The 57,671-nt window shown below is 42.7% G+C and carries 48 protein-coding genes and 2 pseudogenes (1 of these 50 running past the window's edge); 30 read left to right on the top strand and 20 right to left on the bottom strand.

Going from position 1 to position 57,671, the window contains the following annotated elements; genetic code table 11:
- From ACOCD9_RS03550 to ACOCD9_RS03540, 3 genes are all read left to right on the top strand, one after another.
- Nucleotides 1-1,079, top strand: partial view of a hypothetical protein gene (locus ACOCD9_RS03550; protein ID WP_419546382.1) — the 3' portion only. It extends 121 nt beyond the left edge of the window; the window shows 1,079 of its 1,200 coding nt (coding positions 122-1,200); the start codon falls outside the window, past its left edge; it ends in the stop codon at nucleotides 1,077-1,079.
- A 6-nt stretch (nucleotides 1,080-1,085) separates the two neighbouring features.
- Entirely contained in the window at nucleotides 1,086-4,388 is a 3,303-nt protein-coding gene (locus ACOCD9_RS03545; RefSeq protein WP_419546381.1) for an efflux RND transporter permease subunit, read from the top strand.
- Between the two features lie 158 nt (nucleotides 4,389-4,546).
- Nucleotides 4,547-6,112 carry a cation:proton antiporter gene (locus ACOCD9_RS03540; RefSeq protein ID WP_419546379.1) on the top strand — a complete coding sequence of 522 codons (1,566 nt, stop codon included), beginning with the start codon at nucleotides 4,547-4,549 and terminating at the stop codon, nucleotides 6,110-6,112.
- A gap of 18 nt (nucleotides 6,113-6,130) precedes the next feature.
- On the opposite strand, the gene ACOCD9_RS03535 is transcribed toward ACOCD9_RS03540, so the two are convergent.
- Nucleotides 6,131-6,880 (bottom strand): amino acid ABC transporter ATP-binding protein, encoded by a 750-nt coding sequence (locus ACOCD9_RS03535; protein ID WP_002798269.1) that lies wholly within the window; start codon nucleotides 6,878-6,880, stop codon nucleotides 6,131-6,133.
- Between the two features lie 12 nt (nucleotides 6,881-6,892).
- Nucleotides 6,893-7,342, bottom strand: a complete 450-nt coding sequence (locus ACOCD9_RS03530; RefSeq protein ID WP_419546377.1) for a DUF29 domain-containing protein — start codon at nucleotides 7,340-7,342, stop codon at nucleotides 6,893-6,895.
- Between the two features lie 205 nt (nucleotides 7,343-7,547).
- Here ACOCD9_RS03530 and ACOCD9_RS03525 point away from each other — a divergent pair, with 205 nt between their 5' ends.
- A complete protein-coding gene (locus tag ACOCD9_RS03525) occupies nucleotides 7,548-8,672 on the top strand; it encodes a type I restriction endonuclease (RefSeq protein ID WP_419546376.1) in 1,125 nt (374 codons plus the stop codon).
- A gap of 463 nt (nucleotides 8,673-9,135) precedes the next feature.
- Here ACOCD9_RS03525 and ACOCD9_RS03520 read toward each other — a convergent pair whose 3' ends face one another.
- Complete coding sequence (locus tag ACOCD9_RS03520) at nucleotides 9,136-9,969, bottom strand: photosystem II manganese-stabilizing polypeptide (RefSeq protein ID WP_419546374.1); 834 nt, start codon at nucleotides 9,967-9,969, stop codon at nucleotides 9,136-9,138.
- Between the two features lie 510 nt (nucleotides 9,970-10,479).
- Here ACOCD9_RS03520 and ACOCD9_RS03515 point away from each other — a divergent pair.
- Together ACOCD9_RS03515 and ACOCD9_RS03510 are read left to right on the top strand one after the other, a co-directional pair.
- On the top strand, nucleotides 10,480-10,824 hold the full coding sequence (locus ACOCD9_RS03515) for a hypothetical protein (RefSeq protein WP_286825884.1): 345 nt from the start codon (nucleotides 10,480-10,482) through the stop codon (nucleotides 10,822-10,824).
- Between the two features lie 68 nt (nucleotides 10,825-10,892).
- Nucleotides 10,893-12,326 (top strand): phosphoglucomutase/phosphomannomutase family protein, encoded by a 1,434-nt coding sequence (locus ACOCD9_RS03510; protein WP_419546373.1) that lies wholly within the window; start codon nucleotides 10,893-10,895, stop codon nucleotides 12,324-12,326.
- A 40-nt stretch (nucleotides 12,327-12,366) separates the two neighbouring features.
- Here ACOCD9_RS03510 and ACOCD9_RS03505 read toward each other — a convergent pair whose 3' ends face one another.
- From ACOCD9_RS03505 to ACOCD9_RS03490, 4 genes are all read right to left on the bottom strand, one after another.
- Nucleotides 12,367-13,386 carry a methyltransferase gene (locus tag ACOCD9_RS03505; RefSeq protein ID WP_419546371.1) on the bottom strand — a complete coding sequence of 340 codons (1,020 nt, stop codon included), beginning with the start codon at nucleotides 13,384-13,386 and terminating at the stop codon, nucleotides 12,367-12,369.
- A 312-nt stretch (nucleotides 13,387-13,698) separates the two neighbouring features.
- Nucleotides 13,699-13,833 carry a hypothetical protein gene (locus tag ACOCD9_RS03500; RefSeq protein WP_287700150.1) on the bottom strand — a complete coding sequence of 45 codons (135 nt, stop codon included), beginning with the start codon at nucleotides 13,831-13,833 and terminating at the stop codon, nucleotides 13,699-13,701.
- Nucleotides 13,834-13,979: 146 nt separating this feature from the next.
- On the bottom strand, nucleotides 13,980-14,693 hold the full coding sequence (locus ACOCD9_RS03495; protein WP_419546369.1) for a 2OG-Fe(II) oxygenase: 714 nt from the start codon (nucleotides 14,691-14,693) through the stop codon (nucleotides 13,980-13,982).
- A gap of 532 nt (nucleotides 14,694-15,225) precedes the next feature.
- Nucleotides 15,226-15,408, bottom strand: coding sequence for a hypothetical protein (locus tag ACOCD9_RS03490; protein WP_287700148.1), 183 nt, complete (start codon nucleotides 15,406-15,408; stop codon nucleotides 15,226-15,228).
- 212 nt (nucleotides 15,409-15,620) lie between these two features.
- Here ACOCD9_RS03490 and cas10 point away from each other — a divergent pair, with 212 nt between their 5' ends.
- From cas10 to ACOCD9_RS03455, 7 genes are all read left to right on the top strand, one after another.
- Nucleotides 15,621-18,635, top strand: coding sequence for a type III-B CRISPR-associated protein Cas10/Cmr2 (gene cas10 / locus ACOCD9_RS03485; RefSeq protein ID WP_419546367.1), 3,015 nt, complete (start codon nucleotides 15,621-15,623; stop codon nucleotides 18,633-18,635).
- Nucleotides 18,608-19,735, top strand: a complete 1,128-nt coding sequence (locus ACOCD9_RS03480; protein WP_287700146.1) for a type III-B CRISPR module-associated Cmr3 family protein — start codon at nucleotides 18,608-18,610, stop codon at nucleotides 19,733-19,735. Before cas10 ends, ACOCD9_RS03480 begins: the two co-directional genes overlap by 28 nt.
- 442 nt (nucleotides 19,736-20,177) lie before the next feature.
- Entirely contained in the window at nucleotides 20,178-20,957 is a 780-nt protein-coding gene (cmr4, locus tag ACOCD9_RS03475) for a type III-B CRISPR module RAMP protein Cmr4 (RefSeq protein ID WP_287700145.1), read from the top strand.
- A 9-nt stretch (nucleotides 20,958-20,966) separates the two neighbouring features.
- Nucleotides 20,967-21,530 (top strand): Uma2 family endonuclease, encoded by a 564-nt coding sequence (locus ACOCD9_RS03470; RefSeq protein WP_287700144.1) that lies wholly within the window; start codon nucleotides 20,967-20,969, stop codon nucleotides 21,528-21,530.
- Nucleotides 21,531-21,550: 20 nt separating this feature from the next.
- Nucleotides 21,551-21,940 carry a hypothetical protein gene (locus ACOCD9_RS03465; RefSeq protein ID WP_287700143.1) on the top strand — a complete coding sequence of 130 codons (390 nt, stop codon included), beginning with the start codon at nucleotides 21,551-21,553 and terminating at the stop codon, nucleotides 21,938-21,940.
- Between the two features lie 64 nt (nucleotides 21,941-22,004).
- On the top strand, nucleotides 22,005-23,948 hold the full coding sequence (cmr6, locus tag ACOCD9_RS03460) for a type III-B CRISPR module RAMP protein Cmr6 (protein WP_419546365.1): 1,944 nt from the start codon (nucleotides 22,005-22,007) through the stop codon (nucleotides 23,946-23,948).
- 4 nt (nucleotides 23,949-23,952) lie between these two features.
- Nucleotides 23,953-25,428, top strand: a complete 1,476-nt coding sequence (locus ACOCD9_RS03455; protein ID WP_287669161.1) for a hypothetical protein — start codon at nucleotides 23,953-23,955, stop codon at nucleotides 25,426-25,428.
- Nucleotides 25,429-25,880: 452 nt separating this feature from the next.
- On the opposite strand, the gene ACOCD9_RS03450 is transcribed toward ACOCD9_RS03455, so the two are convergent.
- Nucleotides 25,881-26,153, bottom strand: coding sequence for a lipopolysaccharide assembly protein LapA domain-containing protein (locus tag ACOCD9_RS03450; protein ID WP_002804354.1), 273 nt, complete (start codon nucleotides 26,151-26,153; stop codon nucleotides 25,881-25,883).
- 369 nt (nucleotides 26,154-26,522) lie between these two features.
- Nucleotides 26,523-26,975 (bottom strand): hypothetical protein, encoded by a 453-nt coding sequence (locus ACOCD9_RS03445; protein ID WP_419546395.1) that lies wholly within the window; start codon nucleotides 26,973-26,975, stop codon nucleotides 26,523-26,525.
- A gap of 231 nt (nucleotides 26,976-27,206) precedes the next feature.
- On the opposite strand from ACOCD9_RS03445, the gene ACOCD9_RS03440 reads away from it, so the two are divergent.
- The 5 genes from ACOCD9_RS03440 to ACOCD9_RS03420 all read left to right on the top strand — a co-directional run bounded on the left by ACOCD9_RS03440 (nucleotide 27,207) and on the right by ACOCD9_RS03420 (nucleotide 32,073).
- Nucleotides 27,207-28,058: an alpha/beta fold hydrolase gene (locus ACOCD9_RS03440; protein ID WP_287700140.1), complete on the top strand. Its 852-nt coding sequence runs from the start codon at nucleotides 27,207-27,209 to the stop codon at nucleotides 28,056-28,058.
- A 337-nt stretch (nucleotides 28,059-28,395) separates the two neighbouring features.
- On the top strand, nucleotides 28,396-28,704 hold the full coding sequence (locus ACOCD9_RS03435) for a DUF6679 family protein (protein WP_002757875.1): 309 nt from the start codon (nucleotides 28,396-28,398) through the stop codon (nucleotides 28,702-28,704).
- A gap of 162 nt (nucleotides 28,705-28,866) precedes the next feature.
- A complete protein-coding gene (locus tag ACOCD9_RS03430; RefSeq protein WP_419546364.1) occupies nucleotides 28,867-29,328 on the top strand; it encodes a cupredoxin domain-containing protein in 462 nt (153 codons plus the stop codon).
- Entirely contained in the window at nucleotides 29,325-30,410 is a 1,086-nt protein-coding gene (gene cax, locus ACOCD9_RS03425) for a calcium/proton exchanger (protein WP_419546363.1), read from the top strand. The genes ACOCD9_RS03430 and cax overlap by 4 nt, the downstream gene beginning before the upstream one ends.
- 43 nt (nucleotides 30,411-30,453) lie before the next feature.
- Complete coding sequence (locus ACOCD9_RS03420; protein ID WP_287700137.1) at nucleotides 30,454-32,073, top strand: S8 family serine peptidase; 1,620 nt, start codon at nucleotides 30,454-30,456, stop codon at nucleotides 32,071-32,073.
- Nucleotides 32,074-32,189: 116 nt separating this feature from the next.
- On the opposite strand, the gene ACOCD9_RS03415 is transcribed toward ACOCD9_RS03420, so the two are convergent.
- The 4 genes from ACOCD9_RS03415 to ACOCD9_RS03400 form a co-directional block, all read right to left on the bottom strand.
- Nucleotides 32,190-33,452: a DNA cytosine methyltransferase gene (locus ACOCD9_RS03415; RefSeq protein WP_287700136.1), complete on the bottom strand. Its 1,263-nt coding sequence runs from the start codon at nucleotides 33,450-33,452 to the stop codon at nucleotides 32,190-32,192.
- Between the two features lie 249 nt (nucleotides 33,453-33,701).
- Nucleotides 33,702-35,327: a glutamine-hydrolyzing GMP synthase gene (guaA, locus tag ACOCD9_RS03410; RefSeq protein WP_287664657.1), complete on the bottom strand. Its 1,626-nt coding sequence runs from the start codon at nucleotides 35,325-35,327 to the stop codon at nucleotides 33,702-33,704.
- Nucleotides 35,328-35,470: 143 nt separating this feature from the next.
- Nucleotides 35,471-36,595: a cobalt-precorrin-5B (C(1))-methyltransferase CbiD gene (gene cbiD, locus ACOCD9_RS03405; RefSeq protein ID WP_419546362.1), complete on the bottom strand. Its 1,125-nt coding sequence runs from the start codon at nucleotides 36,593-36,595 to the stop codon at nucleotides 35,471-35,473.
- Nucleotides 36,596-36,966: 371 nt separating this feature from the next.
- Nucleotides 36,967-39,204, bottom strand: coding sequence for an MASE1 domain-containing protein (locus tag ACOCD9_RS03400; RefSeq protein ID WP_287700133.1), 2,238 nt, complete (start codon nucleotides 39,202-39,204; stop codon nucleotides 36,967-36,969).
- A gap of 277 nt (nucleotides 39,205-39,481) precedes the next feature.
- Between ACOCD9_RS03400 and ACOCD9_RS03395 the strand changes: the two genes are divergently transcribed.
- Both ACOCD9_RS03395 and ACOCD9_RS03390 read left to right on the top strand, forming a co-directional pair.
- Nucleotides 39,482-40,114, top strand: a complete 633-nt coding sequence (locus ACOCD9_RS03395; protein ID WP_002737320.1) for a response regulator — start codon at nucleotides 39,482-39,484, stop codon at nucleotides 40,112-40,114.
- Between the two features lie 119 nt (nucleotides 40,115-40,233).
- Complete coding sequence (locus ACOCD9_RS03390; RefSeq protein WP_287700132.1) at nucleotides 40,234-40,986, top strand: Uma2 family endonuclease; 753 nt, start codon at nucleotides 40,234-40,236, stop codon at nucleotides 40,984-40,986.
- A 78-nt stretch (nucleotides 40,987-41,064) separates the two neighbouring features.
- Here ACOCD9_RS03390 and ACOCD9_RS03385 read toward each other — a convergent pair whose 3' ends face one another.
- Nucleotides 41,065-42,129 carry a pentapeptide repeat-containing protein gene (locus ACOCD9_RS03385; protein ID WP_419546361.1) on the bottom strand — a complete coding sequence of 355 codons (1,065 nt, stop codon included), beginning with the start codon at nucleotides 42,127-42,129 and terminating at the stop codon, nucleotides 41,065-41,067.
- A 163-nt stretch (nucleotides 42,130-42,292) separates the two neighbouring features.
- Nucleotides 42,293-43,186 carry a ferritin-like domain-containing protein gene (locus tag ACOCD9_RS03380; RefSeq protein ID WP_419546360.1) on the bottom strand — a complete coding sequence of 298 codons (894 nt, stop codon included), beginning with the start codon at nucleotides 43,184-43,186 and terminating at the stop codon, nucleotides 42,293-42,295.
- A gap of 1,034 nt (nucleotides 43,187-44,220) precedes the next feature.
- Here ACOCD9_RS03380 and ACOCD9_RS03375 point away from each other — a divergent pair.
- Nucleotides 44,221-45,177, top strand: a pseudogene (locus tag ACOCD9_RS03375) (IS110 family transposase).
- 180 nt (nucleotides 45,178-45,357) lie between these two features.
- Here the strand turns inward: ACOCD9_RS03375 and ACOCD9_RS03370 are convergent.
- Nucleotides 45,358-45,582 carry a YcaO-like family protein gene (locus tag ACOCD9_RS03370; protein ID WP_419546393.1) on the bottom strand — a complete coding sequence of 75 codons (225 nt, stop codon included), beginning with the start codon at nucleotides 45,580-45,582 and terminating at the stop codon, nucleotides 45,358-45,360.
- 323 nt (nucleotides 45,583-45,905) lie between these two features.
- On the opposite strand from ACOCD9_RS03370, the gene ACOCD9_RS03365 reads away from it, so the two are divergent.
- Entirely contained in the window at nucleotides 45,906-46,250 is a 345-nt protein-coding gene (locus ACOCD9_RS03365) for a mannan-binding lectin (RefSeq protein ID WP_002757643.1), read from the top strand.
- 117 nt (nucleotides 46,251-46,367) lie between these two features.
- Here the strand turns inward: ACOCD9_RS03365 and ACOCD9_RS03360 are convergent, their stop codons facing one another.
- Nucleotides 46,368-48,665, bottom strand: a complete 2,298-nt coding sequence (locus ACOCD9_RS03360; protein WP_419546359.1) for a TOMM precursor leader peptide-binding protein — start codon at nucleotides 48,663-48,665, stop codon at nucleotides 46,368-46,370.
- A 585-nt stretch (nucleotides 48,666-49,250) separates the two neighbouring features.
- On the opposite strand from ACOCD9_RS03360, the gene ACOCD9_RS03355 reads away from it, so the two are divergent.
- The 6 genes from ACOCD9_RS03355 to ACOCD9_RS03330 all read left to right on the top strand — a co-directional run bounded on the left by ACOCD9_RS03355 (nucleotide 49,251) and on the right by ACOCD9_RS03330 (nucleotide 51,473).
- Nucleotides 49,251-49,598, top strand: coding sequence for a rubredoxin (locus tag ACOCD9_RS03355; RefSeq protein WP_002757647.1), 348 nt, complete (start codon nucleotides 49,251-49,253; stop codon nucleotides 49,596-49,598).
- A 106-nt stretch (nucleotides 49,599-49,704) separates the two neighbouring features.
- Nucleotides 49,705-50,697 carry a photosynthesis system II assembly factor Ycf48 gene (locus ACOCD9_RS03350; RefSeq protein WP_287700167.1) on the top strand — a complete coding sequence of 331 codons (993 nt, stop codon included), beginning with the start codon at nucleotides 49,705-49,707 and terminating at the stop codon, nucleotides 50,695-50,697.
- A 78-nt stretch (nucleotides 50,698-50,775) separates the two neighbouring features.
- Nucleotides 50,776-51,021 (top strand): cytochrome b559 subunit alpha, encoded by a 246-nt coding sequence (psbE, locus tag ACOCD9_RS03345; protein WP_002737435.1) that lies wholly within the window; start codon nucleotides 50,776-50,778, stop codon nucleotides 51,019-51,021.
- A gap of 25 nt (nucleotides 51,022-51,046) precedes the next feature.
- Nucleotides 51,047-51,181, top strand: a complete 135-nt coding sequence (gene psbF / locus ACOCD9_RS03340; RefSeq protein ID WP_002736175.1) for a cytochrome b559 subunit beta — start codon at nucleotides 51,047-51,049, stop codon at nucleotides 51,179-51,181.
- 10 nt (nucleotides 51,182-51,191) lie between these two features.
- Complete coding sequence (locus tag ACOCD9_RS03335; protein WP_002735805.1) at nucleotides 51,192-51,311, top strand: photosystem II reaction center protein L; 120 nt, start codon at nucleotides 51,192-51,194, stop codon at nucleotides 51,309-51,311.
- A 42-nt stretch (nucleotides 51,312-51,353) separates the two neighbouring features.
- The gene (locus ACOCD9_RS03330; protein ID WP_002736108.1) at nucleotides 51,354-51,473 is read left to right on the top strand and encodes a photosystem II reaction center protein J; all 120 of its coding nucleotides are present in this window, start codon (nucleotides 51,354-51,356) and stop codon (nucleotides 51,471-51,473) included.
- Between the two features lie 305 nt (nucleotides 51,474-51,778).
- Here the strand turns inward: ACOCD9_RS03330 and psbB are convergent, their stop codons facing one another.
- The 3 genes from psbB to tatC form a co-directional block, all read right to left on the bottom strand.
- Nucleotides 51,779-53,305, bottom strand: a complete 1,527-nt coding sequence (gene psbB, locus ACOCD9_RS03325; RefSeq protein ID WP_002749271.1) for a photosystem II chlorophyll-binding protein CP47 — start codon at nucleotides 53,303-53,305, stop codon at nucleotides 51,779-51,781.
- A gap of 413 nt (nucleotides 53,306-53,718) precedes the next feature.
- On the bottom strand, nucleotides 53,719-54,030 hold the full coding sequence (locus ACOCD9_RS03320; protein ID WP_002749272.1) for a hypothetical protein: 312 nt from the start codon (nucleotides 54,028-54,030) through the stop codon (nucleotides 53,719-53,721).
- A gap of 220 nt (nucleotides 54,031-54,250) precedes the next feature.
- Nucleotides 54,251-55,012: a twin-arginine translocase subunit TatC gene (gene tatC, locus ACOCD9_RS03315; RefSeq protein ID WP_002737652.1), complete on the bottom strand. Its 762-nt coding sequence runs from the start codon at nucleotides 55,010-55,012 to the stop codon at nucleotides 54,251-54,253.
- A gap of 356 nt (nucleotides 55,013-55,368) precedes the next feature.
- On the opposite strand from tatC, the gene ACOCD9_RS03310 reads away from it, so the two are divergent.
- Nucleotides 55,369-56,832: an ATP-binding protein gene (locus tag ACOCD9_RS03310; RefSeq protein WP_287700129.1), complete on the top strand. Its 1,464-nt coding sequence runs from the start codon at nucleotides 55,369-55,371 to the stop codon at nucleotides 56,830-56,832.
- A 740-nt stretch (nucleotides 56,833-57,572) separates the two neighbouring features.
- Nucleotides 57,573-57,671: pseudogene (locus ACOCD9_RS03305) on the top strand (IS982 family transposase); the annotation flags it as partial.

Genomic DNA, 57,671 nt, shown 5'->3' with positions numbered 1-57,671 from the left:
TTTCCCCAGCTGCCGTGGGAGGAAAAAGTGTTTATGATTACTTTCAAAGTACCCTAGAGCGAGAATTATTACAGATACGTTTCGATTTAACTCAAGTGCGTCTGGGTAATTTTTTTAATCCGCAAACTAACCCAGAAAATAATAACATCCTAGAGACTTTAAAGGCGATCGAGGATATTATCGGTAAATATCGCCTAGATTTAGGGGAATTGCTGCCCCCATTACCGAATAATCAAACCCCAAATCTGCCTAATACCAATCTCACCAGTGATAAACCCAGGGATAAAGATAACCAGATAATTTCTCCTGCAACCAGTAATAAATTTTTTAACTTCCAGCAAGAATTAACCCCCGAATACGAACAAACCGTTATTAAACAACTCCGTACCCTGCGACAACAGCAGCGCATCGCTATCCGTTTTATCCTGATTATTATTTTAGTTCCTCTCTTGGTGCAGGTTATTAGTAGAAACTTTATTTTTAGCCCTATTTTAAACTATTTGGGTGTGGATAGAGCGAAAATATCAGAAGTTTATATTTCTCAGGAAATTGGCGAAAAATATCTCAGGGAATTTGCTAGACTTCAAGAAATACAAGAAATCAAGCACGTTTTAGGAGTAGCAAAAGTAGGACATGAATCAGAAGAAACCTTTCGAGAACAGGTCGAGGAATTATTTAAAGAAGCGGGTTATGAAAGTCAAGATGGTTGGAAAAACTTACTCTCCGATATAACTGGATTAATAGCCTTTATTGCGATCTTAATTTTTGGTCGTCAACAATTGGCAATTACGCGAGCTTATGTTAGTCGTTATTTTCTCAGCTTAAATGACATAACCAAAGCCTTTATCTTTATTCTCTTTACCGATATATTTGTCGGGTTTCACTCGGCGGAGGGTTGGACGGTAATCTTAGAAACTTTGTTCCGGCACTTTGGTTGGCGCGAGAATATTACATTTATTAGCTTGTTTGTGGCCACGGTTCCCGTTATCCTAGATACCATCTTTAAACTATTAATATTTAATTATCTGACTCGTAAATCTCCCACCGCCGCAACTATCCTAGAAAAGATGAACCAGTAACGCCCTATGATCCTTAGTATTGCCGATACCTTCATTAAAAGACCCGTTCTGACCACAGTTTGCTCGATTTTAATCGTTTTGATCGGAGCGATCGCTGTTCCCTTTTTACCCCTAGAAAAACTGCCCCAGTTGGCATTTATTCAGGTAGCGGTAAATGCCAACTATTTGGGAACCGATGCCAAAACCGTACAGGATAACGTTACCACGGTACTCGATCGCCAGATTAACGGGACAGAACAGATTGTTTATATGCAGTCCCAGAGTACCAACACAGGACAAAGTACGGTGAATGTCTTTTTCCCGGTGGAAATGGATCGTAACATTGCCCAAGTGTTGGTACAAAACCGTGTCAGTACCGCCGCCGCTAGTTTACCGGAAGAAGTGAACCGGCAGGGGGTGACAACCAATACCCAATCCCCCAGCGTTACCCTTGCCTACGGGATTTCCGCCAAACCGGACGAAAAGGGTAATTATCCCTACGATACGGTCTTTTTAAGTAACTTTGTTGACCGAGTCATCGATGCTGAGATTCGCCGGATCGAGGGGGTTGGTAGTACAACAATCATCGGGGAAAGGGAATACGCCCTGCGTTTTTGGCTTAATCCCGATGCTTTAGCCGCTAGGGGTGTATCGGCGGAACAAGTAGTACAGGCGATCCGAGAACAGAATATTCAGGTGGGTGCGGGGACAATTGGCGGTGATCCCAGTCCCGAAGAGCAGCAATTCCAGATCGCCATTCGCGCCGTTGGTAGGGTTGCCACCGGGGAGGAAGCGGAAAATATTGTCGTCAAAGTCGGGGAAAATGGCGATTTAATCCGAATTAAAGACGTAGGACGCGCAGAAATCGGAGCCGAAAGCTACAGTACCGCCGCCTATTTCGACAAATCCCCCGCCGTTGTCTATATCGTCTATCAGTTGCCCGGTTCCAACGCTTGGAATACTGCCAAACTGGTAAAAGAAAAAATGGCGGAACTAGAACCAAGTTTCCCCCCGGGGTTAAATATCGCCATTACCCTCGATAATACCGCCTTTGTCGCCGCTTCCCTAGAAGAAGCCTTTGGCACTCTGGTTGAAGCGATTTTACTGGTTATTCTCGTCATTTTTATCTTCCTTCAGGATTGGCGCACCACGATCATTCCAGCGATCGCTATTCCCGTATCTTTGATCGGAACCATGGCCGTCGCCCTGGCTTTAGGCTATTCTCTCAATAACCTCTCCTTGTTTGCCGTCATTCTGGCCACCGGTTTAGTGGTGGACGACGGCATCGTGATTGTAGAGGCGGTATCGGAAAAATTACGGCAGGGAATGCGGCCATTTCAAGCTGCCCTCGATGCCATGGGTGAGTTAACCTCGGCGGTGATCGCTAGTTCTCTTGTACTGCTGGCAGTTTTTATTCCCGTCACCTTCTTCCCCGGTACGGTGGGGATCGTTTATCGACAATTTGCCGTCATCATCTCCGCTTCAATTATCATCTCCACCTTTAACGCCCTCAGTTTTTCCCCCACCATGTCGGCGATTATCATGAAACCGCCCCAAGGCACCCGCGGACCCTTGGGACTGTTTTTCGAGGGCTTTAATCGGGGTTTCAACGCAGTTAAAGAGGGCTATCGACGCTCGATCGAATTTCTGATCCGCATCCGTTTTTTAGTGTTACCCTTCTTTATCGCCGCCCTCTTTCTCACAGCTTGGAGTTACAGCACCACTCCCCAGGGTTTTATCCCCGAAGAAGACCAAGGTTATGCCTTCGTTTTGGTGCAAGCACCCGCCGGGGTTTCCTTGCGCTACACCGACCAGGTTATCCGTCAGATTAACGAAGAAATTCTCGACGGTATCGAAGAAATCGAACACTTTGTCGGTATGGCGGGCTTTAGTTTTGCCGGAAGTGGTAGCAACCAAGGGCTATTTTTTGTCAAGTTAAAAGAATGGTCGGAACGGCCCGGCGAAGATAAGTCGGTTTTCGGGGTTCTGCGGAAAATTAACCAACAATTAGCCACTAAAGTCCCAGATGCTCGCGCTTTCGCCGTTAATGCGCCCCCCGTGGATGGATTAAGCTCTACCGGCGGTTTCGAGTTATTTATCCAAAACCGCGCTTCTTTCCCCATGGACGCTTTGATTGCCAACGCTAATAAAGTCATGGCCGAGGCCCGAACAAGACCGGAATTATCGGGAATTTTCACCCAATTTACCACCGACACGCCGATGCTGGAACTTTCCATCAATCGCAACCAGCTACAGGCCCAAAACGTCGATATGCAGGCCGTTTTCGGAACCCTGCAAACCTATCTCGGTTCCAACTTCGTTAACCAATTCGTCTTAGGCGATCGCTTGTATCGAGTCTTTGCCCAAGCAGAAGCGGATTATCGTTCTAATCCCGAAGATATTAACCGTCTTTACGTCCGTTCCCGTACCGGGGCCAATATTCCCCTATCGGGTTTAGTTAGCGTCAAACGCTTCACCTATCCACCGATTATCACTAACTTTAACCTCTATCCCTCGATTAACGTTCAGGGTAGTCCCGCCCCCGGTTTTAGTACGGGACAGGCGATCGCAGTGATGGAAGATGTTTGCCGGAAAGTCCTGCAGCCCGGTTTCGGTTACGCTTGGACGGGTACAGCTTTCCAAGAAAAAACTTCCGCCGGGGCTGCCCCAGTTATCTTCGGATTGGCCTTTATCGTGGTTTTCCTCGTCCTTGCAGCTCAGTACGAAAGCTATATCGACCCGATTATCATCATGATTACGGTTCCCCTAGCGATCCTAGGTGCCATGGGGGCCTTACTGTTGCGGGCGAATTTCCTACAAGTGGGTAGTCTCTTCCCTGCGGTGAATAATAATATCTATGCTCAGGTGGCTTTGGTCATGTTGATCGGTTTAGCGGCTAAAAATGCGATTTTAATCGTGGAATTCGCTAACCAGTCCCGTACTTTGGGTTTAAGTATTCCCGATGCGGCAGCTCGGGCCTCGACGGAACGCTTAAGACCGATTCTGATGACGGCTATTTCCGGTTTAGTTGGTTTCTTGCCCTTGGTTATCGCTTCCGGTGCCGGAGCGATGAGTCGTTGGTCCCTGGGAACTGCAATCCTAGGCGGTTATCTGATTTCCACGGTGTTGAGTTTATTTCTCGTCCCGGTGTTGTATGTGCTGATCAAACAGTTCGAGGCCCGATTCCTCTCCTCGAAACCCCCCAAAGATGGCGGTTCTGGCGGCAAAAAAACCCCTTCTCCCGATGGGGAAAGAAATACATCAGAAACCCCCATAGAAGAAGGGGCCATTTCCTCTTTGAAAATCTCTCCTCAGTCCCCGAATGACTAGGGTGTTAGGTTTTAGGGTTTTAGGGTTTTAGGGTTTTGGGGTATTAGTTGAAATTCCCCCACCTCCCCACTTCCCCACCCCCCCACACCCGTTCGGCTGAGCTCACGGCCGAAGCCCACACCCCACACCCCACACCCCATCTCTGATAACTGAAAATAATGAGTCTAGAATCTACTGCTAACGAGGCGATTGCTCATAATTTAGAGCAATTCCTGCTAGTTTTGACCATTTCCTTGAGTGTCGCCACTTTATCGAGAACCGTTGCCTTCCTCCGCAAAATTCCCTACACCCTGCTGTTAGTTATTGTCGGTATGGGTTTAGCTTTTTTAGATTTGCGTTTGGTCAATCTTTCCCCGGAATTAATTCTGGAAATTTTTCTGCCTCCCCTCCTTTTTGAAGCCGCTTGGAATATTCCTTGGGCTAAATTAAAGGAATATTGGGTTACTATCGTCCTTTTTGCCGTTATCGGGGTGATTATCTCCGTTTTGGGGGTTGCCTATCCCCTACATATCTTTGCTAATTTACCCCTATCGATCGCTTTTCTCTTGGGGGCTGCCCTAGCTGCCACCGATCCCGTCTCTGTAATTGCCCTATTTAAAGAATTGGGGGCCAGTAAAAAACTAACGATCCTGATGGAAGGGGAAAGTCTCTTTAATGATGGGGTCGCTGTGGTCGCTTTCGTCCTCTTGGTGGGGATTCCCTTGGGAGTCGATACCTTTTCCGTCCCCGTGACGATCGCTCGTTTCTGCACCTTTGTGGGGATTGGCATCGGTGTGGGTTGCGTGATCGGTTTCGGCATTTCCTACCTTACCCAACGCTTCGATCTGCCTTTCGTGGAACAGTCTCTCACCCTAGTTTCTGCATACGGAACCTATCTCGTCACGGAAAAATTAGGCGGATCCGGTGTGATTGGGGTGGTAATTGTCGGGATTATTCTCGGTAATCTCGGTTCGCGCATTGGTATGAGTCCCCGCACGCGCCTGGTAGTTAGCGAATTTTGGGAATTTATCGCCTTTTTTGTCAATTCCATCATCTTTTTACTGATCGGTGATCAAACCCGCTTTGAGAGTCTTGGTAGTCACTTAACCGGGATTTTAATAGCGATCGCCGCTATGGTGGTTTCCCGTCTGTTCTCAATTTTTGGACTAGGGGGAATTAGTAACCTAATTACGGGCAATAAGATCAGTTTCAAGGAAAGAACGGTGTTATGGTGGGGAGGATTACGCGGTTCGGTTTCGATCGCCCTAGCGTTAAGTGTTCCTACGTCTATCCCCTACCGTCAAGAAATTATTGACGTGGTTTTTGGGGTGGTTTTATTTACTTTATTGGTGCAAGGATTATCTATACAATGGCTATTAAATGCCCTCAATCTTATCGGTGATCAACCAATTCGCACCGAATATTCGGCCTTAATTGCTCGTCAAATTGCTTTAACTAGGGTGTCTAATTATCTGCAACAACCAGAACGTTTTCCCGATATCGATCCCGAATTTTATCGCGACAAAAAAACTCTGGTGGAAGGACAATTAAAGTCCTTGGGCGATCAGTTGCAAAAATTACTACAGGAACATCCACAATTAAAAGATGTGGTGGCCGAACAATTTCAAGATACTTTACTCGATATCGAAGCTAATACCTACGCAGAATTAATTCGAGCCGGTCGTTTAAATGAAAATCTCGTTCCCCTTTTAGTGGAGGTAGAAGAAGAAAAAGAGATGGTTTAATGATCAAGTCATGGAAAATCAAAGAATTTTTGCTAAAAATTGCTGAGTTCGATCGGATTGGGGATGATTAAAAAATTCTGCTGGGGGGGCAATTTCCAAAATTAAACCCTGATCCATAAATACCACTCGATCGGCCACTTCTCGCGCAAATCCTACCTCGTGGGTGACACAAACCATGGTCATCCCGGATTTGGCTAAACTTTGCATCGTTTCCAAGACTTCTCGCACCATTTCTGGGTCTAAAGCTGAGGTGGGTTCATCGAATAACATCACCTTCGGCTGCATAGCTAAAGCGCGAACGATTGCCACCCGCTGCTGTTGTCCTCCCGATAACTGAGGGGGATATTTAAGCGCTTGTTCGAGAATACCAACTTTTTCGAGGAGTTTTCTCGCTATTTCCTCCGCTTGCGCTTTTTTCCAACCGCGCACCCACATCGGACCGAGGGTGACATTATCTAATACCGTCAGATGGGGAAAGAGGTTAAATTGTTGAAAAACCATGCCGACTTCCTGACGGATTGCCTCGATATTTTTCAGGTTGTGGGACACAGTTATTCCGTCAATAATAATGCGGCCTTTTTGATAGGATTCCAACCCGTTAAAAGTGCGGATAAAGGTGGATTTTCCTGAACCAGACGGCCCCATAATCACCACAACTTCCTGTTTATTAACGGTGAGATTGACTCCCCGCAAAGCATGAAAGCGGTTATCGTACCATTTTTCCACAGCTTCGGCAATTATAATCGGTTCACTGTTGTGAGATTCCATATTTTTGAGAGTTTATTGATTGTCTGTATCGGGAAACCACTGTTTCTCAAGAATTTGTGTCAGAGAGTAGGGGCAAATTATCGGTAAATTTTTTAATCCTGTCTTTTTTTCGGCAATTAAGCGGGCGTTTTCATAGATATTGTCTAACTCTAGTTCTAGAAATTTGCTTAAATCGCTTGTGAGCTTATCTTCTAATTGTACTCGAAAAGTGATAATCTCTGCCGCCCAATGATTACTATTTCTTTCTCTTTCTGTTGTCCAAAATTGATAGAGTAACAGCTGGATTATTATCGATAAACTTAAACTTTTAACAGTAGTTTTTTCCCTTCGTCCCCAAGCTGCCAACTCCTCGATTAAATGTTCGTAATCTACCCGATCGAACTGACGATTTTTTAATAACTCGATCGTCTCGCTTAACCAGCGATCGTACTCCCGTTCATAAAGCTGTTCTAAAGCAAGCATTGTCCTTGATCAAATGGCGACATTATTAAAAATAACCCGTTACTAGGAATGATAGCACAAAAGATATGAACGGTACGGGATTAGTGTAAATATTTGTGAATTAATAATGATGACAGTAAAAAATGCTTGACCATGAGGTAAAAAAAAGGTTAAATTATGGTTAGGCTGAGAAGATAAATCACACATCCTAGATAATGAGGCTATCATGGAGATCGATAAACTCAAAGCAATTGCTCAAAAAGTTGAAACCTCTCGTTCTCAAATCCAAAACGAACAGGCAACCAAAACAGCTTTTATTATGCCTTTTTTGCAAGCATGGGGTTACGATGTATTCAATCCCATGGAAGTTCACCCCGAATATAGTGCAGATTTAACTGGATTAAAAGGGGAAAAAGTAGATTATGCTATTTGTTTGGACAATCAACCGATTATTTTGATGGAATGTAAAAGCTGTCATCAAAATCTTGAGCATCCTAAACATAGTTCCCAACTGCATCGATATTTTAACGCAACTGGAGCTAACTTTGGAGTTTTAACTAATGGGATTATCTATCGGTTTTATACGGATATCGTCAAGGATAATATCATGGACGATAAGCCATTTTTTGAGTTTAACATTCTCGACTTTGACGACTCTTCTGTTAACGAATTAAAACGATTTTCTAAATCTAGCTTTAATTCTGACGAACTAGAAGAGGTTGCTCGCAATTTATTGCACACAAAAGAAGTTAAAAAAGTGATTGCCCAGCAATTAAATGATCCTTCCCCCGAATTTGTTAAGTTTTTTGTTAGTCATGTGTATTCTGGGGTGAGAACTGCATCGGTTGTCGAAAAATTCAAAGAAATTATTAAGCGTTCTCTCAAAGAGTATATCAATGATATCATCAAAGAAAAATTTGAGGAAGTTTTAGGAAAAGAACCTGAACCAAATCCTCCTGATACACCAGCATTAGAAGATACTCCACCAGAAGAAACAGGGGAAGATAAAATTAATACGACCCCCGAAGAATTGGAAGGATTTTACATTATTAAATCAATTCTACGGGAAGAAATCAATACCGCACGCATTCAATTCAAAGACACTAGAAGTTATTTTGGTATCAACTTAGATGGAAAAGTAACCAAAACAGTCTGTCGTCTGCGCTTCAATGAAAAAACTGGCAAGAAATCAATCAGTATTCCCGATAACGTCGAAACTGGTAAAGAAGCAACCACCAATATAGACAGTCTTGATGAAATTTATGGAGTCGCTGAATTTCTGAAATCTCGTATCCGCTATCTGACTCAAGATACTTATAAAAGCAAGTCAGAAAAAACGGAAAGTATCTAAAATAATTAGCCCCTATCTCTTTAATGACCGCAATATTTCTGATGATTGGTGGATTAGCGAGCAAACTTCAACACAAATACCATCACTACAAAATCTCTTAACTTTCCTGAAACAACTACTCAAAATGGAGTTGATATAATTATATTTATCTGCTGAAAACTTGGGGAGTTATACCAATTCTCCAAAGTCTGACTACAGAAGTTTAATCCCCCTAAATCCCCCTTAAAAAGGGTGACTTAAATTCGATGTGTAGTTTTCATTTAGAGAAATGGTATTATACTAAATCCGTTGAGTATAGGCTACATATCAGGATAGGCAAAAGGCACTCATGCAAAAGGGGGAATAAATAATCAGTCTTTGATAACCAGATTTGGTATAAATTAAGTCTGTCAAAGCTTAGAAAAAAAGCGAACTTCTCTAGGGAGAAATTCGCCTTAATTTCCAGAAACTCTGAATTTATTAATTAGGCACGAGCTTCGAGACGACCGTAGAAAATGCCGCGAATTTTCACTTCTTCAGCATCTTTTGCGCCTAAATCTGTATCAGAAGGCTGTTCACTTTCAAAAACACCAGCAAACTCGCCGGTAGAAGCGTCAACTTTAGTTACCTGTAAAGACATAGTACCTTTACCCAGTTCCGTCGCTTTGACGTTAGCACGCTGGAAATCTTGACTATCAGCACTAGCGGGTAAAGCGACAGCATTATCATAACCCGTCACCACACCCCGACCTTTGGGATCCAAGAAACCAGCACCACGATAGGAGGGAACTTTAAAGTCGCCTTCAAAATCCGTGGAACTGTTAATCGAGTTAAAGCCGGCTTCGGTTTTGCCGGTGAAACCTTTAATGGTAAAGAAGAGGGGAACTCTTTCACCTCCGGGTAATTGTACGGTAATGGGTTGGAAATCGATACCGTCTTCTTCCTTGAGGGTTAAAACACCGTCTTCACCTACGGTTAAACTCGCTGTCATCTGTTCTAAACTGGTGGTATCTCTGGTTAAGAGTTTACCCGGGATAAAAGTGGCCGCTTCCCGCTTATTAATGGGTTCACCCTTGACAAAATATTCTTGGGGTTCCAAGCATAAATCTGTCACCACATAACTTTCGCCGCGTTCTAAGGGGAGAGTACCCCGGGTGAACTCGGAAATCTGCGGACATTTGTTAGCTAATCCCGTGTTTAAAATTTCATCATAGGTTAGCTCGTTTCTATTCAGGACGGCATTAGGCGCGTCGCTACAAGCTGTCAACACCCCCAAGCACAAGGCTAAAAAGGCAACTAACAAGGCACGAAATCTCATCTATGTCAACCTCTCTTTGTCAATCTTTACAATTACTACCCTTGATCCATAGCCTGATGAATTATCGAATCGGTCGGGCCAATTCACCGAAACTCAGTTTATCAAAGATCCGTGACCATTGAGAAGATGGGGGACAGGAGACGGGAAACAGGAGGCAAGAGGCAAGAGGCAACAGTAAAGAGATTGGAGGAGATTCGGCTAATCGAAGAATAAGCAGTTTAAATACGTCTTAGCTTAGGAGTCAGTCCCGATGAAAAAATTTTCACCACCACAGATGAAAGAGGTTTCCTTCCCCACACCCCACACCCGTTCGGCTGAGCTCACGGCCGAAGCCCACACCCTACACCCCACTTCCCCACTTCCCCACTTCCCCACTTCCCCACACCCGTTCGGCTGAGCTCACGGCCGAAGCCCACACCCCACACCCTTTTTCAAGTCAGAAGGCTCTAAGTAACTCATAGCTGATGACTGATATGATTGGTGTGACTGTTTTCAGATGCAGAAATTTCGATGAATAGCCCATTGCCGGGAGATAATAGCCAATTAGATAGCCAACTACATTCCCTTGTAACGACGGTGACAGCGATCGCCCAAGAACAGCAGGGAGATTGTAACGGTTTGTTAATGTTGCTGCGAACTTTAGAAAATTTACATCGGCAAATTCGCGAGCAGATGTTCGAGCCATCTTTACCCAATACCCGTAAGGACTTATACGGATTACTCCGGGATATCGAGGAAACCGGGGGATGGCCCTATATAGAACGGATGAAGTTACAAATGTTAATGGAAAAATTATTAGCCAGTGAAGTCGGCGCGCTCGATTCGGCGGCAAAAACCGATGATCGGGAAAAATGAGTTTCCAGAGGTTACGGAGCGGGTTACAGTATTGGGAAAATGGATATTTTAGGGGTAGTTCGTAAATCATGACCACCGTGAACCCGATTAAATTTGGAACCGATGGCTGGCGCGGGATTATCGCCGCCGATTTTACTTTCGATCGAGTCGCTCTGCTCGCTCCCTTGGCGGCTCAGGTTTTAGCGGATAATTATGGTCAGATCACGGGTTCGCGGACGATGATCGTCGGCTATGATCGGCGGTTTATGGCGGAGGATTTTGCTCAAACTGCGGCGGAATCGCTGCAAAAAGCAGGTTTTGATGTGCTTCTCTCCCAATCCTATGCTCCCACTCCCGCTTTTAGTTGGGCAGCTCGATCAGAAAATGCTCTCGGTGCGATCGTGTTAACCGCCAGTCATAACCCGGCTAAATATCTCGGTTTGAAAGTTAAAGGTTATTTTGGTGGTTCTGTCTCGCCGGAAATTACCCAACAAATTGAAGCTTTATTGTCTAATCCGCCGCAATTTAAGGCAGCTGCGGGTAAATTAAGCACTTTTGAGCCATGGTCAGGTTATTGTCAGGGTTTACGCCAAAAAGTTAATATTGCCGCTATTGCCAACGCGATCAAATCGGGACAACTAAAAGTTTATTCCGATGTCATGCACGGTGCGGCGGCTACCGGTTTAGAGCGTCTTTTGGGGGTGGGGATCACGGAATTACGCGGCAATCGCGATCCTTTGTTCGGTGGCGGCTCTCCAGAACCTTTACCGAGAAATTTGACGGAAATCATCGATAAGCTGGCTCACAGCGCACATTTAGCTCCTTTGCGAGTAGGTTTGGTCTTCGATGGGGATAGCGATCGAGTGGCGGCGATCGATGGTCGGGGGAATTTTTTAAGCACCCAAAATCTCATCCCGATTTTAATCGAGCATTTAGCCGGCAAAAAGGGAATGAGAGGGGAAATTGTGAAAACGGTGAGCGGTTCCGATTTAATCCCCAAATTAGCCAGTTTATACGGTTTATCGGTCTTTGAAACCCCGATCGGTTATAAGTACATCGCCGATCGAATGTTGACCACTCCTGTGTTAATTGGTGGGGAAGAATCCGGAGGTGTCGGTTATGGTACTCACATTCCCGAACGGGATGCTTTATTATCAGCTTTATACGTTTTGGAAGCGGTGGTAGAATCGGGCCAAGATCTAAGCGATCTTTACGCGCAATTACAGGATAAAACTGGTTTTTATTCTGAGTATGATCGCATTGATTTACCCCTAGCTAATATGGAAGCTCGCGATCAGTTAATTACTGCTTTGGATAAGGAACCCTTAAGGGAAATTGCTGGTAAACAAGTGACTGATTGTAATCCTATAGACGGTTATAAATTCCGTTTAGAAGATGGCAGTTGGTTGTTAATTCGCTTTAGTGGCACAGAACCGGTTTTGCGTCTCTACTGTGAATCTTCAACCCTCGATCGAGTTCAGGAAATTCTCGCTTGGGCAAAATCTTGGGCTACCTATATCTAATAGAAAACGGGTTTCTTGAAGAAACCCGTTTTCTATTCTATTATTTTTTAACGCATTCAATAATACAAATATCTTCTTGAGTCGGAATAATTCGATTTAATTTTAGTCCCGCTTGACTCAACAATTCCTCAAATTCCTCTGCGGTTCTTTCCTTACCTCCCGGACACATAACTAACATATTTAGGTCTAACATTTTAGCGGCCGAAGGATTATTACCCGCAGGAACAACCATTTCCAAGACCAAAACTTTACCGTTACTATCTAAAGCTTGACAACAGTTTTTCAAAATAGCAATCGCTCGTCGATCATCCCAATCATGAATAATATGTTTTAATAAATAGCCATCTCCTACCGATGGTACGGATTCAAAAAAATTACCCCCAACGGTTTGACAACGATCAACAATGCCATGTTTTTCTAAAGTGGGTTGACAATGGGAAATTACATATTCTTCATCAAAAAGAATTCCTTTGAGGTGGGGATATTGCTCTAGGATTGTCCCCAACATCTCACCGTATCCCCCACCCACATCTACTAGGGTTTGAAATTCCGAGAAATCATACACGGCTAAAATAGCTTTCTCCTCCGACAAAGAAAAACTATTCATCGACTGTTCAAAAATCTCTACATCTAGCGGATGGGTTTGAAAATATTCAAAGACCCCCATCCCAAAGACATCATCAAAGGATGGTTGCCCTGTTTTAATACTATGTAACACATTTCCCCAAGCTTGATAATGGGGGGCTTCTCCTAACATAATCGCTGTCGCTTTTACTGACCGGGGATGGTCACTAGATAAATGTTCAGCTAAGGGAGTTAGTATAAACTGTTGAGATTCAGTTTCTTGAAAAATTCCCACACTAGCTAACCCTCTCATCAGTCGATATAAAGCAGCAGGATTAGTCTCCGTTAGGGAGGCCAACTCTTGACAAGATTTCGCTCCTTTGCTCAAATGCTCGGCTAGACTTAATTTAGCCGCAGCATAGATGGCCTGAGATAGCCAGTAACCCGAAACCATTTGGGTTAATTGAAGATGAAGAGGGGGTTCAGGTAAGGACATAAGCGACTTTTACGGGAATAAAATTAAACATTACCATATAGAATAAGCTGCCCGCGCATTTAAATTGCCTGTTGAAATGAGGCACTTTTGCAAGGGTCAAGACCCACCTAACTCCCCCAACTTCGGGGGGTTGAGGGAGATTCAGCTAATTTCTAAACGCAAGTAGAGAGATAAACACAAAATTTCAATCCAAAATTTAAAGCGTGTTTCCATTCAATTAATTTCTAAGCGCGAGTAGAGAGGTTAATTCATGAATTAACCCTACAAATGTTTCCATTCAATCAATTTCTAAGCGCAAGTAGAGAGCTACCATCACCAGACGGTGGCCTGTTCACTCCGTCCGTTGTCAGGCATTCCGCTCAAATCTTTTTTATCCTTCCATTTTCCGCCCCAATTCATTTGCTCGTCTCGTCCCTTATTATCGCATTGCCAACAAGCGTGAGCCACACAACGTTATAAGCTGTACTGAATTTAAACTGCCTATTGGAAATTTTAGGACAAATGCTCAAACTGCCTCTCCCCGCTCCTCTGCAATCTTAACGAATAATTTAGATAGTCAACAGCTTACCTGTCCTTGTGTGGCTTGCGTCGTCTCACGCAGGATTGGGTTGGCGAGGATAGATCTGCTCGGCGCGGTTGAACAAGATCCAGCTGGTCAGAATGTACTTGTCTTGCGACTCCGGCACATTGCCGCGATGGGTGTGGGTAAAACTGGCGGGAGCGATCACCATCGTCCCAGAGGTTGGCTTGAGCTTCCGTTCTTGGTACAAGAACTCGGTCTCACCACCGCGCTCTACATCGTTCAGATAGAACATAAACAAAAGGACGCGATGGAGCGTCTCAGCAGCTGGGTCGCAAGGATAGATTTCCGAATGCCAGTAGTAGTAACCACCGAGACTCTTCCAGTATTTCTGAACGTTGATCGCTCCCGGTCGAAACATTCTGAATAGGTACTCGGCGAGTTCCGGGTCTGATGCCGCCCCAACATCCGCAGCTGTTAACGGCCTGAGCAGTCCAGTAGCCCGATCTTGCAAGCTTAATGCAAACGCACTGGTGATCAAGTATGGATACTTGCGAATGTACAACATCAGGTGACGCAGTGTGCTGTCGAGTATCTGACTGTGCAAATCGCTCCACTCGGAGAGGCCTGTGATGGTGATGTCGGTGCTGTTCTTCTTGGATTTGTCGACTCCATGACCGATGCGTCCATCCGACTTGCGATCGCTGGCCTCGAAACGATGCCTGATCTCTTCGCACAATTCGGGGGGTAAAGCATTTTCGTACATCTCGATAAAGTCAGTTGTCATTCCAGTTTTCCCACCCCAAAGCCCTAGATACCTACGCACGCGGTCACGGATCCCATCTGGTTGATTATTATAACAGGTTTGCGTTGCATCAAGACCTTTGCCCGTATCTGGAAAAAGGCAGATGCACGCTGAGGCAAAGGTTTCACGTTTCCATTCAATTAATTTCTAAGCGCGAGTAGAGAGTAATTATGTAAGGATGATTCATGAATCATCCTTACATTTCCATTCAATTAATTTCTCTACTGATTAGAGAGGAAAATGAAAACAACAAAAAGGACTATTCATCTAATTAAGTGTTTCCATTCAATTAATTTCTCTACTGAGTAGAGAGTCATAGCACAAAAAACCCGATCTAAAAGATTGGCATATTTCCATTCAATTAATTTCTCTACTGAGTAGAGAGATACCTAACCGACACACCGAGATATTGAGGAAACGTGCTTTTCCATTAACTTCTAAGTGCGAGTAGAGAGGGCCAGTAGGCAAACGCCTGACCAGGATTAGGGTTCAGAAGCTAGTTGCGACCAATAGACTAATTATAGCTACATATAGTCATACCGTTAAGCGCATAAACCCCAAAATGCTTGTCCTGTGCTAGATCGAGGGATTTTACCAGATAACGAGGTTGTAGCCACCCACCACTAAGCTGTTGACTATCTAAATTACTGGTTAAGACTGCAAGAGAGAAGGGAGCAGGGAGAGGAAGCTCGATCATTTGTACTAAAAATCCCAATACGCAGTTTAAATTCAGTAAAGTCTATCCAAATATAATAATCATAGAAAAAAATCTATACTAATAGAAACTCAGACAGGATAAGCTTTTGAAGCCTTTTACTAAAAATCTTTTAAATATCCTGTTATCTTCAAGGATTCCTAGGGCATATTAAGTGTAACGAGAAGATCAGTCGGCAAAAAGTTGAGGCGTTTGTGGCTCTGGGATACTGGCAAGCGAAAATCTGGGGATTACTACAATATCCCGTCTTGAAAGCACTACATAGCAACTCAGGACGCGGCGGTGACAGCTTTTGGAGAGATTTAGAAGTAATGAAGTTGTGGGGAAAACATAACCCCGAAGAATCGACTAAAAAAATTCTTAAACAAATCAAACTAGCTGACTATATCACCTCGGCCAGTGATCGAGCCGCAATCTCTAGTTTAACCCAATTCGTTAACTACGATCAACGAACAGGTCTAGAATTGCGTCATCTCCTCTCCGGAGAACCCTTAAATCTCAAATTAGCTAACACAACCCATAAGAAAATCGCTTTTAACCGCACGGATTACTTAAAAGAACAAGAAAACCGACTATTTAACCAAATTCCCGCCAGACTACGCACAGGAATCTCAGAAAAAGAAGCCAAAGAACTATTTTGGTGGTTATGGCGCTGTCTTCCCCAAGCGGCGACGAAATTGCTCAATGACGAAAATCTGCTCCTAATGCCCGCCGAAACCAGAATACCAGACGGATCGATCTGGAGTCATGCCAGTGTAACGGCGGCCATTGCTGGATCCCTAGCGGGATATGATCTCACCAGCGAGGATGTGGTCAATAAATGGCCGACGGGAAAACAATTATCCCACCCTTATCTCGTTAGTTTCACCTTTTCCCCTATCCAAGAACTAATCAAAGCCAGCCGCAAAATGGGCGATTTTTGGGCAGGTTCTTGGATTCTGCACTATTTATCCGCTAAAGTCTGCTGGCAACTAGCCCAACAATACGGACCCGATAGTTTGATTTATCCCTCTCTCTACGCACAACCCTTAATCGATCGATGGTTATTAGAAAAATACCCCGATTTTAGCTCCTGGATCGACCCACCCGGCGATCAACAATTACTAACCGCCGGATTTCCCCACATTATTATCCTCGTCTTGCCCAAAGATAAGGTCGCGGCGGCCATGCAAACCGCTAAATCTAGCTTATTAAAAGAATGGAAAGAAATTAGTCAGCAAGTTTTCGAGAAACTTCAATTAAAAGAAAATAGTCGTACCTGGGACAGTTGGTTAAATGCCCAATGGCAAACCTATTATGTGGGGGTTCCCATCGGTAGAGAAGATCAACCCCTCACCAGTGACGAAATTTACCAAGAAAATGAAAATATCGACGAAAATCAAGCCGAAGACCCAGAAAAAGCGCAAAGCTGGCCAGATAAACAAAACGAACTTTATAATCTCTACGATCAAAAAGCTCTCTTCTTAGAAAAAGAGCGGGAATTTCTGCAAAAAGCCGGAGAATTACGTCTTCAGAACTGGAAAAGACCTCCTTTTAGCTCTAATGTTGGTTCTTGGTGGAGTAGCGCTTTCGAGCAAAACCTTTCTGCCCTTGCTGCCGTCAAAAACGCCCGCGATTGGCAGATTCCCACCGCTTTCGGCCCCCGTTCCACCATTTCTGGACTTGGCCCCGTCGTCCATCCCGATAGTAACAACGATTGGATTAGCGAAAAAGCAAGCAAAGAATATTGGCAACGAAATGCCGGATTATTCGATGGGATCGAACAACTCAACGCCACCGAAACCGTTAAACGCGGATTACACCTAATCCTGCCAAAACTCTTAAAAAATAGCGACCAAGAGCGTCTAGATGCCGCTTATCCCGATTTAACCGTGGGAGTCGCCGGTTATCTCAAAACAGGCGGTGATCTCGACCATTTTCATCGAGTTTGTCGCACCATCTCGCGTAGGTTAAGAGAAGACGGCAAAAAGATTCCCCCGGCACTTACCCAACCGTGGGGAATTCCCTACATTGACGATCACATCGAACCAGAATATAAACGTTATCACCCTCGTTTTCTCAATGCGGGATGGTTAGTAGAAGAACTAGAGATTGCCGATGAAGAAGTGGCTAATTATCGCCATCAATTCAGCCAATTAATTGACCAAAACTATCCCAACAATAACCCAGCTGATTGGTATGTTATCGCCGCAGGAGATGGTGACGGAATGGGGGAATGGTTAAAAGGCAAAAAAATGAAACCCTATCGAGAATATATCGCTAAGTCACTTCATCAATACGCCGATCATCCCCCGACCGAAACCGATACCCTAGAAAAAGAAGTGCAGAAAGCTTTTGCCGATTTTGTCACCCTCGATAAACGCATCGGACCATCTACTCATAGCGCCCTCAGTCGCGCCCTTTTAGACTTCTCTAATCAACTCGTTCCCTACCTCACCGAACAGCGTTATGCGGGACGCTTAATCTATGGTGGCGGCGATGAAGTTCTCGCCTATACTAATCTCTGGGAATGGGATAAATGGTTATGGGATATCCGGCAATGTTTTAAGGGAGAAAAAGACCCCCATGGGGAATTTGATAACGCCGGTGACTATTGGCAATGGCAAGGCGAAAAACCTGCCGAAAATCTGGCAAAACGTCCCCTATTTACCATGGGAAAGCGGGCGACTATCAGTTTCGGTATTGTCATCGCTCACTATTCTGTCCCCCTTGCTATCGCCCTAGAAAATCTCTGGGAAGCCGAGAAAAAAGCCAAAGAACACACCTATAAAGGCTTTGACGGCAAAAAAGTCAAAAAAGACGCTGTACAAGTGCGCGTTCTCTACGGCAACGGTAACGTCCTTGAATCTACGGCTAAGTTTGATGTTTTCCCTCTCTGGCAAAAACTTCTGGCCGGTAATTCCGATGCCAGTTTATTCGAGGCAGTGGCCAGCCTTTGGCAACAGCATCCTGTGCCGATGATAGAAGCGATCGAGGTTTGGGTAAATGCCTTCTCTACCCGTCGGGAAAATCTAACAACAGACAACAGAGAATTTCAAGAAGATCTAACCAACTTTCTCAAACATCTTTGGTTAACCACGGAAAATGATCCTAACGATCTTAACGAAGCCGTGGGTAGCTGGATGAAATTAGCGGCTTTTATGACTCGAAAAAGACAGATTAAGATCGGAGATTCCCTTTCATGTATTGGTACACAATCACTCCCCTAGATGTACTTCTCTTACGCGATGCGAAACCCTTTAGCCCCAAGGAAAGAGCTTGGGCTGGAAGTACATTTCCCCCCAACGGTCACACGATCGCTGGGGCTTTAAGCGCTTTACTAGATCGCTCTAAAAATAGCTATTTTAAAATCACTGGTCCATTCCTATCTTTTGCCGGAGATACTTTATATCTACCCCGTCCTTTAGGATTCGCCAATTCTGATCCATTAATTCCTATTTCTTGGAGTGATAATTTAACGATTTCAGAAAACCATATATTTTGGGATCGATCAAAACCCGCCCCCTTAGCTAAGACTGAACTTCGCAAAAATTGCCAAAATCGAGAAAATCAAGAGGAAGAAGAGAACGAAAGTAAATATCGTCAGTATCTACCTTGTGAAGTTATTCTCGATTATTTAAAAACAGGAGCGATCGATCCCTCTCAGTGGTTAGTCAAGCATAAAGGAGAAGATAAACCCTGGCGAGAAGAAATTCGTTCCCATAACGCCATAAAACCGGGAAGCAAACGGGTAAAAGATGCCGATGGATACTTTGTGGAAAAAGCGATCCGAATGCTACCCGGTTGGAGTATAGCGATCGGAATCGATGTTAATATTCCCACTCCCACAACTTTACGGTTAGGAGGAGAAGGACACCGAGTTATGCTGGAAAAATGCGATCAGTTAGGTCAACAATGGGAACAATTAAAACAACAATCTGATGAGAACTTTAAACAAATAAAAAAAGCGATTGCTTATCTCGTTACCCCCGGTATTTTCGAGCGACGTCACGATAATAATCAAGCCATTTGTCGCTCTTGGCCCTGGGAATGGAAACTCGCCCATACTGTTAATAGTAATCAGAAACCGGGTAATCTAGTCAGTGTCGCAACCGATCGAGCTATCCCCATCAGTTGCCGCATTCAATCAAAAGAAAATATTAGCATTCCCGCCCCCCAAGTCTTCGCCGCCCCCCCGGGTAGTCAATACTATTTAAATCAACCCGAGCGCCTATTTCAAGATCAGCCCGATAGTCCCGAATATCACCAACGCTGGCGCAAATTAGGCTACTCGGAATTACTTTGGATCAACTATAAGGAGAATAGTTAACCTACAGGATCGAAATAGAAGTGCTGAAAATTGCGTTAATGATTCTGATGACAAACAATCAAAATGGTCATTATCTCACTTAAACAGAGACTTTTAGCTCTCTTAGGTTTGGTGGGTAAAATGTATTCTAAGATACAGTCTTGCTGTCTCTGGAGTGGAAGGAACCACTCCAGAGACAGAGGACACAAAGATTGATCGCTTCTATAGTTAAGTTAAACTGATCAAACAAAGAATAAGCGAGCCGACTTTTTGCCCTTACTCGTTTGATTACTCCATGATGCCATAACTTCTGGGGCCAATGCCCTTCAAACTGGTGACAGAAATCATCTACAGGATCAAATAAAGCCTTTAAACTAAATATTAGGACAGGTTATCGGAATTTTAGGTTACTTTCAGCTTACTAACCGTCCTTTTCCTTATCCTGAACTCAGGTTAATTAATCATGAACTTAATTCACTTTTATCTACTTTCTCCCCTACACACCGGAGGAACCACTCAAGAGGGGAATCTAGTCGGTATTGCTCGTGAATCCCATACCACTTTACCCTATGTTCCCTCCAGTACAATTCGCGGGAAAATCCGTTCTTTAGCTACCGAAGAAACCCTAAAATTTAAGTTATTCGGTAATGACATCGATCAAGATCCAGAAAACTTGGTACAGGGAGACATCTGGATAGGGGATGGCTCGATTCTCTGGTTGCCCGTCTCTTCTCTAAGTCACGGTGTCGTCTGGATCACTTCGCCTTTACTTCTCCGTCGTTGGACAAGATTAACTAATCCTCGTCTGACAATTCCTCCCGAATATAGCTGTAGTTTTAAAAAGGCCAACACGAACGTCTATCTCAAGGATGCCATTCTCAAAGATAATGATCTAAAAGACTGGTCAACTTGGTCAATTTTTATTCCCAAAAACTCTGTCAGCAGTAGCATTAATAAAGTCTTAGTATTACCCGATCAGCATTGCACGACTCTCATTCAAATGAGTTTATGGCGACAATTTAAAATTAAATTAGATAAGCATAAATCCGTCGATGGTGGATTTCGTTATGAAGAAGCTATTCCCCCCGATACCTTAATGTATTTTCCTTGGGGTGTCACCTCTCAAGCTAATAAAACCAGACAACAATCCCAAGCTGATTTTAAACGGTTATTAGCAGATAATGACATTCTACAAATCGGCGGACAAGAAAGTTTAGGACGCGGTTTCATTCAACAATTGTAGAGGTAATTTATGACAGCTAATCTTGCCTTAGCTAAATGGTCAGTGGTCGATTATCATCGCATGATTGCGGCGGGAATTTTAATTGATCGGCGTGTAGAATTACTGAATGGAGATATTCTCGAAATGAGTCCAGAAAGCCCTTTACACAAAGATAGTGGAGAAGGATTAGCTAATTTTCTCCGTCAACGTCTCAAGGATAAAGCATGGGTAAGAGAAGCGGGTCCAATTACCCTAGAAAACTCGGAACCTGAACCCGATATCGCTGTAGTTCTTCCCCCTCGTTCTCGCTATCGAGATCATCATCCCTATGCCGATGAAATTTTTTGGTTAATCGAAATTTCTGACTCAACTCTCAGTAAAGACTTAACCGAAAAAAAACGCATCTATGCCCAAGCTGGTATTGCAGAATATTGGGTAGTTGCCATCAAAAATCGAGAGATTTATGTTTTCCGTCAACCCATAAATTCTGATTATCAATATCAAGAAAATTTTAGTAAAGGAACTTTATTTGCTGCTGCATTTCCCGATATTGTTATCTCTCTTGATGCCCTTTGGTCAGGGAATATTTTTTAACTTTTGGAGCCAAAATAACCATGACATTCGACCCTAGAACGATTAGCAATCCCGTGTTCAAGGCCTTACAAGAATTGTACTTAAATACTGGTGATGATAGTCGCCGCAAAGAACAAAAAAAACAAGCTCTTGAACTTTATATCTATCTTTCGACTTGGGGAATGATGCGCCTAAAAGCTGAGGAAACTACCCTAAATCAAGAAGGAAAAAAAGAGGTCGTTAAAAAGTATTTTCAATGCCTAGAAGAGTTATCTCAAATAAATAATCTTTCTAATTCTCAAGGATTAACTACTCTCAAAGATTTATCTACTGATGATTATCTGGGGTTAACGGGTTTAGGATTGGAAATCGCTCAAGAATTTAGCTTCTGGGCTAACGCCATCTATTCCGATGTGGAAAGTGGCGACTAGCTCAGACAAATTGTCACCACAGTTTTTATCATTCATTAAACCAGAAAGAAAATTTATAATTATTATGTCCCATAGCCCCTTACCACGCCCTAATCGCCTCCAAAAACCCACCCTAAAAAATCTGGCTATACAGCAGCAAAATAATCACCAATCCCCCCAACAGCTCCCCGGGGGTGGCGGTGGCGGCAATAATAATCCTCCTCAACCCTCACCCTGGTTAAACACCGAAAAGGAACCTCAACCTGACCAATCAGCCAGTTTTGTCGAATATCTCCGTTGGATGCGTGCTGCTGACTATCCACACAAAGATGCGACTAAAACCCAAATTCTGCAAAAAGCCCAAGAAAATGCTAACTACACTCAGCGTCTTGACCAACTCAATCAGCGTACCCAACTGTTAGCGAAAGACGGAATCACTTTTCAAGTCAAATCCACTTGGCGCATTCGTGTCGGTGGTCATCGCGGACCGGAAGGTATTCTTTTACCTGCTTTTGATGGCCTCGGAATGCCCTATATTCCATCTAGTACATTGCGCGGTGTTGCCAGAACCCAAGCCATCCGAGAAATCATGGCGGAAAATAATCTGGAATGGAAAGAAGCTGAGGAAAAAACTGCTCCCTATTTTGGTGATATAAACGCCAAAGAGAAAAATAAAACGGGTAAAGTTATCTTTTTTGATGCCTATCCTTTACCGACTAAAAATGGTGGATTAGAAATAGACATGACTAATAATATTTGGTCATGGAAAGATGATTCTATGCAATATTCTCCTAACCCTAATCCTTTTTTATCTCTCAAAGAACCAACTTTTTTAATTGGTTTACGTCTAGCTAGTAACTGTGAGGGTAAAAAGATACTTGAACAGGTACAACAATGGCTTAATAAAGGGCTACAGCTTGGTATAGGTTCACAGGTAAATAGTGGTTACGGTGAATTAAAGCCAATTGATGATAATATTCATCCTGATAATAATAAAAATGACAACGATTCGAGTTTTTATCGATTAAATTTCGAGCTAGAAGGTCAATTAATTCATGGTTATCAAAGATTCACCCAATGGCAATGGAATGACCGACGCAATGAATGGCAAATGCGGAGCGCACCCGTTGCAGAAGTTCGTCCGACAGCCTTTAAATCGATGCTGCGATACTGGTTTCGTGTTTTGGCATCTGGAGTTTTACCTATTAACGAAGTTCGAAAGATTGAAGCTGAATTATTTGGTGCTATTAATCCTAAAAAATACGGTTATCTACAAGTGAATATTCTTGAGGGTAAAGTTACCCAAAAAGAACCTCGAACCAATGCTCAGGGTAAAAATGATCCTTGTGGTGAACAACGGGGAACTTTAGTATTATCTTTATCTTCTGAAACCCCAAAAGATAAACAAGAAGATGTTAAAAAATTAGCTAAATATTTGCTTTGGTTTTTAGCTGATATGGGTGGTATTGGTCAAGGTGCAAGACGACCTAATTATTCTCGCAAAACTCGTGAATACGCCCCCTGGTTTCGTGGTTCGACATTGTATATTGACAGTGAAGAAGTTTTTTGGGCAATTCCCGATGATGTGCAGGGGTTTAAACAACAATTTCAGCAAAGATTGCGAGATTTTTATTGTATTTTGGATAAAATTAGTGAAACCAATATCAATACTAATAATCTCAGAACAGTAGATCAGGTTTCACAAAATCAATGGATTGATGCGGCCGATAGTAACTGTCAAATTTTTGTCTGTGCAGGAAATGAACAAAGAGGTAAACCCCATGCTTTAGCGATTCTTCACAGTGATACTTTGAAAATTACCGGTAAAAATGGTCAAAGAGAATATGATGGTAATCTCTGTGGTAAAGTCAGTGGTGGAGCTAAACCTTCTCCCGTGTGGATTGCTGATTTAGGAAATTACCAGATAGTTACTGTATTCGGCGCTAATCTGAATCCCCGTCAAGAGTTTATCAAACAATTAAGAAGTAATACAAGTCCTCAAAATTTTGCTCAAATATTCCCTTTATAATCTCATGAAATCAATTTTAGTTGCAACGATCGGAACCAGAGATTTAATGTTTCAAGTCACCACTGGTGACTGGTATAATATTGGCGATGATCGTATGAAAGGTGATATTCTCGGAGAACAGATAGAAGTAGTGTCTGATTTAGCTCTGACCGAAAAATCATCTTTTCGAGAAATATCCCAATACCTTTGGGAAAACATTGAATATTATGGCGATCAGGTAAAACCAGTGATTCTGGGTAAGCTTTTGGAAGATAAAATCAATGATCTCGAAAAAGTTTATTTAGTAGTAACTGATCAAAATGAAACAGTAAAAGAAAGAGAAAAAGATACTCTTTACTCAGGAGAATTAATTAAGTATTGGCTAAATAAATTAAATTCTGATTTGGTAGTAAATATTCTCTATATAGGTAGAAATGATGAAAACCCTTCTAACTTCGAGGAAATGTTCCGTTGGTGGCAACAAGTATGGAAAGAAAATATAGAACCTCAACCCGATCAACCCATTTTATTGTGCTTAAAAGGTGGGGTGGGGCAAGCTTCAGAAGCGTCGAGAATTTCGGGATTGAGTTTTTATGGAAACGATATTAAATTCTATGAATTTATTCCCACCCCTTCTAACAATCAAAAGGGAATTTCTTCAGATTACACAGGGCCTTTTTTAGGGACTAACTATCTTTGGGATCGCACTCGACAACAAGCCCTACAATTATTAGAACGCTATGATTATGCTGGTCTTCATAACTTAGTTAAACCTTACTATGAACAAAATAAACAAAAATGGAAAGAAACTTATGCTCTAATTAAATCTGGAGTAAGCTGGAATCAAGGACAATTTGAAGATTTTTTTCAATCCGCTTCTTTTAGTTTCAATAATCAACAAAAAGAGCAGCATCAACAATATTGGTGGATGGCCTATGAACAAGCTTATACCGCAGTAGTTAGACTAAAACAAAAAAATACAACCGAGGCTATGCTTCATAGTTTCCGAGCGGTAGAAGGCTTAATTTATGAGTGTTTAAAACATGAATTTAAAGACTATATGGTTAATTCTGAATATACTTATTCATCTTTACAATCATCTGTGTTGAATAAATATCCTGCTCTTAAAGAACTTTTTGTTAATAATGGCAATCCTGTCTCTGAAATTAAGCTAGATAGTCGCACTCAACAGAGATTAATAGAGAAGTATATTGCTCTCACTTCTCCCCAGGCAAACTTTAAGGATTTAAAAGCTTGGGGTTCTGAAGAATTGCGTAATCATAGAAATCGATTATCTCATAAATTAGGTGGCATTAGTGAGGGAGAATTATATCAAGCTTGGGGAAAAGATACTTACAATCAAAAAGACTGGGAAAAGCGAATTTTAAATTGTCTCAATCTAATCACAGAAAATAAATTTAATTATTTATGGCAAGGAAGTTTATTTGCTTCTATTCATGAGAGAGTCAGAACAGCTATCAAAAATTATAATGTTGTTTAAAGTACAAAATGCAATTAGCTCCTACAATATACACCCGGGATGCTGCCGATAAATGGCTCTCTTATTCTTGGTGTGATCAGTTTAACTTATATAAGACCGATCGATCTTTGTGTCCTTTGTGTCTTTGTGGTTCGTTCCAGTCCCTCGCTGGCAAGACTGTATCTTAGAACACATTTTACCCACCAAACCCTAAGAGAGCCGATAAATTAGCCAGTCAAAAGACTATTTAGGGTGTGCTGAATAAATCTAAAAACCTTGTTGGATAAGAATTTTAGACTTTTTTCCCATCAAAAAGTGCCAGACCTTGGGGTGATCGGGGGGGAAATTTAGGCACTTTTTCCCTGAAAATTAGGTAATTGACCCCCTGAAAATCGGTAAAACCCTACACCCCACACCCCACACCCCACACCCCACACCCTACCCCCACGAAAAACTTTTTCAGCAGACCCTATTTAAAAATCCAATTCGTCTAACCCCGATTCTGGGGAAGAAAAGCGACTGCGAGGAGATTTTTTCGACTTTCTCAAAAAAGTCGGAATAACTGCGGCCATAAAAAATCCTATTCCCAAAGAAAAAGCCAATAAAATGCCGATGGGTACTTTAATTGACTCAAATTGTAGAAACTTTAAAGAAACTGGTTGGATATTTTGGATAGCAAAAACTGCCATAGTCATAATCCAACCACCGACAATAGCACTAGCTAAAAAATTAGTGATTGTATTCATGCTTGTCCTCGCCAGGTTTGTAGGATATTTTTTAACCTTTTGTAGGCTAAGTAGGTAGGCTTGAAAAATTATCAGATGCCCCCCTTATTAAGGGGGGACTAAGGGGGGATCGGCACCCCCCTTATTAAGGGGGGACTAAGGGGGGATCGGCACCCCCCTTATCAAGGGGGGCTAGGGGGGATCGAACCTAAAATCCATTTTTAATTTAATTATAACCAGCTACTTAATTTGGGAGTTATACCCCTATTAATTTAACCTCCGTGGGGCGGAAATTACCGTTAATTGACTAAAACGTTACAATTGTCGATCGATCTCAAATAAATCTTGATCGCGATAATACAATTATAGTCTGATCGCCCTAAGCTAGAGCTAGTAAATATAAATAGCACCCTGTTGATTGATGTTAAAGGTGGTATAACCGGGGGTACTCCCCGGAACTTTGGTGACAGTAATCGTGACTAAATTATCTTTATTGACTTCTACGGCATAGATTAAACTAGAAGAATCGGGATCCGAGGCGGCATTAGCCCGATTAATCAGAATATATGCTGGAATTACGAAACCTTTTAGGGTTGTCTCCGTACCAGGAGATAATAATTGGGGAGAGGAATCAATATTGGCCGATAGGTCATAATTGAGGTCAATATCGGTTTGATTGATGATTTTAATCTCCACAGGACGACTCATATTCACCCTAGCGACAGGCTGCCAAGGACCCGGTTGAAAGGTGGTAGCGGGGGGATTTTGAGCGGGTAAAGAGGGGGGAAAAACTAATCCCAGACTTAACACGAGGGAAAGAGTCAAAAAGCGATCGCATTTCATAGATAAATCCTGGTCTAGGGTTGTCATCCTATTTTAGGGAGGTATCCCCAGTGTTTTATACTTAAAGTAGAAGCTTTTGAAATTGTCTATAGCATTGATTGATCAGCTATCAGGGAAAATCCTAAGCTTCCCTGATTTTGCTCTATAAACAAGGCTAAATACACCGATTTTTCTCTAGAAGTTTCCCTAGTAACCCCTATCAACGGTTTAACTTAGGTTGAGATTGATTATATGCCTACCATCGACATATCGGGAGTATCCCACAGTTACGAGTTATTTTCGCCCCGAGCGGATAAACCGGTTTTAGTCTTTATACACGGTTGGCTGCTGAGTCGTCACTACTGGCAGCCTTTGGTAGATATTCTCTCCCCAGACTATCCCTGTCTAGTTTATGATCTCCGGGGCTTTGGCGACTCCCAAAAAATCACCTCTAACAGTCCTCCTAGCAGTTATAACCTTGAATCCTACTCCCAAGACGTTATTACCCTTCTGAACCGCTTAAACCTCGATGCCGCTTGGTTAGTTGGTCATTCCCTCGGTGGTAGTGTGGCTTTGTGGGCCGCGGATAGCTGTCCTGAACGGATTAAAGGGGTAATCTGTATGAATGCCGGCGGCGGCATCTATCTAAAGGAGGAATTTGAGCGATTTCGGGAAGCCGGAAGACAGATTTTAGAGAGAAGACCGCCTTGGTTGCCCCGTGTTCCCTTGATTGATGTTTTATTCTCGCGGATGATGGTCAAGCAAACCCTAAGTAAAAAATGGGGCAAACAGCGAGTGATTGACTTTGTCCGGGCCGATTACCAAGCGGCTCTGGGGTCACTTTTGGAAACCACCACTATCGGCGAAGTTCATCTTTTACCCCAGATTGTCTCCCGTCTCCCGCAACCGGTCTATTTTCTGGCGGGGAAAGAGGACACGATTATGGAAGTTAAGTACGTTAACCATCTGGCCAGTTTTCATCCCTTGTTTGAAACTGGCGGCAACGTGATTGAGTTATCCGATTGTGGTCATTTTGCCATGCTCGAACAAACAGCAGCGGTGGCCGAAAAGATGATGGCTATTTTAAATCAGCATCGGGGTTAGGGGGTTTAAGTGTTGAGGTTTTAGTGGAAATTTCCCTATCTCCCCATTTCCCGATTCCATCCACAGATACTGTTATGAAGTGAAAATTTATGTAACAATGACTCTATAAGGGCGATTTTTTACCGATCGCCGAGGCCGTCTATTAATCGAATCGATGTCTTTGAAGAACGTAGTCCCAAACTGGAAACCTGACTTTCCTTCCCCATTCTTGCCACTACTAGCGGAATTTTTCTCCTTTTTGTGTTACCCACGGGAATTTTTGAGCTATTGCTGAGATTGGCATTTTGTCACTTCCCGTTAGTTAAATCCAACAAAAGAAGCTGTTTAGGAGCAATTTATGTTACACCGCAAGATTTATCAATTCTGTATGGATGGTCAGGAAGTCTGCATTTTCTTGCGCGATCAGCAAAGATGGATTGATAATGCTCGTATTGTCGATCTAGAAAGCGATCTCGTCACCATTCGCTACGAAACAGAAGAGGAAGACGAGATTAGTTCTTGGGAAGAAATGGTGCGTTTAGAAAGTATCGGTGCGGTGAGCAGAAAACTGGCCTCCGTGTCGCGGACGAATCCTGATATTAATGTCTCGGAAGATTGTCCGGAAGCAGAACAACTTTATCCCCATTCTCCCGATAGCTTAGATTAATTTTGTCGATTTAAATTACAGTGGCTAGAAGTCCCGAGGTTTGAACAGTGGCCAAGGGACTTTTAGGGGATGGAAGGGAAGAGAGCCGGAAAGAATCAGCACTTGTTCTAAAATTATCGTCAAAGCCGCCAGATTTTCTCTATTATAAGCTGCAGGAGCAAAATGAATTCTAATCCCTACTTCCATGCCAAGGATATCTATCAAAAATTTGTGGCAGTAGTAATAGTTTTAATTAGTTGTTGGTTAGTGACTTTTCCCGCCTTGGCTGGATCCGCCCCTCTAGAAGTTAAAATTAGTCTAGGATCCGGGCAAGGAGAATTAAAATTCTTTCCTAGTCAATTAGACTTTATTGCTGGACAAAAATACAAATTAATCCTCGATAATCCCAGTCCCACTAAACATTATTTTACCGCTAAAGACTTCGCTGATGCTAGTTGGACCCAGAAAGTTGAAGCGGGAAAAGTGGAGATTAAAGGGGCAATTCACGAACTAGAATTAAAACCTAATGCACAGGCGGAATGGGTGATAGTTCCTCTCAAAACCGGTAAGTATAAATTAATCTGTACTATTCCGGGTCATGCCGAAGCGGGAATGGTGGGAGAAATCGCCATTAATAACCCATGAATTTAAGAAAAATTGTCTCCTTTGCTTTCCTATTATTTATTCCCCTATCGGTGGTCGCTAGTCGTCTTAATTGGGGAGATCAAGCTATTTTTATCGCCGCCGCTTTATCGATTATTCCCCTGTCAATTTGGTTAAGTACGGCCGTCGAAAGAGTTGCCGTAGTCACTGGGCCAACTTTGGGAGGATTAGTTAATGCTATCTTCGGCAATACTACCACTTTAGTTATTGCCTTAATTGCCCTAAAAAAAGGCTTGGTGGACATCGTACAAGCCAGTATTACCGGCAGTATTCTCAGCGATTTATTATTATTTATGGGCATGGGAATGCTCACGGGAGGAATTCGCTACAAAGAGCAAGAATTTAAACCGATTTTAGCGCGGGTAAATGGTTCTTCCATGACTTTAGCAGTAATAGCGATCGCTTTACCAACTTTGGTAATTTATACTTCTAAAGTGGTGGAAGTTGCCGATATTCTCAGTCTTTCCCTAGTCACCGCCACGGTTTTATTAATAGTTTACGGGTTAACTTTATTATTTTCCCTGAAAACCCATAGCTATCTCTACGAAGTGGGATTAAGTAACGAAAATACCCCCGACAATCAGGTTAGTGAGGAAGAAAAAGCTCAAGTCTGGATTTGGTTACTTGTGCTGCTTACTTCCACCGTAGCTGTAGCCTATGAGTCAGATTTATTTGTTAATGTAGTGGAATCGGTTATGGAAGGATTTAATCTCACTCCTCTCTTTATCGGGGTGATTTTTATTCCTTTAATTAGCGATGTTTCTGGAATAGTTACCGTCATTCAATTAGCCCTAAAAAATCAGATGGATTTAACGGTTTCCGTGGCTATGGGTGATAGTTTATTGGTGGCTTTATTTGTGGCACCTTTATTAGTTTTTATCGGTCAATTTTGGCAGCAACCGATGGATTTAAATTTTAATCCCTTTAACGTGGTGGCTTTAATTGTAGCGGTGGTTGTCACTAATTTAATCAGCTTTACTGGTCGTTCCAATTGGTTAGATGGAACCCTATTACTAGCCACCTATTTAATCTTGGCCGTGGCTTTTTATTACCATCCCACCTAGCCAAAAAAGAGATTTAGGTATTTTCTGAGATTTCTGTCTTAAAATGGATCGGTATCACCTTACTGCCGCAGGATTGCTGATGATGAAAAGAGGGTTTTGGTTTGTCGTCGGGTTAGTAGTAACGATAATTCTCCTTCCTTCCCTAGTTCTTTCTAATTCCATCGGTGAACAGGGAATTTATGCCGATCGCCTGCGGGCGGAACCCTATAATTTATTAGGGCGAAAAATTGCCATCGGTCAAGTAGAAATCGGCCGACCGGCTCAGTTCGGTTATGATAAAGTGGCAGCTTGGCAGCCTCCCTATAAATTAGCCGGTGTTTTTTTTCGCGATCAAATTGCCAAACCCAACACCTATCTAGATAATCACGCCGCTATGGTGGCAACGGTGATGGTCAGTGATGATAAAAAAATCCCCGGAGTGGCCCCAAAAGCGAGATTATATTCGGGGGCGGTGGGTTCTTTGCGACGCGGCGGACAACCGGAAGAATGTCTTACCAGTCAAAATATTGCCCGACAAAATAGCGGTGATGTGCGAGCAATTAACTTTAGTTTTGGGGAATCTTTGCAAAGAGATCAGCGACAGGAACCAAAATTAGATGGTCAAGCTTTATTAACTCAATGTGTTGATTGGTCATCGCGAGTTGATGATGTTCTTTATGTAATTGCCGGTAATCAAGGTAAGGGAGGAATTCCCATTCCCACCGATCATTTTAACGGCATTACTACCGCTTATACAGCCAAAAGAGAAGGAAAATTTACTAAAGTTGATTTTGCTAATATTAGTGCTTTGCCGGTGGGTATTGGTCGCAGTTTAATTAAACGGGAAATTAATGATGGTTTGCGGCGGTCAATTAATTTAGTTGCCCCCGGCAATAAAATAGAGCTTTATGATCTCAAAGGTAAATTAAATACTGTTAGTGGCACCAGTTTCGCCGCTCCTCATATTACGGCATCCGTGGCACTTTTACAAGAATACGGCGATCAACAAATTAATCAAAAAAATCCCCATTGGAGTCTCGATTCTCGTCATCATCAAGTGATGAAGGCAGTAATGCTTAATGCTGCCGATAAAATTAAAGATACGGGCGATGGGTTACGGTTAGGTATGAGACGGACAGTCTTAACTAAGGACCAAAAAACTTGGTTAGAGTCCGATGCTTATAAAGACCCGAAAATTCCTTTAGATATGCAGATGGGGACGGGACATCTTAACACTTTTCGCGCCTACCAACAGTTTAGTAATGGTCAATGGTCCGCCACAGAATCTATTCCTGCCATTGGTTGGGATTACGCTACAGTTACCGCTAATAGTTATCAAGATTATGCCCTAGAGAAGCCCTTAAAAGCTAATAGTTTTGTTTCGATAACTTTAGCTTGGGATCGTTTGGTAGAACTAATCGATACTAATAGCAATAATCTCTATGATATCGATGAAAGTTTCCGAGATCGCGGCTTGAATAATTTAGATGTTTATCTGTTACCTGCTCAAGAGGATAATAATGTTAAATACACCTGTGCTTCCCTGAGTGATAGTGATAGTTTAGAGCATATTTTTTGTCCTGTCCCCATCTCTGGAAAGTATAAAATTCGGGTTCAATATCGTCAACAAGTTAACGAGAAAGAACAAGCTTTTGCTCTTGCTTGGTGGACGGTTCCCGAATAATAAAAATGATAGTAAATCCTGTTTAAAAAGTATAGGAGAGTGGGAAGATGGGAGCGAGTTTTTCAAGTTCGATTGGCAGCTAACGGACTTGGTATAATTTAAATACCGAACAGTCTCTAAGATACACCTCGTTTTCTTTTAGGGATAACATCGTCAGGGATTCCCCAATAGTTTGATGCCTGAGACATATTATATAGCAATAATTCTTCGGGGATTTTTTCTAAAATAACTCGGTTGAGATTAGCGGTATTGATATTCATTGCTCCCATCACAGAAGAGCCAAGTTCTTTCGATAATAGCGGAATAACTGCATTACCAATCTCACGAAAACCATGCCATATTGTGCGGTGAAACTGAAACCAATCGGGGAATGTATGTAATCTGGCGGCTTCTCGTACAGTAATACAACGAGGAATAGAATAGTGAATGGGTCTAGGAGCAGTATAGGCCCCTTTATCACTATTAGTTCCGGCCCGGAGAGTATTGCATAAACCAGTGGGAGAAAGCTTGAAAAAGCGACTTTTTGGTTCCACTGTACCCGGTTCGGTTACGATAAATCTATTAATTGATCTTTGGGTATGAACTGAGCCTATATGTCCATAGATTTTTGTATCTACTGTTCTTTGATGGCAAAGTTTAAAAATATCCCCTGGCTGCACTGAATATTTTTTCCTCTTACCACTATAATCTAATTTTGATGCAGGTATGCCTAAATCAGTATCGATAAAGGCCGATATTGATTCTAAATCTGAAATCGCATCATAGACGCTGGTAAAAGCTGATTTTTTGGCTGAGTTTAAATCGACGGTCTTTGCCAGGGGATATTTAGCCATCGGCACGTCTTTTCGACTACCAATTAAGATTAATCTTCTGCGCTTTTGTGGCGCACCATATTCACTGGCATCAAGGATTTTAATTGGCTGATTGATTGCATAGCCAATAGCTTCAAATTCAGAGATTAACTCCTCTAAAAATTGTTTATGTTTACCCGTCGCCATGCCGGGGACATTTTCAAAGATAAAATACTTGGGTTTAATTTCCCCTACAATTCGCAGATATTCAAATACTAGAGAATTTCTAGGATCATCTATTTGTCGTTTACCAATCAGTGAAAAACCTTGGCAGGGGGGACCGCCGGCAATTAAACTAACATCGGTGGCATAGCCTTTTAGTTTTAATAATTCCCATATTTCTCTACTTGTTACTTTGGCTATATCCCGGCAAATAGTTTGACAATAGGGAAAGTTAAAATGATGAACCAAGGAATGGACTGCATCAAACTCCACCGCTACAGCAATATCAAATCCCGCCGCTTCTAGACCAAGGGACATCCCACCGCAGCCGGCAAATAAATCGATCGCAATTGGTCTATGTTTCACTTTGATGATTAGCTCTCTATTGTCTGCCTTTTATTATACTGTATTTCTGATAAAATTAAGGCTTTACGTTTTATTAACAGTCTGGTAAATAAAGGCAATTGTGCTATATTATTAAGCAATTATTTGAGCAATTTTTTTTCATCAATTTTTGGATCATTTGTTCAATTATCTTTACTTCAATAGTAATAGCTTATAAAAAATCCCGCCCCAATATTTGGACGGGACTAATAATCAATCAATAATTCAATACTACTCCCATTCTATAGTTCCGGGGGGCTTAGAAGTAATATCATAAACCACGCGGTTAACTCCCTTAACTTCATTGACAATGCGATTAGAAATTGTCTCCAATAAATCATAGGGAACCCGCGACCAATCGGCAGTCATTCCGTCTTCACTGCTGACTAAACGTAGGACAATGGGATAAGCGTAGGTGCGTTGATCTCCCATTACTCCCACACTGCGGACAGGCAATAAAACCGCGAAAGCTTGCCAGAAATCGTGATACATTCCCTGCTTATTAATCTCGTCGCGCACCACCCAATCTGCATCGCGCAAAATATTTAATTTATCTGCGGTGACTTCCCCTAAAATGCGAATTGCTAAACCGGGGCCGGGGAAAGGTTGACGACGAACAATTTCTTCCGGAAGACCGATCGATCGACCTAATTTTCTCACCTCATCCTTAAATAATTTTCGCAGAGGTTCGACTAATTTAAACCGGAGATTTTTCGGCAGTCCACCAACGTTATGATGACTTTTAATTTTAACCGCGACTCTTTCCCCGGTTTTGGGATCCACATTACTATCGGCCGATTCAATCACATCGGGATATAAAGTTCCTTGGGCCAGATAATCAAAGGGTCCCAAACGATTTGATTCTTCTTCAAACACCTGAATAAATTCATGGCCGATACGACGGCGCTTTTCTTCGGGATCGGTGACACCGGCCACTTGCGCTAAAAATCGCTTTCTAGCGTTGACATACTCGACTCTAATATGGAATTGCTCGTTAAATATCTGCATTAATCGTTCGGGTTCACCCTTACGCATGAATCCCTGATCGATAAACATACAGGTTAGTTGATCACCGATCGCTCGATGCAAGAGGAATGCTAAGGTAGAGGAGTCCACACCGCCGGATAAAGCCAATAAAACTCGCTTATCGCCCACTTTTGCCCTAATTTCTCGGATCGATTCCTCGACAAAAGCTTCCGTGGTCCAAGTGGGTTCGCATTTGCAGATATGATAGACGAAATTGCGAATTAAGGCGATTCCTCCCACAGAATGGACAACTTCCGGGTGAAACTGCACTCCAAAGAGTTTTTTCTGGTGATCGGCAATGGCCGCACAATCGGTATTATCGGTATGAGCGAGAATTTCAAAACCCGATGGCAATTCCACGCAGGAATCTCCGTGACTCATCCATGCGGTGGAACCGTCCTCGACATTGGTTAATAAATCGGTAGGATCGTTGATAAATAGGGATGCTTTGCCGTATTCGGCCCTTTTTGCCCGTTCTACCCTGCCCCCTAACTGCTGTACCATCAATTGCATCCCGTAGCAAACTCCGAGGATGGGTACACCTAAATTCCAAATTTCGGGATCACAGTGGGGCGCTCCCGGATCATAGACGGAATTGGGACCGCCCGAAAGAATTATTCCTTTCGGGTTGATTTGGGCCAATTGTTCGGCGCTGGTACGATAGGAGAGAACTTCGGAGTAAACGTTCGTTTCCCTGATTCTGCGGGCGATTAATTCAGAATACTGGGAGCCAAAGTCAAGAATGATGATTATTTGACGATTAAGGCTATTAGTGAAGGACTCTGAGGGCAAAGTCTCTTGGGGGGTGGGAAGGGGGGTTTGAGTTGTCACTGCGATCAAAAAAAGAAACTGGCAGGAAAAGGTTAAAGATTTGTGAACTAAATCGGCTATTGTTCTGAAAATAAGCTACAATAGTCTAGCCTTATTAGTTTCATTTTTTAAGACTAAATATTCCCACGATCATAGCACGGTCACTAGGGGGTAACTTGTAGATTTTGCAAAAATTTAATGCCATTTTCGCTTTTGCTGATCAAAGAACGAGAGCGATCGAATAAAATACAACCGACCCCAAGATGACCGTTACTGTGGTTATAAACGTATTCTTGGCAACGGCGATCAATCGTATTAGCCATTTCTCCATAGATGCGTTCCACCCAATTATCTCCCGTTTGCCGGTCTAATTGACGCAGATATTCCAGACCGTTTTCGCTGGTGCTACTGTCAAAAATTTGCTGGAGATGGGGGGTAGCTAAACCCATTTTAGCGGCGTAGGCGGTGAGAATTTCCCGACGACCATCGGCGAGATGATGGTGAGTCTGAAAGATTCCCCCGGCAAGTTTAATTAATTTACCGTGATAACCAAACAAAAGAATTTCAGAGATTCCCTGTAATTGTGCCTCTAATAACATCGGCCCGATCCAATTGGCTGTTTTTACCAAAATATCAGGATTAATACCCATTTGAGGGGCTAAATCTAAGCCATTTTCCCCGATACAAAACACCAAGCGATCGAAACGAAGAGATAAAATTTTTAATTGCTCGCGAAAGATTTCTAACTGTCCGGGGGCGCTCAGGGGTTGGGAAATGCCGGTGGTACCCAACAAAGATAATCCCTCTACCACCCCAAAAGCGGCGTTAGAAGTCCTTGTGGCCAGTTTTTTGCCTTCTGGAAGGATAATCGTCACTTTGATGCTTTCTTGGGGCAGTAACAGGGGTCTGAGGTTTTCTTGCAGCAGACGCTGGGCATAACTATAGATAGCTGATTTTCCGCCATTATCAACCTGTAGGCCGATTCCTTGACCGCCTTGAATCTCTATCTCTTGATTACCCGTTTTTCTTTCTACTAACGCCCATATAGGGGTATTTCTAGTTAAATCTAAATTATCCCCCGGATCGCTGCGGGTGATGGCTAGGGCAGCATCGGGGTTCAGTCGGGCAACTTGTTCGATGGCAATTGTAACGGCTTCTGGCGGTTCTAAAAGATTAAAAGTAACGGAATTTAGCTCATTTTCGCCGTGGAGATGCTGGAGAGATGCGATCGCACTGGCACAGGCAAAAACCGGTAAAGTGTAACCTGAACGGGGTGGGGAGATAGACATGAATAGGGTCGATAGCCAATCAAATTAGCCGTGATCTGATTATAGAACTAGGGGGCAACCGCTGCTATTTTTGATGATTCTTTGACATCCTCACCACCCGGGATGAGCGCATCTCAAACGCTATTGGCAATTGGCCAATTTTGTGATCCTTGTGAGAATTTCAAGGGATACTAGCAATCAGAATAGTTACAAACTCGACCCATTTGGTCGATTGTTGCTTAACAATTGAGATGGCAAATTCTCCTCAAATATGCCTTAATTGTCGGTAGGCAACCCACATAAAATGACTAATTCAAGTCTGAATTGGCGATTCTATATACCCCAGAGTCCCAGAAGAGCGATAAGCAGAATCATCTCGATCCCGTTACAAATCACTGATTACTGTTGACTAACTCCTGCTTAATTACTCTAGAATTTTGATGAGCAAGGGGTAAAGTAAACCAAAACTGTGAACCAACCCGCGGGGTACTTTTTACTCCAATTCTCCCAGAGTGAGCCTCGATAATTTGCCGACATTGGTAGGAACCTAAACCGATTCCCGTTAGGTGTTGATTATGAAGATTTCTTACATATAAATGGAAAAGATGTTGACATTGTTCCTCATCCATGCCAATACCATTATCGCTTAAAGTGCAGTAGAGCATATCTTGGTCAATACGAGCATCTAAAGCTAATTGAATTGGTGAAGGATTATGTTTTAAGGCATTATTTAATAATTGTTCAAAAACACTTCTTAGCTGACAAGGATCGGCATCAATAGCGGGTAAGTTATCGGGGAGAAGATTAATAAAAGTAGCTTGGTATAAATCAAAATCTTTTTGCCAATCTTTGAGCCAAATTTGCACCTGTTCTTTTAAAGATAGAGGTTGACGATGCAAGATTAAAGGCCGTTCTTCAGCAAAATGATTTTCTGATAAAGCATTAATTAAAGTTAATTGTCGATCACAACTACGCACCACCTGATCGAGCATTGCTCGGGAGATAGTTACTTTTTCTGTTTGCCGACACTGTAAATTTTTTAATAACATCACTAATCCCATAATCGAAGTGCGAAGATCGTGGGATACTGCCTGTAAAAAAACCGTTTTCATTTCGTATAAACGCTGAATTTCCCGGACTTTTTCTCGCAGTTCCATGGTTCTAGCTGCCACTTCCTGTTCTAAATTATTATTCAAGCTTTGCACCCTCTGATATAGTTGCGCTTGGCCGATAGCGATACAAACTTGGGTGGCTAACTGTTCTAATAATTTGACCTCGCTTTTTTGCCAATGACGGGGATGGGAATATTGATGGACAACTAAAGCACCTAAATGTTGATTATTAACCGTTAGAGGTAAAACTAAAGAGGATTTAACTTGCAGGTATTCGTAATAACCCTTGAGAGTGGGCAGCGTTTGCACCTTAGCGGTATTATCAGCAATAATTAACTTATCTAAAGAAAATAATTGTCCCAATTCTTCCAGTAATTCTGGTTCGGGAAACCAACCCATCAGCGAGGGAATCTCGGGACGACGGGACTCAGCGATTACCTTAGACCAACCCCGCTCTTGACAGTGACCGATATAGACTTGATCGGCATCGAGAAAATTTCTGATTTCCCCAACAATGGTATTTAAAACTTGATCTATATCTAAAGATTGATGGACTTTTAAAGCAACTTGTGTGACTAAATGTTCTCGTTCTAAAGTTTCATTTAAAGCTCGATCGATCTGTTGTCTTTCGGTAATCGCCGCCGATAAAAACAGAGAAGTTGACATGACAATGACCAAAAAGATTTGTAAGATCAGGACACCTCTGGTATGGTCGGGGGCCTGTAGGATAAAAGGACTGATTCCCCCGACCAATCCCATCAAAGCTAAAATAGATACTAAAAAATTGGCTATTACCGCTCCCCAGGTCTGAAAACGCATAGCAGCCCAAACCACAAAAGGAAAAGGCAGATATTCGAGGTACTGCACCATACTCCAATCGGGGTTAAGAAAATCCTGTTGACCACCAAAAACCACGAAAGTCACCACCGTTAGCAAACTCATACAAAGTAATGCCTCGCCAAGGCGTTGGGGTTGCCGGGGTTCCCGCAGGGAGTGACGATTGAAGCAAAAACGCAACAGCAGCGGCGTGGTCATTAAGATCCCCGTACTATCTCCGAGCCAGATAATGCCCCAAGACTGTCCAAATTGCCGCCAATCCCAAGTATTTAGCCAACTACGGGCAAAAGTATCGATAGTGGCATTAACTGCCGAGGCTAATAAAGCCGCTAAAAATACCAGTAAAAGGATATCGCGAATACGCTGTAAAGTGGCGGAAAATCTCAGATAATGCAGGAATTGCGCCCCTAACAGAGCCGATACACTGCTACCGAGCGCCGAAAATAGAGCTATGGGCCAACTGCCCCCTAAAAAGAAGGTTAGAAGCAAATCACCGATAAAAACGCCTAAAACTAGCCTTTTTCCCCCTAAAAAAACAGCAGTTAAGCCAATACCAGCACTCATCCAAATTGGGGCAGGTCGCGACCCTAAATTTAAGCAGAGATAGCCTAGCCAACCAACACCCAGATAAACTAGGGCAACAAGCACAATTTTAGGGCGATCTGATGAAATCCGTAGCATTTTCAGTTATCAGTTATCAGTTATCAGTTATCAGTTATCAGTTATCAGATTTGAGTTCTAAGTGAGCAGTATGTATTAAGCGAGCAGTATTAAATAGTAGTTTCCCACTGTCTTTTCACTGATTACTGATTACTGATTACTGTTTACTGATCACTGTTTACTGATCACTGGTCACTGAATCACTGTTAATCTATCTCCAGATTGCCTAAACTAGGAGTAGTTCTGCTTCATGCAGATGGGTGAAAACCGTACATTTTCCCGTTAGGAATCAAAGATTATGCGGATTTTAATTGTTGAAGACGATCCTTTAATGCAGTTAGGTTTAGAACAAGCACTCGGTGAACAGCCGGATTTTGAGATCGTCGGTCAAGCGAGTGATGGTCTAGCAGGGGTACAATTAGCCCTATCCCTACGGCCGGATTTAGTGGTCATGGACATAGGGTTACCCCGTCTCGATGGCATTGCGGCAACTAAACAGATTAAGGAGGGTTTAGCTAATGTTCATGTGGTCATGCTCACTTCCCACACTCTCCAACAGGAAGTGATCGCAGCTCTGGCCAGTGGCGCTGATGCCTATTGTATCAAGGGAGCGAGTCTCGATCGCCTTTTGGCCGCCATTGAAGCAGCTAAGGACGGGGCCACCTATTTAGACCCTCAAATTGCCCGTTTAGTCATGGATAATCTCAAACCGCCAGCAGTGCAACCTAATCCCAATCTAGCACTTTTATCGGAGCGAGAAATGGAGGTTTTAAAGTTAATTGTTGAAGGCAAAAGTAACGCTGAAATCGCCGAACAACTTTATTTAAGCACCAATACGATTAAAACCCATGTGCGGGGAATTATGAACAAATTAGCCGTTGATGACCGAGTACAAGCGGCGGTAATTGCTCTGCGTTCTGGTATTGTTTAAGGAGAAAATGGCGATTTACCCACAGGAATATTCTACCTCAATTGCTACTGCTACAATTGCTCAAAAAATCCCTTCAATCATTTATAATAACTTATCGACCTATCTTTGTTGGACAAACCATGACTATCGCTGAAAGCTTACCCCTAGTCGAGTCCTATGTAAACCCTGAGATAATCTTCCCAGAAGGCGAATTTTGGAGTGATGAACCACCCTTGGAAAGTAACCTACATCTACAACAAATTATTTTATTAATTCAGTGTTTAGAATGGTGGTGGCGCGAGCGAGAAGATTATTTTGCCGCCGGCAATTTAACTATCTATTACAGTCCCAACCAGAAAAAGTCAGAACTCTGCCGTGGTCCCGATTTTTTCGTGGTTTTGGGGACAAATTCCAACCCCAACCGCAGAAGTTGGGTAGTTTGGCGAGAAGAGGGCAAATATCCCAATTTAATTATCGAAATTCTCTCCGATAGTACCGCCAAAGTTGACCGAGAGGAGAAAAAACAAATTTATCAAGATATATTTCGCACTCCCGATTATTTTTGGTTTGACCCAGAAAGCCTAGAATTTGAAGGATTTACCCTAATTAGCGGTCAATATCAACCGATTACCCCCAATCCCCAGGGACGGCTCTGGAGTCAACAATTAGGCTTATATTTGGGTTTATCTGCCAATAAATTGCGCTATTTTACCCCCGAAGGGGAATTAGTACCCACTCCCGCAGAAGCGGCACAACAGGCAGAAAATCGGGTTTTAGAGGCAGAAAAGCGGGCTGTAGAGGCAGAAAACCAAGTCGAGCAAGAAAAGCAAAAAGCGGCGAAATTAGCGGCTAAACTGCGGGAATTAGGCATAGATACCGAGGAAAATCTCTAATCTTCTTTTGTTATTAAATGACTCTATTTTCGGTGAGAGGTGAGGGTATTTGATGTCATTTAGAGGCTGAATAGTTTACTAATCGCAGAAAGCTCCGCGCAAGCGTAAATTTTCCCGCAATTCCTCGGTCATACCCACGTTATCGGCAAACTTTGCCCCCTTCACTTTTGCCCCGCTAAAATTCGCTTGAGTGATGTTGACTTCAACCAAATTAGCTCCTTCTAAATTGGAGCCAATTAAATTAGCTAAAGCCAAACTAGAACGATAAAAATCAGCATAACTTAAATCGGCATTAGCTAATAAGGCTCCGCTTAAATCCGCTCCCTTAAAACTAGCATGACTGCCATTAATTTCGCTTAAATCAGCATCGGTTAAATTGGCCCCCCGCAGATTAGCTTGATAGAGATTAGCCATGCCTAAAGATATGCCACTTAATTCCGCTGCTAGGAGATTTGCCCCGGTAAAATCCGTTAGGGTATCCAGTTCAGCTAATCGGGCTAATTCGAGAAAATCATCACTAACAGCTGCATAAATTCCCTCGATTTGTGTCTGCAATTTCTCTAAATTTTCTGATGCTGCCGGTTGCGGTTCAACTAGAACATTATCTAATTCCACCTGCGATGATCCCAAAGAAATACGACTCAAAAAAGCATCAAATTGATTTTCCATCAGGAAAAATGCTAACTTTCGCTCTAAAATACTATGTTTATTGGGACTTAGATCGTGTTTCCATAATCCCGATGTTTCCGTGATACAGATATCGGCAGCTGTCAGCGAAAATTGCACCGTGAGATGATAAGGTTCTTCCTCCACACTGACGGTTCCTAGGTTAATCCTTTCGATCGCTCCTGTAAATATTGACTGAGGACTTTTGAAAGATAACCGCCATTGATGATTATTAATACGATTTATGTATAAATCTTGACTAGAAAGAGGATTTGGTGTTAGGTGACAATTAACTAAAACAAAATCTAATTTTCCTCCTTTTAGCCCCCATTTGATTTCCCCGCCGAGGAGAGATTGAATTTGAGCTTGTAGGTGTAAAGTTAAATATAAATCAAATTTTTGCGAGTCGGTGGCTACTGGTTCTAGGGTTAACGATACACTATCGGGATAGCGATCGAAGGCAGCTAAAAGACGCATAATCTAAAAAAGAAAAGTCAAAATAAACAGTAAAAAAGTGGTGTTTCTCTGGCTCCAAAGCCGAGAACTCACCCCTATTTAAAACAATAGCTGATTTTCTCGATCCTCGCTGAACATTTCTTCAGCGATCGCTGAGTGATTGCCCCTGAAAATCAAGATTAAATTAGTTGACTTTCTCTTTTTTGCCGATATTGCCGTCCGCATTAAAAAACATCGGTAAAAAGCGTTCCATAAACATTTGTGGATCACGATTCCAGGCTTTTTGAGCCGCTTCTACCCGGAATAATTGCAATTTCGGGTCGAGAAGGGTTTGGGGTAAACGTTCCATCAGATATTGAGGACGTTCCCAGAGTGGCATAGTGGCGGCGATTTCCATTAAATGACCGAAGCGGCGTAATTCTGCCCCCAGGGTGATATCCATACCCGATTCATAGGCGGCCTGTTCGATCGCTGAGTATTTGGCCTTAGCTTTTTCGACTTTTTGCCGATGTTCGGCGCTTTTTTGAGCAATTTTGGCTAACCAACGATTACCCCAACGCACATGGCCCGCTTCTTCGGGAAAGATTTTGGCGATCGTTTCCTGAATTTTCAGATTTTCCGGGGTTTGTTCCCCTGCTTTGAGGGCATAAATATGGGCGGCAAAGTATTCGCATCCCCGTTTTTCCGTGACGTTAATTGCCGCTAGGGCCGCAATCAGTCCATCTTCCCTTTGTTCTTCGCCTTGGAATTGATCTTGATCGAGAAGACGTTCAAATTCATCGATATAGGACAACCCCGGCGGTTTCCCCACATCGGCCCCCAATTCGATCAATAAATCGGTTAACCAGTAGGCATGGCGGGCCTCATCGGCGACGTGACGGGAAAGCTCCTGGATCAGTTCTTGTGGTTGTCCGTCTAGGGTTTCGATCAGTTCGGTCAGGTCTTTACAGCTACGTTGTTCGTTGTAGCGGTAACGGTTGAGGGTGACAAGATGAATTTCGCGATCGCTAATGACACGCTTCATGATGTCGCGAGCGCTCATCGTCTTCTTGAATTTACGAGGGTAAGCAACGGTCATGATTTTGTATCGTTTTGTAAACGGCTTCCCGTATTCTAACGGAGTTTTTTCCCGATCTGGCAAGGGAGCGGCAAGTGGCAAGCTTTTTTCAGTGATCAGTAAACGGTAATCAGTAAACTGAAAACTTACATCTGATAACTGATACTAAATCCGGTTATTAAAGAATGATTATTTATTCCTCCTTTTGCCGTTCGGACCTCGGCGTGAGCTCGGTCGAACGCTGAGCTCACGGCCGAAGCCTATTGCCTATTGCATGAGTGCCTATCCTGATATGTAGCCTATGCTCAACGGATTTAGTATGATAACTGATTCAAGTGGGAAACAAAATTAGGTGGTGAAAAAAAGATATTTGTCAGGAGAGTCACTATAAAAACATCAGTTTTAAAGATTTTTTTGGCAATTATTTTGATTAGGAAATATTTGACACTTCCAGGGGTGACAGAGCGACTAAAAGGCTCGCTGGATAAAGCGCATAGCCGTTAGACCTCTAGAAAAATCTTGATGTTTTCCAGCAGCAATTCTCATTTTGAAATAAATGATGAATTAACCCCTATTGCGAACCTCAAAGTTTAGTACAAGAGAATTATGTCGTCAGCTATAGGGCGATCACCAAAAAGAAAAATTGACCCGATTTATTATCAAAATAAAAATTTATAATTGTTGTCCGTTAAGATAAAATTAATAGGTGGAACTCTATTAGTTAGTCAAATTTCCTCAAGATGGCAAAAAAGGCAGCGACCGTGTTGGGTTTCGCTTTCCCCTAGAATTGAGAGGTTTTCTTCAACATATTTATTCGCTCAACCCAACCTTGTATATTGAGAGAAGTGGTAGACCGTCCCAACCTTGGTCAGAAAAGACCGCTTCGTAGCAAGGGTCACCACCATAATCTCCCTGACAAAACTCGAACAGTCGCCGGGGTCGTGGCGAAAACAATCAATTTTTAAGCTAAGAGACCGTATCGGGCAAGGATGAGTAAAATCAAGGGTATCCTCTCCAAAATAACCATTAATCCCGCCAATTTCTCAGGTTTAATCATGGAAAATATCTCTCAATGGGTAGGCATTGACATTAGTAAAGCGACCCTAGATGTTTACCTCCGTCCCCTCGGTAAAGCGATGAAAGTTGCTAACACAAAGGAGGACAGCTCTAAACTGGTCGAAACCCTAAAATCTTACACGCTCAACCTCATCGTTCTGGAAGCGACAGGAGGTTGAGAAACTGAACTGGTGATTCAATTACAAGAAGCGGATTTACCTGTAGCCTTAATCAATCCCCGTCAAGGAAGAGACTTTGCTAAAGCCACTGGTAAATTAGCCAAAACCGATGCCATTGACGCTCAAATCTTAGCTCATTTTGGCGAGGCAATGCAACCGCAAATATTAGCGGTTGAGTCGGAAGAATCTCGTCAATTGGGCGACTTAATTAGTCGTCGCCGGCAACTTGTCGAGATGCGGACTGCCGAAAAAAACCGACGGGAACGCGCTCGCGGTAAAGCTTTGGTCGATAGCGAAGCCCATCTTGAGTATCTCGATAACTGCCTCGAAAAACTCAATCAAGAAATTGAGGAATTGACCCAAGCTAACCAACAATGGCTCGAGAAAGTCAATTTACTCAAAACCGTGCCGGGGATTGGTCAAGTAATTTCTACTACTCTCGTCTCCGACTTACCAGAACTCGGTCAATTAACCGCCAAACAAATCTCTCGCTTAGTCGGTGTTGCGCCGATTAATCCTGATAGTGGTCAACATAAAGGTAAGCGGATGATTCAGGGAGGTCGCGCTCAGATTCGGGCGACTCTTTACATGGGGGCGGTGGTGGCTATGCGTCATAATCCGGTGATTAAAACCTTTTACGAACGCCTAGTCGGACGCGGTAAATCAAAAAAACTGGCTCTGACTGCTTGTGTGCGGAAAATCTTAGTTATTCTTAATGCAATGGTTCGCCAAAATCAGCCTTGGCAGCTTGCTGACAATTTACCACCTTGTTCCTAGAGATTCACACTTTTTGTTATCTCTGATCAAGGGTTGCGCTTGCTTTGGTTTAACCTGAGCGACTTAGTTTTTGCTGCGCTTTTTTTCTGGCTTGAGATTTTAGGTTCGACAGCAACTCCTTGATTGTTTTTTGAGTTACCCCTTGACAATCAAGACAGTCGCTATAATAACCCTAAAAGTTTACATCCACATGGGAAAAGGATTTAATTTATCTTCCGTCAAAGCTTCTTTTAACCATCCCATGCTAACAGGAACATCATACAATCTTCCTAGCCCTAAACGCTTCCACATATGACGCATTCCGGGGACAATGACTTTAGCTACCCTTAAACCAATATCAGGACGAGTCTGATCTAATACTAACATTTCCATCCCCTTTGACTCAATCTCTATAATTTGATTGATTAATTCATTTGTTCTACTTAAGAGATTACGCCATCATACCATAAAGTGACCCTTTGAATCTAATATAAATCTAATATAAATCTCATAAAAAGTTAATATTCTGCTCAAAAAAACATATTAGAAAAGTATTAATTTTAGAGATTGCCATTACCAAAAATAAAACTTATTCTGGTATCAAAGGTGATTAAACAAATCACTTTTAACCCAAAAGACAAGGCATTTTGCTTAAGGCATTATGGCTAATCTAAAAAATTCAGAAATGGATTTTTGATATCGTCTTGAGGATACAAAATCAACAAAAGTCTCAAAGGACATTATCTATTATGGCAAGTTACAAAGTTAATATCCCTGCTGGCCCCCTCTGGAGTAACGATGAAGCACAACAAGTAGGTCCGAGAATTGCAGCTGCTCATCAAGGAAACTTTACTGGTCAGTGGACAACCGTAGTTGAAAGTGCAATGAGTGTAGTAGAAGTAGAACTACAGGTGGAAAATACTGGAACTCATGAATTTAAAACTAATGTTTTAGCTGGACCTCTCTGGAGCAACGATGAAGCACAAAAATTAGGTCCGCAAATTGCAGCATCTTATGGTGCAGAATTTACTGGACAGTGGCAAACCATTGTTGAAGGTGTCATGAGTGTTATTGAAATCAAGTACACTTTCTAAGTGCGATCGCCTCTCTTATCGGCTAGATTGAGGTACGGAACCCAACACTATTTAAGGTGTGTTACTTCGGTGATGCACCTTTTACTGATCAGTGATAAGCTCCCCTATTTAAAAGCGTTACATCCACATGGGAAAAGGATTTAATTCATCTTCCGTCAAAGTCTCTTTTAACCATCCCATGCTAACAGGAACATCATATAATCTTCCTGCCCCTAAACGCTTCCACATATGACGCATTCCGGGGACAATGACTTTAGCTACTCTTAAACCAATATCAGCACGAGTTTGGTCTAATACTAACATTTCCATCCCCTTTGACTCAACAATTTGCTGACACAATTTAACATCCTCTAATAAATCATCACTGGCTAATTGTAAATAATCATAACTTTTTTTCGGTATTATTTTACTATCGGGAACTAAATAAGATTGATTGCTTAACCTTGCCGTTTGCCACCATTTGACCGCCAAAGGATCCGCAGAAGGATTGTAAATCGTTGTCCCATCTTCCTTAAAGGATAACACATTCGGTAAGATTTGATTAACCTCCGTTAACGCCCGACTAATAGCAATTTTTGGATCAAAATGCGCCCCATATCCTAATAAAATATCCTCCACTTCCCGCTTCTTTCTCGGACTAATAGCAGCAAAACAAGGGATATTCAAATCACTGGTAATATCTAACACCCATAGCTCCCGATTTAACCCCTCATAATATTGCTTTAATTGCTCAAAATATGGCTCATTAAAGCTCTCTAAATCAACGGAAGGTTTAACTAATTGATTATACCACCATAAAGCCACACAATCTCGTTCCACTAACTCCATAAATCCTTGTAAAATCGCTTCTTCTATCGTATTTCCCGCAGCGCAGCCATTAGAATCAGCCCAACAATCTAAGGGTTCAGATTGAGAATAACCATAATAACAATATCCCGTCGGTAAATACTTAAAATCTTGAGCAGTTAAAGACCATACAGGTGTCCAATCAATCATTCTAGTTTCATCAAAAGGTTCAGGGACTTTTTGAAACCATCCTTGATTCTTCCCATTCCATTCTTCTCGATGTTGATATTGTTTTTCACTAAAATTCATACATTTGTTAGGATGAATAGCTTTATCTACTAACTCTTGATAACTCGCTTTTTCTCTGATTTCATTCCCTTGAAAAACTCCCGAATAGCGCTCAATAGCTTCACAAAATCCACTTGCTTTTGCTTGACTATCTGTACGGCCTTTTCCCGCACTTCTACCTCCAATATTTTGCCGTAAACTGTCTAAATCATCAAAGACACTGCGAAAATGATGTTTCGCTACATAAGTATGAACTAAAGCATTCCCTTGTATCTTATTTAATTCTCGCACAATTCCCGTAATGGGACTGATAAGATGTTGATAGGTTCTTAAGGTTTCTTCAGGAGAACAAAAACGATGTCCCCCATCACTGGTAAAAGCCTTTTTACGATGTCCCAAAACCACAGGTAAAGGTGTTTTATTTAGAGAATATCCACAACTAGGACAGTTCGGACGTTTAACTAAAATATGCTCTTGAAATTGTAAATTTAAAGTATCATAAGTCATTATTGTTCCTTCTAAACGTTGATTTTTACCTTGAATAATCCACTTAAAAACCTCCATAGCCGTCAGATTTAAAACCGTCTGTATTGTCGCTGAAGAAAACCCTAAAGGGGAAATTAAAGAAATCTTATTTTCTCTCTGTCTAATGATAAATTCCTCCACTGGACGATTATCTCGTAATCTTTGAGCCAAACAATGCCAACAACCAGTTTTATCGGGATCAAATAAGGGACCAATCCATGCTAGGTTTCCCAGGGGATTAACTAATAACCAAGGCTTTTGCGAGGCTAAAGCTTGTTGATTAATACTCTCTAAATCAGGATGAAGATAATTATCGGTTAAAATAATGGTTAAATCCCCTTCATTTGCGACTTGAACTTGCAAGGAATTCAAAATATTGATCAAATCTTGCTGGGGAATTGAGCCTAGGCTTTTAACCGTAACCTTCAGAGATTGTAATCGTTCAAAAGCTTGGGCTTGAGAAACCTGAAGATGATGGCATAAAATTGCTAAATTAGACGGCAATAATTCTTTTTTTTCTAACAAAAACCCTCGTTTATATAACTGAAAAATCGCTTTTTGAATTGCCAAGCTATAATTAACAATAACTGCGAAGGAATTAGCATTATTGGGATTAATTTCCTGATTTTGTAAAAATTCTAACTGAAGAATTTCAATAATTTCATCAAGATTACGTTGACCATCAATTAATCTTACCAAACGATAATAAAGCGGCTCTTGGAAACAGATTGATTCTCGCTCAGATAGAAAAAATACCGTATTTGGTTCTAAGGTTTCAATTGAGTAGGCAGGATTCCAATCAAGCTGGTTGAACACAATTTTTACTCTCTTTTTAAGGGATAGTTAAGGTTGATTATATACCTATAATATAAGGTTGATAGCAGTTATCTTAATGGTGAGGTGCGAAGTTTTCGTTTTCGGGAACAGGGAACGGCGAGGGAGCAGCCCATTTATGCCAAAATATAAAAGCGATCGCTAAAATTGATTAAATTTATGCAATAGGATAGCAAATCCGCTTTTAATAGCATGATTAACTCCCAAGTTATCGATTGTTTCTCTCTTCTCCCCGTTCCCCGCTCCGGCACTCCCCACTCTCCTCTACCTTTTAAACAGGATTTGGTATCAGACCCCTAATTTCTTCCCTGCCTGAAATTTCTCAATTTCTCGGAATAAATTTGACTACCAAAATCAGGGTAAATAGCCCAAATATCAACTTAATAAAGTTTTAATAGACATTTAAGCCCTAATAGATTAATCTTACTTTTTTTAAAGCCGATATGCTGTCTCGCTAATCCTTTTAAGACTGGAAAACTTGGTATTCTGTCAGGGGTTGGCCGTGAGAGAGGTCAATTTTCAAGGATAATTTGTAACAGAGTGTTGAAAATTCCTTTAATCTTAGTTATGAGCGATCGCCCACCAGAACTAACCCTAGCCGACCAGGCCCCTGCCAACTACGAATGTCGCTCCTGCGGCTACGTTTACGACCCCAGCAAGGGAGATAGTAAAACCAACACTCCCGCTGGAACCCCCTTCGAGGAATTGCCAGAAACGTGGCGCTGTCCCGTGTGTGGTGTGCGTCGTTCCCAATTTATCAACATTGGAGCTAAAGATGCTCCTTCGGGATTCCAAGAAAATCTTAGCTATGGTTTTGGAGTCAATCGTCTGACTCCCGCACAAAAAAATATTTTGATTTTCGGGGCTTTAGCGCTAGGATTTGTTTTCTTTATTAGTTTATATGGTTTAAACTAACTCAAGCACTCATTATCTTTAATCTAACGGCTCTTGTGGCCCTGTAACCCATCGGGTACAAACCTTAATCCGTCCCGATTCCTTGACCAATACCTCTGAACCATTGATGAGAAAACTGAAACAATTCGTAATAGTTCTAGCTGTAGCCTTTTTCTGCTTTAGCTGTAGTAGTGTGCCATCCCTGAGCAATAGTCCTTGGCAAATCCTCACCCTCGACACTGACTCCACTTTTGCCGATATCGCCTTTACCAGCGACCTGCAGCACGGTTGGTTAGTGGGGACCAAATCTACCCTCTTTGAAACCAGCGATGGGGGGGACAGCTGGCAGCAAAAAGTCCTCAACCTTGGCGAAGAAAAAGTTAGCTTTAGCGCCGTCAGTTTCCACAACCAAGAGGGTTGGATTGTCGGTAAACCCTCGATTCTTCTCCATAGCGAAGACGGGGGCAGCAGCTGGTCCCGTATCCCCTTAAGCGAAAAATTACCCGGTTCTCCCTACGGAATTATCGCTCTGAACGACAAAACCGCCGAAATGGTCACGGATTTAGGTGCTATCTACCGCACCAAAGACGGGGGCAAAACTTGGCAAGCTTTAGTGGAAGGTGCTGTGGGTGTGGCCCGGACAATTGTTCGTTCCCATGATGGTAAATATGTGGCCGTTTCCGCACGCGGTAACTTTTATTCTACCTGGGAACCGGGGTCAACAGAATGGCAACCCCACAATCGTCTTTCTTCCCGCCGTTTACAAAAAGTCGGTTATGGTGAAAAAGGGGAATTGTGGGCCCTGGCCCGGGGTGGTCAACTACAATTTACTAGCCCCAATGATCTCGATACATGGGAAGATAAGGTATTCCCCGAGTTTTCCACCAGTTGGGGACTTTTGGACCTCAACTACCGCACCCCCGAAGAAATTTGGGTCGCTGGTGGTAGCGGCAATCTCTTGGTCAGTGATGACGGCGGCCAATCTTGGCAAAAAGATCGCGCGGTGGAAAGTGTCCCCTCCAATCTCTATCGAATTGTTTTTATCAATTCCGACAAGGGTTTTGTCTTGGGACAAGATGGGGTCTTACTGAAATATAATCCCCCCAGCGAACCGGCCTAAAACTTGTCTCAGGGTCAACAAAGTCTCTATTATAGAGATTGAATTTTTCAAGTCCTATCATTCCGAGGAGAACCGTCCATGTCAGGTAGTACCGGCGAACGTCCTTTTGGCGATATCGTTACCAGTATTCGTTACTGGATTATCCATAGCATCACCATCCCCATGCTCTTTGTCGCAGGTTGGTTATTCGTGAGTACCGGTTTAGCTTACGATGTTTTTGGCACTCCCCGTCCCGATGAGTATTACACTCAAGAGCGTCAAGAATTACCGATCATTAATGATCGCTTTGAGGCCAAAAATCAAATCGAGCAGTTTAATCAGTAGTTTACTTTAATTAAGGATAAAAACAATGGCTAGTGGTAATCCCAATCAACCCATTTCTTACCCCATTTTCACCGTTCGCTGGTTGGCAGTTCATACCTTAGCGGTCCCCACTGTCTTCTTTATCGGTGCAATTGCGGCAATGCAGTTTATTCAACGCTAGGAGAACAATTATGGAAAGAACACCTAATCCGAATCGGCAAGCCGTCGAGTTAAATCGTACTTCTCTTTACCTAGGTTTACTCCTAGTTGCTGTCTTGGGAATTTTATTTTCCAGCTATTTCTTTAACTAATTAGTCCCGATTTATTGTCATCGCAATTAGGAGGTGTTATTCATGTTCGCAGAAGGTCGTATTCCTTTGTGGTTAGTCGCCACCATCGCCGGTCTAGGCGTTATCGCCGTGCTTGGTCTTTTCTTCTACGGAGCTTACGCTGGTTTAGGTTCCTCTATGTAATTCCATTACGGGTAATTTCCCCCAGCAAAAAGCCGTTAGTTATAGAAATAACTAGCGGTTTTTTCAGTATTCGGTGAAAAGTAAAGCTCGATCGAACTTTAATACCAAATCCGTTGAGTAACGCACAGAAAACGGGTTTCTCGGAGAAACCCGTTTTCTACTCATGCACTCATGCAAAAAGGGGAGAATAAATAATCAGTCTTTAATAACCAGATTTAGTATAAATCCGTTTTTAATAGTGTGATTAACAAAAAAAAGGAGTCAAAGACTTGACTCCTTTAGTTATATGGATGATTTAGCTAAAACTAAACTTCTTGTTTACGAGTGCTAAGATCACCCAATTTTTGGAATAAACCGAATTCCACTTGTTCTTCCAGATCCGGATCTACCCCAGCGAATACGTCGCGGTAGATGGTACGAGAACCGTGCCAGATATGACCGAAGAAGAATAGTAAAGCAAAGACAGCATGACCGAAAGTAAACCAACCTCTCGGAGAAGTGCGGAATACCCCGTCAGACTTCAGGGTTTCGGTGTCAAACTCGAAAGCTTCACCGAGTTGCGCTCTACGCGCAAATTTCTTCACATCAGCAGGATCGCTGAACACCTGACCATCGAGAGCGCCACCGTAGAAGGAAACGGTAACACCACTTTGTTCGATACTCAGTTTCGATTCCGCACGACGGAAGGGAATATCAGCGCGAACGATACCTTCCGAGTCAGTCAGGACAACGGGGAAGGTTTCAAAGAAGTTAGGCATCCGACGCACGCTAAGGACGCGACCTTCGCCATCTTTGAACACAGGGTGTCCTAACCAAGATTTAGCGATACCGTCACCGCTATCCATGGCACCAGTACGGAATAAACCACCTTTAGCGGGGCTATTACCGACATAATCATAGAAAGCCAGTTTTTCGGGGATTGCTTGGTAAGCTTCGGCGATGGTGGCTCCGTTGGCGATGCTGGCCTCGACGCGACGCTCAATTTCTTCTTGGAAATAGCCCTTATCCCATTGGTAACGGGTCGGTCCAAAGAGTTCGATCGGGGTAGTAGCATTACCGTACCACATGGTTCCAGCCACGACGAAAGCGGCAAAGAAAACAGCGGCGATACTGCTAGAAAGCACCGTTTCGATATTACCCATTCTCAGGGCTTTATAGAGTCTTTCGGGGGGACGAACGGTTAAATGGAATAAACCAGCGATAATCCCGACGATACCCGCAGCAATGTGGTGAGCTACCACACCCCCGGGGTTAAAGGGGTTAAAACCAGCTGGTCCCCATTCGGGAGCTACGGGCTGCACATGACCGGTTAAACCGTAGGCATCGGAAACCCACATCCCGGGACCCCAAAGGCCTGTTTGATGGAAAGCACCGAAACCAAAGCAAAGTAAACCGGATAAGAACAGGTGAATACCGAACATTTTCGGCAAATCGAGGGCAGATTCGCCCGTGCGGGGATCGACGAATAATTCTAAATCCCAGAAAACCCAGTGCCAAACCGCCGCTAGGAATAGCAGACCGGATAAGACGATGTGAGCGGCGGCAACGCCTTCAAAAGACCAGAAACCGGGGTCAACACCAGTTTCGCCGGTGACGCTCCAGCCACCCCAAGAACCGGTGACACCTAAACGGGCCATGAAGGGCAGCACGAACATTCCTTGCCGCCACATCGGGTTTAATACGGGGTCACTGGGGTCGAAAATAGCAAGCTCATAGAGGGCCATGGAGCCAGCCCAACCCGCTACCAGTGCGGTGTGCATCAGGTGAACGGAAATTAAACGGCCCGGGTCGTTGAGAACGACTGTGTGTACTCGATACCAAGGTAGTCCCATTGACTACGCTCCTCCTATTGACAATTTAGTGTCCACTTAGACGCTTTTTATATTCAGGGTCAAAATATAAGCCCAACAATCTCGACGGTTAAGTGCAAGAGTTAGCCGACCTACATTATCCCTTGAAAAGTGTATCTATTCTAAAGAAGTGTAACTATTGTTAGAACAGATTTCAAGTGCTTGCGATCGATCTTCCGCCAGAATAGTCCAGATCAGGGTGTGGGGTGTGGGGAGAAGGGTGTGGGGTGTGGGGTGTGGGGTGTGGGGTGTAGGGTGTGGGGTGTAGGGTGTGGGGTGTGGAAATTATGAATTATAAATTATGAATTATAAATTGGGGAGTGGGGAGAAAAAGGCTGCGTCCTAACTCCTGACTCCTGATCACTGATAACTGATAACTGATCACTGATAACTGATTACTTCCTCAGTAGTTCTTCGGCATTTTGCAGGATTTCGAGGACTTGTTCGGCACTAATCAAGCGTTTTAGCACCACTTGCCCGATGGTGGGGACAGTATCGGCAATTTCTGCACTCTTGGGGGCAACTTCCACCATAATCACAGCTTCTTCCACCTTATAAAGCCATAAAACCTGTTCTCCCTCTAAAATACCGATATTTAATCGCTCTATCTGCGGTGGTCGTCGCCAACTACTCGCATGGTCCCACAAACCGCCAAATTCCCACACCCGTCCTATTGTCCAACCTGCCGTTAAGAAAAAATATTTCACTTTGTTACTCAATCTAGAATCAATCTCTAGCTTTCTGGCTTAATTAGTTTTCAGCCGTCAAATTTTATCAGCTTTTTAGCCCTCAGCCATCAGCCAGAAAAGACAATAGGCAATAGGCAAAAGACAAAAGTCAGCTTTGTTCTCCCTGCTCCCCGCTCGTCAATTCATAATTTATAATTCATAATTCCCACTCCTGTCTCCTATGACGGCTAATAGCTAGTCAACGTCCCGTTAATTTCACCACCCCAATGCCCCCAAAGTATAGACCCAAGACCGCCCCTGCTAACAGGGATTGGGTGAGAGGATCTGTGGAAGGGGTTAAAATCGCGCCTAAAATCACCGCCCCCAAAACCACGAAACGCCAGCCCGATAACATCGTTTGCGAGGAAATAATGCCTAAAAAGCTCAAAATCAATTGAATAACGGGAATTTGAAAGGCGATGCCGGTACTAAACAGCAAAAGTAAGACAAATTCAAAATAGCGCTCGATCGACCAAGCTTGTTCGACCACTTCCGCCCCATAACTGACAAAAAAGTTTAAAGCGGCGGGAATCAGGGCAATATAGGCAAAAAATAAACCAGCAAAAAATAAAACACTCGATCCTAAGACTACCGGGACAATTAAACGCCGTTCGCGACGGGTTAACCCCGGCAGCACAAAGAGGATAATTTGTAAGAGAATGACGGGACTAGCCACCAGTATGCCGCTATATCCAGCTACTTTTAGGGAGACGAAAAAAAATTCTCCCGGGGCCAACTGCAAAAATTTTACCCCTTGGGCGGGGACTTCCAGCACTTGTACTAGGGGTTTAACGAAGATAAAACATCCCACCGCACCCACAGCCACGGCAATTAAACTATAAAAAATCCGGCGCCGCAACTCCTCCAAGTGGTCAAATAAGGACATTTCCACTTCTCCGGGTAACTCATCGAGGAATTCGGTACTGTCTGGGGGTGGGGTTTTTACTTCTGTCGATGACATGGCTTTGGCTCGATCGTTCTCTACTCAAGCCTTTATCCTAGCATTGTTGACCCTTAGCCTTGAATCAGTTATCAGAAGTCAGGAGTCGGGAGATTATTTTTAGGACTTACGCACTGTACAAATTGACCATGGTGTGCGGGAATGAAAATCGGTCGTTTCAGATTATAGAGGAGAGGCAAAAGGCAAGAGGCAAAAGGCAAAGGGGGAAATAAATAATCAGTTTTTAATAACCAGATTTAGTATTAGATACAGCAACGCTCATTGATGACTCCGTCTCAGCTGCCAAAATAAGATTAGCTGATTGACCTTAGTTTGACTCTCGGATAGACTAAGATTAGCTCTCTAACTTTAGTCTTATGCTCGAGATCGCAAAAGAAGACATCCTCTCCCGCCTTCAATTTGATAATCCTTGGTGGGAGACAGACCGTAGGGGAAAAGTAATCTATGAAGATATGCCACGGCGCAAGTACTTTGAGGCTTTTTCTCAAAACATCTTGGACACGAGTGTGCGTCGAGCAACAGTCTTGATGGGACCCAGGCGTGTTGGTAAAACTGTCATGGTCTATCACACTATTCGTCTGCTCCTAGATTCTGGCATTAGTGCGGTAAATATTTTATATGTCTCTCTTGAAACTCCAATTTATACAGGGCTTCCATTAGAGCGGATACTTAAGTATTTTCAGGAACTATTCAATCACGATCGCAATTCGAGGCTATTTGTCTTTTTTGACGAAATTCAATACTTGCGTCAGTGGGAAATTCATCTAAAATCCCTGGTTGATTCATTTCCAATCTGTCGATTTGTCGCTACTGGCTCTGCTGCTGCTGCTCTAAGGCTTAAAAGCACTGATTCTGGTGCTGGCCGATTCAGCGACTATATCCTGCCACCGCTAACCTTTGCTGAATATTTAATGTTTATAGAAAAAGAAAATGAATTAATAGAGACAAATGTCCATGACTCTTATGAGTTTGTGTCTAAAGATATTGAGCAGTTGAATGAGAATTTTATTAATTATTTGAACTTCGGTGGCTATCCAGAAGCTGTCTTTTCTGAAACAATTCGACAGGATCCTGGACAATATATTAAAAGCGATATCATTGACAAAGTTTTACTTCGAGATTTGCCAAGCCTTTATGGGATTAGTGATATTCAAGAACTGAATAGACTTTTCACAACCCTGGCGTATAATTCAGGCAACGAAGTAAGTCTCGAGGGGTTATCCCAATCCTCTGGTGTAGCTAAAAACACTATCAAACGTTACCTCGAGTATCTTGAGGCTGCATTCCTAATCCGCCGAGTAGAGAGAATTGATCAAAGCGCTAAAAAGTTTAAGAGAGCAGTTTGCTTTAAAGTCTATTTAACCAATCCTTCAATGCGCGCTGCGCTATTTGGTCAGCTTGAAACAGACTCTAAGGCGATGGGAGCCATGACTGAAACCGCTATTTTTAGTCAATGGCAGCACAGTAAAACGACTGAGCTTTATTACGCACGATGGAAAACTGGAGAAATTGATATTGTACATTTAGATGCTGCCCATCAATCACCTTCTTGGATAGTTGAGGTTAAGTGGAGCGATCGCACTCATAGTACACCTTCCGAACTGGACAACTGCATAGAATTTTTAAAAAAGAATCCAGGTATATCTCAACCGATCTTGGTGACAAGTAAAACTATTAGGGATGACAATTTTTTATACAAAGATATACGATTTCGCTTTGAACCCGCAAGTTTATATGCCTATGCTCTCGGTGCAAATATATTGCGAAATATTGACAACAAGGTTAAGGGATCTCGTGCCAGGTCACTACCTCTTGAATAAGAGTTGCTTGATATAGCCGTGATAGGTATGCCTAACAGTCTAGTTATGCCCGTCTTTGCTTGTGAGGTTAATGTAGGTTAGCAGTTCATTAAGCTTGTTTTTCAGATTTGGGGATGTCATAAGCGGGTTGTAAACTTCTCCTGCTTAGGGTTGCCAAACATAACTAGGACTAAAGGAGCGTAATACTGGCAATATTCTTAGTTCTCGTTCGCTTGGCTTTGCTAAAACCAATCCATAGGATAGATAATTTAAATAATTATTCGAGAAGCTCACTGTAAGATCGCTAAAGAAATTTTTTAAATTAATCGATTTCAATCATATTACTTATTTGCTCTTGGGTGGCAGAGCCGTCAAGTAACTGTTCAAAGAATTGATTTAGCGACACGTCAATATTAGCTTTTCTGGATCGAATTGGATTTGGCACTAATTGCTCGCATAGTTGTTTAGATTGAGCATACGCAGGAGAACCTTGCTCAACAAAGTGAGGATCAATTTCACGAAAAGTAAGTAACCTGAGTTCGGGATAACGCTATCTTATGGGACTGTGGGAAAACCTTTGCCAACTCTGGATTCTGAACCTCTTGGTTAGCAGGTAATCGTTACCAATCTGGCGATCGCTAAGTAGTCCGTTTGTTCTGCCAGTTTGACCTGGTTTCATCGCTAACTCTTTTTCTGAGAAAACTTAAAAAAGGGAGAGATGATATGCTGAAAAACAGAATCACCGACCGCCACCTCCCCCTATGTTTAGTTTAGACGCTCTCTTCTGCCATGTCGATGATTTTTGCCAACAATTTGTCCCTCAGTGGCAAAAAACCCTACTTGGTCACGGCTTAACTCAC

Origin of the sequence: Microcystis sp. (assembly GCF_048564745.1) — a bacterium.
In the GTDB taxonomy this organism is placed as follows: domain Bacteria; phylum Cyanobacteriota; class Cyanobacteriia; order Cyanobacteriales; family Microcystaceae; genus Microcystis; species Microcystis ichthyoblabe_A.
Note: the sequence above shows the minus strand (reverse complement) of the source record. Positions and strands in the feature narration are given on the sequence as shown.

Coding starts and splice junctions, on each gene's coding strand:
- ACOCD9_RS03545 (WP_419546381.1), top strand. CDS start 1,086: ATGATCCTTAGTATTGCCGATACCTTCATTAAAAGACCCGTTCTGACC.
- ACOCD9_RS03540 (WP_419546379.1), top strand. CDS start 4,547: ATGAGTCTAGAATCTACTGCTAACGAGGCGATTGCTCATAATTTAGAG.
- ACOCD9_RS03535 (WP_002798269.1), bottom strand. CDS start 6,880: ATGGAATCTCACAACAGTGAACCGATTATAATTGCCGAAGCTGTGGAA.
- ACOCD9_RS03530 (WP_419546377.1), bottom strand. CDS start 7,342: ATGCTTGCTTTAGAACAGCTTTATGAACGGGAGTACGATCGCTGGTTA.
- ACOCD9_RS03525 (WP_419546376.1), top strand. CDS start 7,548: ATGGAGATCGATAAACTCAAAGCAATTGCTCAAAAAGTTGAAACCTCT.
- ACOCD9_RS03520 (WP_419546374.1), bottom strand. CDS start 9,969: ATGAGATTTCGTGCCTTGTTAGTTGCCTTTTTAGCCTTGTGCTTGGGG.
- ACOCD9_RS03515 (WP_286825884.1), top strand. CDS start 10,480: ATGAATAGCCCATTGCCGGGAGATAATAGCCAATTAGATAGCCAACTA.
- ACOCD9_RS03510 (WP_419546373.1), top strand. CDS start 10,893: ATGACCACCGTGAACCCGATTAAATTTGGAACCGATGGCTGGCGCGGG.
- ACOCD9_RS03505 (WP_419546371.1), bottom strand. CDS start 13,386: ATGTCCTTACCTGAACCCCCTCTTCATCTTCAATTAACCCAAATGGTT.
- ACOCD9_RS03495 (WP_419546369.1), bottom strand. CDS start 14,693: ATGACAACTGACTTTATCGAGATGTACGAAAATGCTTTACCCCCCGAA.
- ACOCD9_RS03490 (WP_287700148.1), bottom strand. CDS start 15,408: ATGATCGAGCTTCCTCTCCCTGCTCCCTTCTCTCTTGCAGTCTTAACC.
- ACOCD9_RS03480 (WP_287700146.1), top strand. CDS start 18,608: ATGTATTGGTACACAATCACTCCCCTAGATGTACTTCTCTTACGCGAT.
- cmr4 (WP_287700145.1), top strand. CDS start 20,178: ATGAACTTAATTCACTTTTATCTACTTTCTCCCCTACACACCGGAGGA.
- ACOCD9_RS03470 (WP_287700144.1), top strand. CDS start 20,967: ATGACAGCTAATCTTGCCTTAGCTAAATGGTCAGTGGTCGATTATCAT.
- ACOCD9_RS03465 (WP_287700143.1), top strand. CDS start 21,551: ATGACATTCGACCCTAGAACGATTAGCAATCCCGTGTTCAAGGCCTTA.
- cmr6 (WP_419546365.1), top strand. CDS start 22,005: ATGTCCCATAGCCCCTTACCACGCCCTAATCGCCTCCAAAAACCCACC.
- ACOCD9_RS03455 (WP_287669161.1), top strand. CDS start 23,953: ATGAAATCAATTTTAGTTGCAACGATCGGAACCAGAGATTTAATGTTT.
- ACOCD9_RS03450 (WP_002804354.1), bottom strand. CDS start 26,153: ATGAATACAATCACTAATTTTTTAGCTAGTGCTATTGTCGGTGGTTGG.
- ACOCD9_RS03445 (WP_419546395.1), bottom strand. CDS start 26,975: ATGAAATGCGATCGCTTTTTGACTCTTTCCCTCGTGTTAAGTCTGGGA.
- ACOCD9_RS03440 (WP_287700140.1), top strand. CDS start 27,207: ATGCCTACCATCGACATATCGGGAGTATCCCACAGTTACGAGTTATTT.
- ACOCD9_RS03435 (WP_002757875.1), top strand. CDS start 28,396: ATGTTACACCGCAAGATTTATCAATTCTGTATGGATGGTCAGGAAGTC.
- ACOCD9_RS03430 (WP_419546364.1), top strand. CDS start 28,867: ATGAATTCTAATCCCTACTTCCATGCCAAGGATATCTATCAAAAATTT.
- cax (WP_419546363.1), top strand. CDS start 29,325: ATGAATTTAAGAAAAATTGTCTCCTTTGCTTTCCTATTATTTATTCCC.
- ACOCD9_RS03420 (WP_287700137.1), top strand. CDS start 30,454: ATGGATCGGTATCACCTTACTGCCGCAGGATTGCTGATGATGAAAAGA.
- cbiD (WP_419546362.1), bottom strand. CDS start 36,595: ATGTCTATCTCCCCACCCCGTTCAGGTTACACTTTACCGGTTTTTGCC.
- ACOCD9_RS03400 (WP_287700133.1), bottom strand. CDS start 39,204: ATGCTACGGATTTCATCAGATCGCCCTAAAATTGTGCTTGTTGCCCTA.
- ACOCD9_RS03395 (WP_002737320.1), top strand. CDS start 39,482: ATGCGGATTTTAATTGTTGAAGACGATCCTTTAATGCAGTTAGGTTTA.
- ACOCD9_RS03390 (WP_287700132.1), top strand. CDS start 40,234: ATGACTATCGCTGAAAGCTTACCCCTAGTCGAGTCCTATGTAAACCCT.
- ACOCD9_RS03385 (WP_419546361.1), bottom strand. CDS start 42,129: ATGCGTCTTTTAGCTGCCTTCGATCGCTATCCCGATAGTGTATCGTTA.
- ACOCD9_RS03380 (WP_419546360.1), bottom strand. CDS start 43,186: ATGACCGTTGCTTACCCTCGTAAATTCAAGAAGACGATGAGCGCTCGC.
- ACOCD9_RS03365 (WP_002757643.1), top strand. CDS start 45,906: ATGGCAAGTTACAAAGTTAATATCCCTGCTGGCCCCCTCTGGAGTAAC.
- ACOCD9_RS03355 (WP_002757647.1), top strand. CDS start 49,251: ATGAGCGATCGCCCACCAGAACTAACCCTAGCCGACCAGGCCCCTGCC.
- ACOCD9_RS03350 (WP_287700167.1), top strand. CDS start 49,705: ATGAGAAAACTGAAACAATTCGTAATAGTTCTAGCTGTAGCCTTTTTC.
- psbE (WP_002737435.1), top strand. CDS start 50,776: ATGTCAGGTAGTACCGGCGAACGTCCTTTTGGCGATATCGTTACCAGT.
- psbF (WP_002736175.1), top strand. CDS start 51,047: ATGGCTAGTGGTAATCCCAATCAACCCATTTCTTACCCCATTTTCACC.
- ACOCD9_RS03335 (WP_002735805.1), top strand. CDS start 51,192: ATGGAAAGAACACCTAATCCGAATCGGCAAGCCGTCGAGTTAAATCGT.
- ACOCD9_RS03330 (WP_002736108.1), top strand. CDS start 51,354: ATGTTCGCAGAAGGTCGTATTCCTTTGTGGTTAGTCGCCACCATCGCC.
- psbB (WP_002749271.1), bottom strand. CDS start 53,305: ATGGGACTACCTTGGTATCGAGTACACACAGTCGTTCTCAACGACCCG.
- tatC (WP_002737652.1), bottom strand. CDS start 55,012: ATGTCATCGACAGAAGTAAAAACCCCACCCCCAGACAGTACCGAATTC.
- ACOCD9_RS03310 (WP_287700129.1), top strand. CDS start 55,369: ATGCTCGAGATCGCAAAAGAAGACATCCTCTCCCGCCTTCAATTTGAT.